Raw genomic sequence first — 54225 nt, 5'->3', positions numbered from 1 at the left:
GCCGCGGCGCTGGTCGCGAAGTCGCGGCGGCGCGACATCGCGGGGATGTTCGCCCTGTTCCCCGACCTCGACCGGCAGCGCGGGCTGGCGGCGGGGCGGCTTTCCGGCGGGCAGCGGCAGATGCTGGCCGTCGCCCGCGCGCTGGTCGCCTCGCCCGCCGTGCTGATGCTGGACGAGCCCTCGGCCGGGCTGTCGCCGAAGCTGGTGGGCGTGGTGTTCGACCGCCTGCGGGCGGTGCGCGACACCGGCGTCACCATCCTGCTGGTCGAGCAGAACGTGAAGGCCGCCCTGGCGCTGGCCGACCGCGCGGTGGTGCTGGTGGAGGGGCGGGAGAGGCTGGAAGGCCCCGCCGCCGAACTGGCCGGCGACCCGCGGATGGCGGGCCTCTATCTCGGCGCGGCGGCGGAGGCGCATTGAGATGCTGCAACTCCTCGCCGACGGGCTGATCGTCGGCTCCGTCATCGCGCTCGGCGCGGTCGGGCTGACGCTGACCTACTCGATCCTGCGCTTCGCCAATTTTGGCCAGGGCGAGTTCATGACCTGGGGCGCCTACCTGGCGGTCACGGCGCTGGCCTTCGTGCTGGCGGTGACGGGCGGCGGCGTGATGGAGCCGCTCGGCCCCTTCTCCTTCGGCTGGCAGCTGGTCGCGGCGATGGTGCTGGCGGCGGCGCTGACGGCGGGGCTGGCGCTGCTGGTGGACTGGGCACTGTTCCGACGCCTGCGGCGGGGCAACGCCATCACCCTGGTGATCGCAAGCTTCGGCGCGGCGCTGGCGCTGCGCAACCTGGTGCAGTTCCTCTACGGCACGCTGCCCGAATACTACACGCGGGAGATCCAGATCGCGGTGCGGCTGGTCCCGCGGGACGTGCTGGGCGGGCTGCGGATCACGCCCGACCAGATGCTGGTCATCGGCATGGCGGGCGCGGTGGTGCTGGGCCTGCACCTGCTGCTGACGCGGACCACCCTTGGCCGCGCGATGCGCGCCACGGCGATGAACCCCGCGCTCGCCCGCGTCGCGGGCGTGGATGTGGAAGGCGTGATCCGCGCCACCTGGGTGATCGGCGCCGCGCTCGCCGCGGTGGCGGGGGTGATGGCGGGCATCGTCGGGCAGGTGCGCCCGATGCTGGGCTTCGACCTGCTGCTGCCGCTGTTCGCCGCGGCCATCCTGGGGGGCATCGGCAGCGTCTGGGGGGCGGTGCTGGGCGGCTTCATCGTCGGGCTCGCGGAAAGCTTCTCGGTCCCGCTGTTCGGCGCCGAGTACCGCGCCGCCACCGCCTTCCTCGTGCTGATCGCCATCCTGCTGCTGCGCCCGACCGGGCTGTTCGGGGAGAAGCCGTGATGGAGACGCTGCCGGCGCTGAACTACCTCGCCTTCTTCCTCGTCTTCGCCGGCGTCTTCGCGGTGATGGCGCTCGGGCTGAACTTGCAATGGGGGTTCACCGGCCTGTTCAACGTGGGCGTCGCAGGGTTCGTCGCGATCGGCGCCTACGCCTCCGCCCTGCTGACCGGCCCGCCGGAGCCGGGGCGGCTCGGCGGGTTCGGGTTGCCGATCCTGGCCGGCTGGGTCGGCGCGATGGCGGCATCGGGCGCCGCGGCCTTCGTGGTGGGCGTGGCCGCGCTACGCCTGCGTGAGGACTACCTGGCCATCACCACCTTCGGCATCGCGGTGGTGATCCAGCTCGTCGCGCTGAACGCGCAGGGGCTGACGGGCGGGCCCTTCGGCATCCAGTCCATCCCGAAGCCCTTCGCGGAGGCACTCGGCACCGGGCTGGCCTGGAACCTCGCCTACCTGGCGCTGGTCGCCGCGGTGCTGGCCGCGGCCTGGATCGGGCTGGAAAGACTGGTGGCCAGCCCCTGGGGCCGCGTGCTCCGCGCCATCCGGGAGGATGAGGCGGCGGCCGCGAGCCTGGGGAAGCGGGCGGCCGCGTTCCGGCTGCAGAGCTTCGTGCTCGGCTGCATGCTGATGGGCCTCGGCGGTGCGCTCTACGCGCATTTCGTCGGCTACATCGCGCCGGAGGACTTCCTGCCGATCCTCACCTTCCAGGTCTGGGCGATGCTCATCGTCGGCGGGTCCGGCAACAATGCAGGCGCCGTCCTTGGCGCCGTGCTGGTCTGGGCGATCTGGAGCGTGAGCGGCGGCCTGATCCGGGAGGTGCTGCCCGCGGCCGAACAGGCGCGCGGCGCGGCGCTGCAGGTGGTGCTGATCGGCGTGATGATCGCGGCCATCCTGGTGCTGCGGCCGCGCGGGCTCCTCGGCGAACGCGCGCGGGTGTCGCGGCACGCGGGGGAGTAGGCCGCACCCCTACCCCCCTGCCCCGCCGGGCTTCAGTTCAGCGCGTTCTTCACGAAGCGGCCCGCCTGCATGATGGCGGGCAGATGCGCGCCCTGGTTCGTCAGCAGCGACAGGTCCCGCAGCGGGTCCCCCTCCACCACGACCAGGTCCGCGAAGGCGCCGGGCGCCACCACGCCGATCTTCCCCTCCATCCGCAGCAGCTTCGCCGCATGCATCGTCGTGCTTCGGATGACCTCGATGGCCGGCAGCACGCGGCCGCGGATGACGAATTCCTCGGACTGGTGGCGGTGCATGTCGCCGAGCAGGTCGGTGCCGAAGGCCATGGTCAGCCCGGCATTGCGCATCTTCTCCAGGCTCGACAGCCCGGCGAGCCGCACGGTGTCGATCTTGTCCACGCTCTCGGGCCCGAGGCCGAGGGACGCGCCCTCGTTCCGCAGCGCCTCGTAGGTCACCAGCGTCGGGCAGGCGATGGCGCCGGCGGCGGCGGCGGCGCGGGCGGTGGATTCCTCGATGAGGTTGCAGTGCTCCAGGCTGCGCACCCCGCATTCCACCGCGCGGGCGATCGCCTGGTCGGTGTAGAGATGGGCGGCGACATAGGTCTGCGCCATCTCCGCCTCCTCCACCGCGGCCCGGATCTCGTCCTTCGAATAGCCGAGGAAGGCGATGGGATCGGTGGGGGAGGCGACGCCGCCATTGGCCATGATCTTGATGTAGTCGGCGCCGGCCTTGATCTCCTCGCGGCAGGCGCGGCGCACCGCGTCCACCCCGTCCGCGATGCGGCCGAGGCAGCCGAGCCGCGCTTCGAGATACGACATCTCGCGGCTGTCGTAGCGGCCGCGGCCGTCGCTGTGGCCGCCGGTGGCGGAGATGGCCTTGCCGCAGAGCACCATGCGCGGCGCCTCGAAATGCCCCTCGTCCCGCGCCGCGCGCAGGCCCTGGGTGGCGCCGCCGAGGTCGCGGATGGTGGTGAAGCCGCGCATCAGCATCCCGTGCATGATCTTCGCCGCCCGGAACGCCACCAGCGCATCCGGCAGCAGCGCATGGCGCGAGAGATTCACCTCGGACGCGATGACATGCACATGCGCGTCGATCAGGCCCGGCATCAGCGTGCGGCCCTTCAGGTCCACGCGGCGCGCCGCCTCGGCCGTGATGCGCTTGTCCGAAACCTCCCTGATCGTCCCGCCCTCGACCAGGACATGGCCGTCCACCGCGCCATCGGCGGTGCCGTCCAGGATGCGGGCATTCTCGAACAGGGTCATGGTCATCGCGGCATTCTCCTTCGCGCCGGACCCTAGACCATGATCCGCGCTGATTGAAGCGCCGCTCATGGTCTAGGCTGTTGTATTGCCGCGTGATTCACGCCTCCGGCCGTTCCAGCCTGCGGCGATCACGCGCTAGAACGAGACCCCCTGCTCCGCCAGCCGTGCCTTCACCAGCGCCTTCGGCACCTTGCCGTAGCCGGATTTCGGCAGCGCGTCCCAGACCACCACGCGCAGCGGCTGCTTGTAGCGGGCGATGCGGTCGCGCAGATGCGCCAGCACCGCATCCTCCGTCACCGTAGCCCCTTCGCGCGGCACCACGCAGGCCACCCCGGCCTCGCCCCATCTCGGATGCGGCAGGCCGACCACGGCGCATTCGGCGACCGCCGGATGCGTCAGGATCGCCTCCTCCGCCTCGCGCGGGTATACGTTGGACCCGCCCGAGATGTACATGTCGGACGCCCGGCCGGTGATCCACAGGAATCCCCGCGCGTCGAGCCGCCCGAGGTCGCCGGTGTGGAACCAGCCATGCGCGAAGGCCGCGCGGTTCGCCTCCTCGTTCTCGAAGTAGCCGGCGAAGACGGCGGGGCCCCGCACGCAGATCTCGCCCACCGCATCGGGCGGCAGGCGGGTGCCCTGCGCGTCCAGGATCGCGATCTCCATCCCCGTGCGCGCCACGCCGCAGCTGCCGGCATTCTCGGGCAGGTGCATGTCGGGGCGCAGCACGGTGATGTTGCCGGTCACCTCGCCCAGCCCGAAATACTGCACCAGGCAGGGGCCGAGCTTCGCCAGCGCCTCCGCCTGGTCCGCCGCGTACATCGGCGCGCCGGCGTAGACGACGTGGCGCAGGCTGGAATGGTCGTGCCGGTCCACCGCCGGGTGGCGCACCAGCGCGGTCAGGATGGTGGGCACGGTGAACATGTTGGTGACGCGGTGCTTCTCCACCAGCGCCCAGGCCTCGGCGGGGTCCAGCCTCTCGCCTGCCGTCAGCACCGTCGCCGCGCCCCGCGCCACCTGCGCCAGCTGGTGGATGCCCGCGCCGTGCGACAGCGGCGCGACGACGAGGGAGGCGTCGCGCTCCGTCGTGCCCGGCATCAGGTCCGCCAGGTGGTTGGTGACGACGAAGGCCATCTGCCCATGCGTCAGCACCGCCGCCTTCGGCCGGCCGGTGGTGCCGGAGGTGTAGAAGAACCAGCAGGGATCGCCCGGGCCGACATCCTCCTCCTGGTCGGGCAGGGTCGGCGCGTTGGCCGCCAGCAGCGCCTCGTAGCGCAGCTCGCCCGACGCGGCGTCGTCTCCCATCGCGACGACATGGCGCAGATGCGGGCTTGCGGCGCGGACTGCTTCCGCATGGGCGCCGAAGCCCTCGTCGCGCAGCATCGCGACAGCCCGCGAGGAGGCGCCGAGATGGGCGACCTCGGGCGGCGTCAGGCGGAAATTCGTCGGCACCCAGACCGCCCCCGCCTTGAAGCAGGCCCACATGCTCTCGAACATGCGGTTGGAGTTGCGGGAATGCACCAGCACGCGATCCCCCTTGCGGATGCCGAGGCCGCGCAGCGCGGCGGCCAGCCGGTCCACGCGGCCGTCCAGCTCCGCGAAGCTCCACGTCCGCTCCCGCCAGACCAGCGCCGGCGCGTCCGGGATGCGCCGCGCCGTGTGGGTCAGCAGGCGGCCGAGGTTGGAGGCGGTGGCGGACATCAGACGGGCCTGTCCCCCTTCTGCACCTTCAGCGTCCGGTTGTCGGCCGCGGGCAGCATCCGCGCGGGGTCGCGCGTCACGACGATGTCGAGCACCGTCGGCGTGTCGGTGTTCTCCAGCCCTGCGCGCAGCGCGCCGGCCAGCCGCTCCGGGTCGGTCACGCGGATGCCCTGGCAGCCCATGGCGTTGGCGATGGCGGCGTAATCCATCTCCACCAGGTCCGAGGACTGGTAGTTGCCCGGCCCGAAGACCGCGTGCTGCAACGCCTTCACGTAGCCGCTGGCGGCGTTGTTGAAGATGCAGGCGACGATCGGCGCACCGACGCGCCGCGCCGTCTCCAGGTCGCCCATCGACATGTTGAAGCCGCCATCGCCGGTCAGCGACACCACCCGCCGCCCTGGCCCGACGCCGAGCTGCGCGCCGATGCCGCCCGGCACGCCATAGCCGATGGAGGCGAAGCCGCGATCGGCCACGAAGCCGCGGCCCGGCCGCTTGGTGTCGTAGAACAGCGCGCCCCAATGCGCGGCGAAGCCGCCATCGGCGACCAGCACGGCATCGGCGGGCAGGACCTTGTTCAGCTCCCCCATCAGGCGGCCGACATTGATCGGGCTCTCGACGCTCTCCAGCCTTTCGCGCGCGCCGTCCCGCCAGGCCGCCATGCGCTTCGGCACTTCGGCGCACCAGCCCGCGCGGGACGCGGCGCGCGCGCCCCGGTCCTCCAGCGCGGCGGCGAGGTCCTCGATCGTGCAGCGGGCATCGCCCGCCAGCGCCACGTCCTGCCGGGTGGTGCGGCCGATCTCCTCGGGCCAGATGTCCACATGGATCAGCGGCACGCCCTGCGGCATCAGGGTGAAGCGCCTCGTCGCGATCTCGCCGAGCTTGCAGCCCACCACCAGCAGGCAGTCGCTCATCGCCACCAGGTCGTTGGCGATGCGCGAATAGCGGCCGAAGACGCCGGCCGACAGGGCATGGGTGCAGGCGATGGCACCCTTGCCGGACATGGTGTGCGCCACCGGGATGCCCTGCGCCTCGGCGAAGCGGGTCAGCGCGTCCTGCGCCTCGCTGATATGGACGCCGCCGCCGGCCAGGATCAGCGGGCGTTCCGCTCGCGCCAGCAGCGCGGCCGCCTTCGCCAGGTCCTGCGCGTCGGGACGGAAGCGCCGGGCCTGGGCGCGCAGCGTGCCGGGGTCCACCCAGAAATCGGCGGCGTCGAAGTCATGCTCGCCATGCGCGACATCCTCCGGCACCGCGATCAGCACGGGCCCCGGCCGGCCGGAGGTGGCAACCGCGAAGGCGCGGCGCAGGTGTTCGGGGATGCGGCCGGTGACCTCGACGCGGATCGCCTCCTTCACCAGCGGGCGCAGCACGTCGAACTGCCGTGCCTCCTGCGTCATGTTCTTCCAGGCGTGCTGCCGGTTGGCGTCGCCGATGACGGCGACCATCGGCATGCCTGCGTTGAAGGCCTCCGCCAGCCCGGTGGCGAGGTTGGTGGCCCCGGGGCCGAGCGTGCCGTCCGCCAGCCCCGGCCGGTTCGTCACGCGCGCATAACCGTCCGCCGCGAATGCGCCGCAGCGTTCGTCGTTGATCAGGTGGTGCCGCAGGCCGAGCGCCCGGCACGCCTCGTAGAAGGGCAGCAGCTGGAAGCCGCCCATGCCGAAGATCGGCCCGGCCTCGTGCAGCTTCAGCATCTCGGCCATGGCCTGGCCGCCGCTCATGCGGCGGGTGGCGTTCGCGCTCATTCAGGCGTGCTCCAGCATGGCCGCGACGAAGTCGCGCGCCGATTGGCCGATCCGTCCGCCGCGCACCGCGGCGGTGGCGTTCACGGCGGACAGGAACCCGTCCTCCCAGGTGGAGAGGCCGTCCCCGATGCGCGCCGAGAAGCAGGAGACGCAGCCCGCCGGGATACCGCGCGCATCCAGCGCCGGCAGGCGGGACAGGCCGGCGCGGTCGATGCCCACCCCTGCGTCGTTGTAGAGCGCGGCCGCCACCTGCGCCTTCACCGCCGTTCCCGGCCGGCCGCCCAGCAGCCCGCCATGCGACCCGGTGACGACGACCTGCCCGGCATGTTCCGGCCCGACCATCCCGTTGGAATCCAGCGCGAAGACCCGCACGCCCCCGCGGCCGGCGACCTCGCGCCCTGCCTCGTGCATCCCGTCGGCGACATCGGCGGCCGGCCGCGCGGCGGCCTCGAGCAGCCCGAGCGCCCGCGCCGCCGTCATGCCGGGCTCCACGCCGCAGCGCGCGGCAGCGGCGTTGGCGAAGGTCAGCACCCCGCGGCGCAGCATGTCCGCCGCATCGCCGATGCGCGCGCTCTCATGCCCGACGCAGGCGCCGGGGATGCCGCGGGCCTCCAGCCAGTCCAGCCCGCCGATCCCCGCGCGCTCCCGCCCGATGCCGGCATCGTGCAGGATCATCGCGGCCAGGCCGTGCCGCGCCGCATGCCAGGCCGCGTAGGTGCCGCCATGGCTGGCGCAGAGCGCCACCTTCCCGCGCGCATCAGGCGTCAGATGCGTCACGCTGTCCACCACCAGCGGCATCGGTCCCCTCCCGGTCTTGATTCCTTCGCCCGCTCGCTCATGCTCCGCAAGCCCCCCGACAAGGGGGGTGGGGAACGGGGAACGTCCGAATGACGACCGGCGGCGACAACCGCGCCAGGCTGCTCGCGCTCTACGGCACCATGTGCCGCATCCGCGCCTTCGAGGAGACGGCGCTGGCGGCCCACCGGGCGGGAGAGATTCCGGGCCCGCTGCATGTCTCGATCGGGCAGGAAGGCGTGGCTGCGGGGGTGTGCCGCAACCTGCGCCGCGACGACCGCATCACCTCGAACCATCGCGGCCACGGCCATGCGCTCGCCAAGGGCGCGGGGGTCGCGGGGATGATGGAGGAGCTGTTCGGCCGCGCGGGCGGGCATTGCCGCGGCAAGGGCGGGTCGATGCATGTCGCGGATTTCTCGGTCGGCATGCTCGGCGCCAACGGCGTCGTCGCAGGCGGCATCCCGATCGCGGTCGGCGCGGCGCAGGGGCTGCGGATCCTGGGCTCCGACGCGATCGTCTGCTGCTTCTTCGGCGATGGCGCGATCAACCGCGGGCCCTTCCTGGAAGGGCTCAACTGGGCGGCGCTGTACCGCCTGCCGGTGCTGTTCGTCTGCGAGGACAACGGCGTCGCCGCCTTCACGGAGGCGGCATCCGTCACCGCCGGCCCCGGCATCGCAGCGCGGGCCGAGGCGCTCGGCGTGCCCTGCCTGTCGGTGGACGGCAACGACGCAGTCGCGGTGGACGAGGCGGCGTCGCAGCTGGTGGCGGAGCTGCGCGCCGGCGCCGGGCCGCGGCTGCTGCACGCCACCACCTACCGCATCACCGGCCATACCAGCACCGACCCCGCCGCATGGCGCGACCCCGCCGAGGTGGAGGCCGCCCGCGGCGCCGAGCCCATCGGCCGTCTGCGCGCCCGGCTGCTCGGTGAAGGCGTGGCGGCGAGGACGCTCGACACGGTCGAGGGCGATGCCCGGGCCGAGATGTCGCAGGCGCGCGCCGCGGCGCTCGCCGCGCCCTGGCCCGACCCCGCAGTGGCATGGGAGGACGTGCAGGACGCCGGCGCCGTCCAGGGGGTCCGCTGAGATGGCGCAGGTCTCGCTCCTCGAAGCCTGCCGCCTCGCCGCACTGCAGGAGATGCGGCGCGACCCGCGCGTCTGGGTGCTGGGGGAGGATGTCGCCCGCGGCGGGCTGTTCGGCCAGTACCGCGGCTTCCTCGACGAGTTCGGCGCGGGGCGCGTGGTATCCACCCCGATCTCGGAAAGCACGATCATGGGCGCGGGCCTCGGCGCCGCGCTGGTCGGCACGCGCCCGATCATCGAGATGCGGATCTTCGACTTCGTGATGTGCGCGATGGACGAGCTGGTGAACCAGGTCGCCAAGATCCGCTACATGTTCGGCGGCCAGGCGCGGCCCGCCGTGGTGGTGCGCATGCCGCACGGCATGTGGCGCAACTCCGCCGCCCAGCATTCGCAGACGCTGGAGAGCTGGTTCACCCACCTGCCCGGCGTCGTCGTCGCGGTGCCGTCCACGCCGGCGGATGCGGCGGGCCTGCTGGTTTCCGCCATCCGCAGCGACGACCCGGTGCTGTTCTTCGACCCGAAGAACCTGTTCCCGCTGACCGGGGAGGTCGCGGACGAGATCGCGCCGATCCCCTTCGGCCAGGCGCGCCGCCTGCACGAGGGCGACGACCTGACGGTCGTCACCTGGTCGGCGATCACGCCCGCCGTGATGGAGGCGGCGGGCACGCTGGCCGCCCGCGGCATCCGCGCCGATGTGCTGGACCTCCGCACGCTCTGGCCCTGGGACGAGGCCGCGGTCTGCGCCAGCGTCGCCCGCACGGGGCGGCTGCTGGTCGTGCATGAGGCGGTGACGACCGGCGGCTTCGGGGCGGAGGTGCTGGCGCGCGTGGTGGAACGGCTCGGCCCCGGCGCGGTGCGTGCGGCGGCGCGGCTCGGCCAGCCGCGTGTGCCGGTGCCCTTCGCCCCGCCGCTCGAGGATGCGCTGAAGCCGGACGCGGCGAAGGTGGTCGCGGCGGCCGAGGCGCTGGCCAGGCGGTAGCGCGCGACGCCGCCCCCTACCCCGCCGCGGGCCGCGCCCCGCGGCGCAGCAGCAGGTGCGCGGCAAGCCCCGCGCAGCCCGCCGCGCCGATCAGCGCCGCCATCGGCCAGACGCCCCCGCCGATGGCGCCGAGCGCCACGCCCACCGCGGCCCCGCCGCCGAACTGCAAGGTCCCGATCACCGCAGAGCCGCTGCCCGCCACCCGGCCGAGCGGCGCCATGGCGAGCGCGGTGGCCAGCGGCAGCACCGCCCCCATCGTCGTCATGTAGAGGAACAGCGCCACGAGAAGCGGTGCCAGCGCCCCCGTCGCGACCGCCAGCGGCACCCCGATCCCACAGGCCGCGCAGGCCCACAGCGCCAGCACCAGCAGCCGCGCCGGCGACCCCCGCCGCACCAGCCGCGCGACCACCTGCCCCGTTAGGATCAACCCGAAGGCGTTGGAGCCGAAGGCGATGCCATAGGCGACCGGCCCCAGCCCGTGCCCCTCCATCAGCACCAGCGGCGAGCCGACCAGATAGGCGAACAGCCCCGTCATCGGCAGCGCACCGGCCAGTGCGTGGGCCAGGAAGCGCCGGTCGCGCAGGATGGAAAGATAGACGGCCAGCACCGCCGCCGGCCCGTCCCGCCGCCGGCGCTCGGGCGGCAGGCTCTCGGGCAGGAACAGCGCGACCAGCACGAGGGCCGCCAGGGCGTAGCCCGCCAGGATCCAGAAGATGCCGCGCCAACCCACCGCCGCCAGCACCCAGCCGCCGAGCAGCGGCGCCAGGATGGGCGCCGCGCCCATCACCAGCATCAGCATCGCCATCATGCGCACCGCTCCGCGGTCGTCGCAGAGGTCGCGCACCACCGCGCGCGCCACCACCACCCCCGCGCAGCCGCCGAGCGCCTGCGCGAGCCGCAGCCAGGCCAGCGCCTCCGCGCTGCCGGCCAGCGCGCAGCCGACGGAGGCGAGGCCGAACAGCGCGAGCCCCGCGAACATCGGCACCCGTCGGCCGAGCCGGTCCGACATCGGCCCGAACACGAGCTGCCCCGCCGCCATGCCGAACAGGAAGGCCGCGAGCGTGCGCTGCACGGCCGCCGCCGAGGCGCCGAGATCCGCCGCCAGCGCGGGGAAGGCCGGCAGGTACATGTCGACCCCCAGCGGCCCGAGCGCGGTGAGCGCGCCGAGGATGAGGGCGAGCCGACGATGGGAGTCCGGCATGATGTCCCGTTGCGTGTGGCCGCCCCGCCTAGCGCCGTGGCCCGCGCGCGTCCAGCACCGCCCGGAGGGGGCGAGGTTGCGCGGCGGGCGAAGCCATGTGTAGCCTTCCTACGGGCGAGCCTCCGGCAGTGGGGCGGCCGGGGGGCGACGTATGGCGGCGGTCACGGTTCGGCAGGTCCGGAAGTCCTTCGGCAGCACGCCGATCCTCCACGGCGTCGATGTCGACATCACGGACGGGCAGTTCGTCGTGCTGGTCGGGCCGTCGGGTTGCGGCAAGTCCACGCTGCTGCGGATGATCGCGGGGCTCGAGAACATCACGGGCGGCGAGATCTCGATCGGCGGGCGGGTGGTGAACAACGTGCCGCCCAAGGATCGCGACATCGCGATGGTGTTCCAGAACTACGCGCTGTACCCGCACATGACCGTGCGGGAGAACATGGCCTTCTCCATGATGCTCGCGAAGGCGCCGGCCTCGGTCATGGAGGAGGAGGTGCAGCGCGCGGCGAAGATCCTCGGCCTCGGCGCGCTGCTCGACCGCTATCCGCGCCAGCTCTCGGGCGGGCAGAGGCAGCGGGTGGCGATGGGCCGCGCGATCGTGCGCCACCCGCAGGTCTTCCTGTTCGACGAGCCGCTGTCGAACCTCGACGCGAAGCTGCGGGTGCAGATGCGCAGCGAGATCCGCGAATTGCAGCAGCGCCTGGCCACCACCACGATCTACGTCACCCATGACCAGATCGAGGCGATGACGATGGCCGATCAGATCGTGGTGATGAACGGCGGGCGGATCGAGCAGGCGGGCGCGCCGCTCGAGCTCTACGACAGGCCGGCGAACCTGTTCGTGGCCGGCTTCATCGGCAGCCCGGCGATGAACCTGCTGCCGGGGCGGGTGGAGGCGGGCGGCTTCCGCACCGAAGGCGGCGCGCTGCTGCCGTTGCCGCCACGCGCGCCGGCATCGGCCGCCACCTACGGCATCCGGCCGGAACACCTGACCCTGGCGCCGGACGGCATCCCCGCCAGCATCGTGCTGGTCGAGCCGACGGGGTCGGAGACGCAGGTGTCGATGCGGATCGGCGAGACCTCGCTGATCGGTGCCTTCCGCGAACGCGTGCAGGGCCGCCACGGCGACACGCTGCACGTCATGCCCGACCTGTCGCTGGTCCACCTGTTCGGACCCGACGGGCGGCGACTGCCGGTGTGACGAACGACAAGCAGGAGGACGACGACAAGATGGCCCATGTGATCACGCGCCGCACGGCGCTCGCGCTCGGCGGCGGCGTGCTGGCCGCCGGCGGCGCCGCGGCGCAGATCCAGACGCAGCCCGCGCAGGCGCCCACCCTGCCGATCGAGCGCGGCGCCACCCTGCGGATGCTGCGCCCCGTGCGGTTCGTCCAGCCGGACGAGGAGGTGTGGCGCGCCAACTGCCAGCGCTTCGCGCAGCAGAACGGGATCGAGGTGCGCGTCGACTTCGTCGGCTGGGAGGACATCACCCAGCAGACCGCCGTGACGGCGAACACCAATGCGGGGCCGGACATCATCGTCGGCTTCGACGCCGGCCCGCACCTGTTCGCCGAGAAGATCCACGACATGACCGATGTCGCGACCTATCTCGGCACCAAATACGGCGGCTGGCGGCCGCTCGCGCGTGCCTACGGCATGCGGCAGAACCGCTGGATCAGCCTGCCCTTCGGCGCCTCCGGCGGCCCCGCCATCTGGCGCACCTCGGCGCTGCGGGAAGCCGGCTTCGACAGCGTGCCGGACGACCATGCGGGTTTCCTGCGGCTGTGCCAGGCGCTGCGGCGCATCAACAAGCCAGCAGGCTTCGCCCTGGGCAACGCGGTGGGCGACGGCAACGCCTTCGCCAACTGGCTGGTCTGGTCGCATGGCGGCTACCTGGTGGACGAACAGGGCGCGGTGGCCATCAACTCGCGCGAGACGGTGAATGCGCTGAACTACCTGCGCGAACTGTACCCGACCTTCGTGCCGGGCACGCTCGCCTGGGGCGACATCAGCAACAACCGCGCCTATGCCGCGAATGAATGTTTCCTGACGCAGAACGGCGTGTCGCTCTACTTCTCGATGCTGAACGACCCGGCGCTGAAGCCCATCGCCGACGACACGCAGATGACGCCGATGCCGAAGGGGCTGATGGACGCGGCGCCGAATGCGGGGCTGACGCTGAACGCCATGGTGTTCCGCCACAGCCGCTTCCCGAACGCCGCCAAGGCGCTGCTGACCTACCTGATGGAGGCGGAGCAGTACGACCCCTGGCTGCGCGCCAATGTCGGCTACTGGTCGCAGCCGCTGAACGCCTATGCCGCGAGCGCGACCTGGACGGCCGCCCCGAAGATCGCCGTGTTCCGCGACACGATGAACAACAACTTCTGGAACGGCTACAAGGGCCCGATCACCGAGGGGTCGGTCGCCGCGACGGCGGACTACGTCATGGTGCAGATGTGCGCCTCCGTCGCGTCCGGCCAGGCCACGCCGCAGGCGGCGGCGGCCGAGGCCGAACGCCGCGCGCGCCGCTACTTCCGCGCACGCTGAGCACGCCAGGGCCGGCCCCGCCACGGGGCCGGCCCTTTCCCGCCCTGGGGAGACGCCATGTCCGCCACCGCCGCGCCCGCCTGGACCAAGGTCCGCCAGCAGCCTGGCGCGCTGGCGCGGCTGTTCGACAACAAGGCGGTCCTCGTCGTCGCCTGCCTGCTGCCCGCGGTCGGGCTGCTGATGACCTTCCTGACCTACCCGCTCGGCCTCGGCATCTGGCTGGCCTTCACGGACCAGACGATCGGGCGGCCGGGGGTCTGGGTCGGCATCGAGAATTTCGAGTTCCTGTTCGAGGACCCGATCTTCTGGAACGCGGTCTTCTACAGCGTCTTCTACACCGCGGTCGCGACGGTGGGGAAATTCGCCCTCGGCCTCTGGCTGGCGCTGCTGCTGAACCAGCACCTGCCGATGAAGTCGCTGCTGCGCGCGATCATCCTGCTGCCCTGGATCGTGCCCACCGTGCTGTCCGCCATCGCCTTCTGGTGGATCTACGACCCGCAATTCTCCATCCTGTCCTACCTGGCGGTGGAGGTGCTGGGCCTGCGCGAGACGCCGATCGACTTCATCAACAGCGCCTGGCCCGCGCGCTGGTCGCTGATCGCGGCGAACATCTGGCGCGGCATTCCCTTCGTCGCGATCTCGCTGCTGGCGGGGCTGCAGACCATCTCGCCCTCGCTCTACGAGGCCGCGCTGCTGGACGGCGCGAGCCCCTGGCAGCGCTTCCGCCACATCACCTTCCCGATGCTGCTGCCGATCCTGGCGATCGTGATGACCTTCAGCATCATCTTCACCTTCACCGACTTCCAGCTGGTCTACGCGATCACCCGCGGCGGGCCGGTGAATTCCACCCACCTGCTGGCCACCCTCGCCTTCCAGCGCGGCATCCCGGGAGGGCAGCTGGGCGAGGGCGCGGCGATCGCCGTCTCGATGATCCCCTTCCTCGTCTTCGCGACGCTGTTCAGCTATTTCGGCCTAGCCCGGCGCAAGTGGCAGCAGGGAGAATCCAATGACTGACAGCGCCACGGCCACCCCCGCCGCCAACACGGCTGCCGCGCCGCCGGAGATGCTGAGCTGGGACAGCCGGACCCGGCGGGTGGTGACGCTCTACGTCCCGCTCGCCTGCTTCGTGCTGATCCTGCTGTTCCCCTTCTACTGGATGACGCTGACGGCCTTCAAACCGAATGCGGAGCTGTACGACTACCGCACCCACAACCCGTTCTGGATCACGTCGCCCACGCTCGACCACCTGTACCACCTGCTGTTCCGCACGGCCTATCCGAAGTGGCTGTGGACGACGATGCTGGTGGCGGTCGCCTCCACCATCCTGTCGCTCGTGGCAAGCACGCTCGCGGCCTACGCGATCCAGCGCCTGCGCTTCCGCGGCAGCCAGTATGTCGGGCTGGCGATCTACCTCGCCTATCTCGTGCCGCCGTCGATCCTGTTCATCCCTCTCGCGACCATGGTCTACCGGCTCGGCCTGTTCGACACGCCCTTCGCGCTGATCCTGACCTACCCGACCTTCCTCATCCCCTTCTGCACCTGGCTGCTGATCGGCTACTTCAAGTCGATCCCCTACGAGCTGGAGGAATGCGCGCTGATCGACGGTGCGACGCGGCTGCAGATCCTGCGCCGCATCACGCTGCCGCTGGCGGTCCCGGGCCTGATCAGCGCCGGCATCTTCAGCTTCACCCTGTCCTGGAACGAGTTCATCTACGCGCTCGCCTTCATCCAGAGCAGCGAGAACAAGACGGTCCCCGTGGCCATCCTGACGGAGCTGGTGACGGGCGACGTCTACCAGTGGGGCGCGCTGATGGCGGGCTCGCTCCTCGGGTCGCTGCCGGTCGCGATCTTCTACAGCTTCTTCGTGGACTACTACGTGTCGAGCCTGACCGGCGCTGTGAAGGAATAGCCCGCGCGGCCGGTCCCCGCCCGCTTCGGCGGGCGGGGCGGCAGGACGCCGCTAGAGCTTCTGGCCGAGCGCCGCGACGTAGCTGCGGTTGTGCGTCGGCGTGATCCAGACCTCGTTCAGCACCACATGGGGCGGCAGGGTGGCGACATAGCGGATGAGGTCGCCGACATCCTCCGCCTGCACCATGCGCGCGCGTTCCTCCGGCCCCACCGGGTTCGGGCGCCGGTCGAGGATCGGCGTCGCCACCTCGCCCGGCAGCACCGCGCAGCTGCGGATGCCGTTGACGCATTCCTCCATGTTGATCGTGTGGCTCATCGCGACCACGCCGTGCTTCGCCGCGGTGTAGCCTGGCCCGGACAGGGGCGAGACGTTGCGCCCCGCCATGCTCGCGGTGTGGATCAGCACGCCGTCGCGCCGCGCGCGCATCATCGGCAGCACGACGGTGACGCAGTAGAAGGCGCTGGCCAGGTTGCCGCGGATCAGCTCGTCCGCGCCCTCCATGCTCAGCACCGACCAGCGCCGCGGGGTGATGTTCAGCCCGGCATTGTTCACCAGGATGTCGCAGCGCCCGAAGCGTGCCTCGATGAAGGCGCCGACCGCCCGCACCGCGTCCTTCTCCATCAGGTCGGCCGGCTGCACCTCGGCCGTGCCGCCGGCCGCGCGGATGCGTGCCGCGACATCCTCGAGCGGCGCGGCCCGGCGGCCGGTGAGCACGACGGCCGCCCCCTCCTCCGCCAGCTTCAACGCGGCGCTCTCCCCGATGCCGCTGCCCGCGCCCGTCACCCAGGCCACCCTGCCGTCGAGACGCGCCATCGCGCCGCCCTCCCCTTGCCGTCCCGCGAAGCCTAGAGCAACGTCGGCGCAGGACAAGCGAGGGAGCGGAGCGCAGCGTGACCAAGCCACGGATCCTGACGCCGGCGGGGGCGTCCTTCACAACCGCTGGCGGCGGTTACGCGCTGGAGCTGGAGGCGCTGGAGCGGCTCGGCGCCGAGATCGTCGAATGCGCCGCGACCGAGGACGCCTTCATCGCCGCGGCGCCCGGGGCCGACGCCGTCTATGCGAAGGGCATGAAGTTCACGGCGCGGATGATCGGCGCGCTGGACAGGGCGAAGCTCATCGCCTGCGCCACCGTCGGCGTGGACTACGTGGATGTCGCGGCCGCGACCGCGAAGGGCATCCCCGTCACCAACTGCCCCGACACCTTCATCGAGGAGGTGGCGGACCATGCGATGATGCTGCTGCTGGCCACCCATCGCCGCGCGATCGAACAGGACCGCATGGTGCGGGAGGGCCGCTGGGGGGAGGGCCGGCCGCAGCTGCTGCAGGTGCCGCGGCTGATGGGCAGCACGCTCGGCTTCGTCGCCTTCGGCCGCGTCGCGCGCCTGACCGCGCTGCGGGCGAAGGCCTTCGGGCTGCGGATGCTCGCCTACGACCCCTATATCGACGAGCTGACGATGTCCGCCCTCGGCGTGGTGCCGGCCAGCCTGGACCAGGTGCTGGCCGAGTCGGACTTCGTCTCCATGCATGCGCCCGACACCGCGGAGACGCGGCGGATGCTCACCACGCGGCATTTCGAGCGCATGAAGAAGACGGCCATCTTCATCAACACCGGCCGCGGCCCGACGGTGGACGAGGCCGCGCTGGTCGCCGCGCTGCAGTCCCGCCGGATCGCCGGCGCCGGGCTCGACGTGTTCGAGGTGGAGCCCCTGCCGAAGGACAGCCCGCTGATCGGCATGCCCCACGTCATCCTCTCGCCCCACAACGCCTCCGCTTCCGCCCGCTTCGACGAGGCGCGGAAGCGCCGCGCGGGGCAGGAACTGGCGCTGGTCCTGTCGGGCCGCTGGCCGATGTCCTGCGTGAACCCGACGGTGCTGCCGGACTCCGGCCTCAGGCGCTGGCAGCCCTATGCGATGGAACGCGGGCCGAACAGCTGAGGAAGAAGCCTAAGCCGCGCCGAGGGCGGCGATGATGCCCAGATCCTCCGGCGTCAGCATCGCGCGGTCCAGCCGTGCGGGCGCGGGGCCGGACGGCGCCTCGCGCCGGAAGGCCTGGTAGTAGGCGTCATTGCCGAAGCGCAGCGCCTGGTGCAGCGCGCTTTCATGGATCCAGCGCGCGGCGACGCGCGGCATGATGGAGTAGCGGAGCGTGTCGTCCGGCAGCACCAGCCGGCCGCGTTCCGCCGCGCGGATCAGCGCCTCTCGCCGCAGCGGCTTGCCCAGTTCGGCGGCGATGTCAGGCAGGTGCAGCAGGCAGGCCTGCACCTTCAGCGACAGCTTCTGGTTGGCTGCCCGCGCCGTCTCCTCCGGCGCCACCGCGTCCGGCGGCACTTCGAGCGCGGCCAGCACGCCCCCCACCACGTCGCTGCCGCGCCGGTAGACCACCGGACGGATGCGGCAGCTGCGGAGCTGTTCCAGGGCGCAGAGCGCGCCGAAGAAACTCTCGGCCCAACGGTCCCGGCGCGCCAGGTATTCGTCGAAGCTCTCGCGGGTCTCCCCCACCTTCACCGAATGGAGGTACATCGACTCGAAGAACTCGTCGATGCGGCGCAGGCAGATCACCATGTCGACCTGGCCCGCAGCCGACAACGCATGCGTGAACCGGTCCAGGATGCGGACACGGTCGGAACTGATGAGGTTGGTTAGCGACTCGGTGGAGAGCACGACATGCCCGGCGCCGGTCCCGGTCACCGCCTGCACCACCTCGGCCGCCAGCCCGTCCGCCTCGGCCAGCCCCTCCGCCAGCAGCCGCGCGCCCAGCATGTGATGCGCGATGCCTTCCTCGTTCCGCCAGCCGGGCGGGTAGAGCACCCCGCGCGCCGCCAGGTCGGACGCACTGGAATGCAGGCGCTGCTGCAGGCTGGTCGTCCCGGTCTTGGGCATGCCCACATGCAGGTGGAACCTCATCGGCCTTCCCCGGCGGTCCGGGGCGGCGTGCCGGGGCACCTTCGGCTTTCCGCGACCTGCGCGCCCGTCACCATGACTCCATGCCTTTCCTGTCCGCCCTGCATACCCTTCGGGAGGGACACCGCCATGATACAGGCGGTGCCACGACCGCCAAAGGGGGCCACCCACCCAGGGCGAACCAGCTGATGCATGTTGCGATATCGCAATACAACTTCCGGTAGGGAGAGCCTGGGCGCATGATGGCGCCCGATACGCGTCAGGATGATATGCATGAAGCCGAGGACAGGCCCGCTCTACCGGATGGGAGCCACGCTCGAATTCGGGCCGGAGGCGTCGGGGCTGCCCTTCCTCGCCGGTGGATGGTCGGTGCCGGAGCAGGCCGGCTATACCTGGTCGGACGGGCCGGAAGCCGTGTTGCTCCTCGCTGTGGCCCAGCCCGCGCGAGATGCCGCCTGCACGCTTGAGCTGATGCCCTTCACCGTGCCCGGCATCCTGCCCCAGCAGGAGGTGGAATTCTTCTTCAATCACTACCGCGTGGGTTATGCTGAGCTGGCGGCAGGCCGGCAGCCTGTCTCGCTCTACCTCCCGCGGGAACTCTTCATGCTGCGAACCGCCATCCTGACACTGAACATCCGCACGGCCCGGTCGCCGCATGCGCTGGAGATGAGCGCGGATCGGCGTCGCCTCGGCGTCGCGCTGTGGTCCTTCCAGATCGCCCCCGTCGCATGAGCGACCTGCTCCCCCTCCGCAGCCGCCGCCCCGCCCGGCCCGACCCGGTGGTGGAGGCCGCCGCCCCTCCCCTCGCATCCGACGCGGCGGAGCCCTCCCCTGCTCTCCGGGCGGCGCCGGAGGAACCACCGCCGCCCACCCCTGCCCCGCGCCCGCACGGGCTGGTCGAAGGCTGGACCGAGAGCAGCGTCTGGGGCTGGGCGATCGACCCCTCCGCGCCGCATGAACCCGTCTCGGTCGAGTTGTGGGACGGGGAACAGTTGATCGTCCGGCTGCGGGCCGACATCTACCGCCCGGACATCGAGGTGGGCGGCCGCCCGGGCGCGGTCTGCGGCTTCTCCCTGCCGCTGCCGCAGCACCTGCTGACCGGCGCGCGCCACGTCCTGCACCTTCGCATCGCCGGCCAGTCGGAGGACATGGGCAATTCTCCCCTGGTCTTCGACGGCGGTCGCCCGCCAATCGCGTGGGACGACTTCGTCGCGCTGCTGCCGAAGGTGGAGGAACGCGCCGCCCAGGCGACCTCCGCCGCCGCGATGAAGGAACTGATGGGGCCGGTGATGGGCGCCCTCGGCGGCCTGCTGCCGCGCTACCTCGACCTGGCGGAACAGGCGGGGCAGGACCGCGGGGAAGCCGCGCTCGACCTCGCCTTCTCCTATTCCGACCGGATCGGCGAGTTGCTGGCGGACATGCAGCGGCGCTACCCGCGCCTGTCCTTCCCCGCCTTCGACAAGCCGGAGGTCAGCATCGTCATCCCGGTCTACGGGAAGTTCGCCTACACCTACCAGTGCCTCGCCTCCATCCTGAAGGCGCTGCCCCGCACCTCCTTCGAGGTGATCGTGGTGGACGACTGCTCGCCGGACGAGACGATCTTCACCCCCACCGTCGCCTCGGGGGTGCGCTACATCCGCGCGGCGAGGAACGGCGGCTTCATCGCCTCCTGCAACGCCGGCGCGGCGGCCGCGCGCGGGCGCTTCCTGCTGTTCCTCAACAACGACACCGAGGTGAAGGAACGCTGGCTCGACGCACTGCGCGACACCTTCGACGACCAGCCGGAAGCGGGCCTCGTCGGCTCCAAGCTCGTCTTCCCCGACGGGTCGGTGCAGGAAGCGGGGGGCATCATCTGGCGGCTCGGCGACGGGTGGAACTACGGCCGCGGCTCCCAGCCCGACGACCCGCGCATCAGCTACCTGCGGGAGGTCGACTACGTCTCCGGCGCCTCCATCATGGTGCCGAAGGCGCTGTTCGACGAGCTGGGCGGCTTCGACACGCATTACGCCCCGGCCTATTACGAGGACACGGACCTCGCCTTCCGCATCCGCAAGGCGGGCCGCAAGGTGTTCTACCAGCCGCTTTCCGCCCTGGTTCACCATGAGGGCATCACCTCGGGCACCGACGTGAAGGGCACCGGCGCGAAGCGCTACCAGCTGGTCAACGGCCGCAAGTTCTTCGACCGCTGGCGCGACGTGCTGTCCGCCCACCGCCTCAACGGCCGCGAGCCGGAGCTGGAGAAGGAGCGCGGCGTCGCGCTGCGCGTGCTGTTCATCGACGAGACGACGCCGACGCCGCTCGAGGATGCCGGGTCGGTCGCGGCGGTGGCGCATATGCGGGCGATGCAGAAGCTCGGCGCCAAGATCACCTTCGTGCCGTCCGACAACATGGCGCATCTCGGCGAGGTGACGGAGGCGCTGCAGCGCATCGGCGTGGAATGCCTGCACGCACCCTGGTTCTGGTCGGTCGAGGAGGTGATCCGCAAGCGCGGGGCGGAGTTCGACGCCGTCTACCTCCACCGCTACGTCAACGCCTTCAAGTATGCCGGCGTGGTCCGCGCCGCGATGCCGAAGGCGCAGATCATCTATTCGGTGGCCGACCTGCACCACATGCGGCTGGAACGCGAGGCCGCTGTCACCGGCTCCGCCGAGACCGCGGCGAAGGCCGCCGAGATGAAGGCGCGGGAGCTGACGGCGCTCGGCATGGCGGACCAGGTGATCGTCCATTCCACCCATGAGGGCGGCTACCTTTCCGGCATCGTGCCGGACGGGCGCCTGAACGTGATCCCCTGGATCGTCCCGGCCCGCCCCGGCCCGCGCGGCTTCGCGGACCGCCACGGCATCGCCTTCCTCGGCGGCTATCGCCACCCGCCCAATGTCGACGCGGTGGAGGTCTTCGTGCGGGAGATGATGCCGCATCTCCGCCGCCTGCTGCCCGGCGTGATGTTCCACGTCGTCGGCAGCCACATGCCGCCGAGCTTCCATGAACTGGCCGCACCCGACGTGGTGCTGGACGGTTTCGTGGCCGATCTCGGCGGCTACCTCGACCAGCGGCGGCTGACCGTCGCGCCGCTGCGCTACGGCGCCGGGGTGAAGGGCAAGGTGCTGGAGAGCATGGCCCGCGGCGTGCCCTGCGTGGCGAGCTCCATCGCCGCCGAGGGCATGGGCCTCACCCATGGCGAGGACATCGCCATGGCGAACGAGCCGGAAGCCTTCGCCGGCGCCGTCGCCTGGCTGTACCAGGACGAGGCGGTCTGGAGCCGGGTGCGGCAGGGCGGGATCGACTACATCGGGCGCAGCTGTTCCGAACAGGCGGTGGTCGGCCGCTTCGCCGAGCTGTTCGGGCGGATGCGCGCCGGCTGACCCCGCCTGGCGCGGCCCCGGTTCCCGCCGGGGTCCGCCTGTGCCAGTTTCCCCGCACCTGAAGGCATTGCGGGAGAAGCGCATGTATCCGGACGTCCAGCTCCACATCGCCGGCCAGTGGCGCGCCGCCGAAGGCGGCCGCAGCCTGCCCGTGCTCAACCCCGCGACCGAGGAGGTGATCGGCCAGGTCGCCCACGCCTCGAAGGCCGACCTGGACGAGGCGCTGGAAGCCGCGGCCCGGGGCTTCGCCACCTGGCGGAAGGTCTCGGCCTATGACCGCTCGAAGCTGATGCGCAAGGCCGCCGACATCTTCCGCGCCCGCGCGGACGAGACGGCGCGGCTGCTGACGCTGGAACAGGGCAAGCCGCTGGCGGAAGCGAAGGTGGAGGCGCTGGCCGCCGCTGACATCATCGACTGGTTCGCCGAGGAGTCGCGCCGCGCCTATGGACGCGTCGTCCCCGCCCGGGCCGAGGGCATCTACCAGCTGGTGGTGAAGGAGCCGGTCGGCCCCGTCGCCGCCTTCACGCCCTGGAACTTCCCGATCAACCAGGTGGTCCGCAAGCTGTCCGCCGCGGTCGCCACCGGCTGCTCCATCATCGTCAAGGCGCCGGAGGAGACGCCCGCCTCCCCCGCCGCGCTGATCCGCGCCTTCGTGGATGCCGGCATCCCGGCGGGCGTGGTGAACCTCGTCTTCGGCATCCCGGCCGAGATCAGCGAATACCTCATCCCCCACCCGGTCATCCGCAAGGTGACCTTCACGGGCAGCACGCCGGTGGGCAAGCAGCTCGCGGCGCTTGCCGGGCAGCACATGAAGCGGGTGACGATGGAGCTCGGCGGCCATGCGCCGGCGATCGTCTTCGACGATGCGGATCTCGACCTCGCGGCGAAGACCCTGGCGGGCGCCAAGTTCCGCAATGCCGGGCAGGTCTGCGTCTCCCCCACGCGGTTCCTCGTGCAGGAGAAGCTGTACGCGCCCTTCGTCGAGAAGTTCGTGGCCATCAGCAAGGCGCTGAAGGTCGGCGACGGCATGGCGGAGGGCACGCAGATGGGCCCGCTGGCGCATGATCGCCGCATCCCCTGGATCGAGGGGCTGGTGGCCGATGCCCGCCAGAAGGGTGCCGAGGTCCATGCCGGCGGCGAGCGGATCGGCAACAAGGGCTACTACTACCAGCCCACCGTGCTGACCGGCGTCGGGAAGGACGCCCGGATGATGAACGAGGAACCCTTCGGCCCCCTCGCCATGATCGCGCCCTTCAAGGACTTCGACGAGGTGGTGGAGGAGGCCAACCGCCTTCCCTACGGCCTCGCGGCCTATGCCTTCACGCGCAGCGCCAAGACCGCGAATGCGGTGGCGGCGAAGGTGGAGACGGGGATGATGACCATCAACCATCTCGGCCTCGCCCTGCCGGAAGTGCCCTTCGGCGGCGTGAAGGACAGCGGCTACGGCTCGGAAGGCGGGTCGGAGGCGATCGAGGCCTACCTGAACACGAAATTCGTGACCCAGGCCGGGCTGTAGCGCCCGGCCCGCGGAGGCAGCAGACCGCGCGGCGGGGCGGCGCCCCGCCCGCGGATGGGGCAGGATGCCACGGAAGCGGGCAGGCGCGGCGGCGCCTGTCCCGCCGGGGCCGCGTGCCCCGCTGGTCCGGCGCTTGCTAGCCCCCCGGCACGCCCCATCGCCGGAGACCGCCCATGCGCCGCCGTGACGCCCTCGCCCTCCTCGCCGCGCCCGCGGCCGGCCTTGCCGCACCGGCTGTGCATGCGCAGGCGCTGGTCGATATCCGCTTCTCGCTCGACTGGTCCTTCCAGGGGCCGCAGGCGGCGTTCCTGCTCGCGCTCGACCGCGGCTATTTCCGTGAGGCAGGGCTCAACGTCACGATGGACCGCGGCTTCGGCTCGGGCGACGTGCCGGTGAAGATCAGCTCCGGCGCCTATGACGTCGGCGTCGCGGACCTGAACCCCACCATCCGTATGCGCCTGGAACGGCCCGAGGTGGACCTGTTCACCCCCTTCATCATCTACGACGCCACCGCGCTGGCGGTGATGACGCTGCGGCGGGAGGGCATCCGCACCCCCGCCGACCTGGCCGGCAAGACCATCGCGGCGCCGGAAAGCGATGCCGGCCGCCAGCTTTTCCCCGCCTTCGCCCGCGCCGCCGGGATCGACCCCGCAGGGGTGCGGTGGCAGTCCGTCACGCCGCAGCTGAGGGAGCCGATGCTGGCGCAGGGCCGGGCCAACGCCATCACCGGCTTCATCACCTCCGGCATCTTCTCGCTGCGCGGCCTCGGCGTGCCGGAAGCGGACATCGTCTCGCTCCTGTTCAGCGACGTGGGCGCGGATTTCTACGCCACCTCGCTGATCACCACCCGCCGCTTCGCCCGCACGCAGCCCCGCGCCGTCACCGGCCTGATCCGCGGCCTGGTCCGCGCGCAGTACGACAGCCTGGCCGACCCGCAGGCGGCCATCGTCAACATGCGCCGGCGGGAGCCGCTGACCGACGTGCCGCTGGAGACGGAGCGGCTTCGCATGTCGCTCGAACGCCTGACCTTCACCCCGCATGTGCGCCGCAACGGCTTCGGCCAGGTGGACACCGCCCGGCTGCAACGGTCCATCGACATGGTGCGGGGGGCCTTCGGCATCTCGCATCCGATGGCGGCGTCGGATATCTACGACCCCTCCTTCCTCCCCCCGGCCGGCGACCTGCGCCTGGCCTGACGCACGAGGCCCGGCATGGCGCTTCCCACCCGCTACTGGCAGGACCTGCCCTGGCCCGCCTTCCGGGACCTGCCGGCGAACACGGTGGCGGTCCTGCCGGTGGCGAGCATCGAGCAGCACGGCCCGCACCTGCCCGTCGCGGTGGACACCACCATCGGCAACGGCGTCGTCGCCGAGACGCTCGGGGTGCTGCCGGCCGACTGCCCGGTGCTGGTGCTGCCGACGCAATGCGTCGCGCTCTCGGTCGAGCATCTTCGCTTCCCCGGCACGCTGACGACCTCGGCCGAGACGCTGCTGGCGCTGGTCACCGACATCGGCGCCAGCGTGGCCCGCGCCGGGGTGCGGCGGCTGGTTTTCTGCAACAGCCATGGCGGGAATGTCGCGGTGCTGGACATCGCGGCGCGGCGGTTGCGGATCGAGCACGACATGCTGGTGGTCAACGCCATGTGGGCCCGCATGGGCAAGCCGGATGCGCTGCGCGACGCGGTGGAGGGCACGTACGGCATCCATGCCGGGCGGGACGAGACGAGCGTGATGCTGGCGCTGACCCCCGACCTCGTGCGGATGGACCGGGCGCGGAACTTCGTGAGCCGCTGGCAGGGCGCGGCCAATGCCGCGCCCGCGCTGCACCCGCAGGCGGGCGCGCCGCTCGCCTGGCAGGCGCAGGACCTCCAGCCGGCCGGCGCGGTCGGCGATGCCTCCGCCGCCACCGCCGCGATCGGGCGGCAGCTGCTGGACCATGCGGCGGCGCGGATGAGCGCGCTGTGGCAGCAGGTCGCCGCCTTCGATGTGGAAGGCTGGCTCGCCAACGGACCCGACGCCCATGTCTGACATCGCGGCACTCGCCGCCGCCCTCGACGGCATCGAGACCAGCGCCGACCGCGCGCTGCTGCGGCTGAAAAGCCGCGACTTCTATTGGTACAGCCCGATCCTGAAGAAGCAGCTCGACGGGAAGTCGGCCGAGCTGATCGCCCGCCCGAAGGACGAGGCGGAGGTGCTGCGCATCCTCGGCGCCTGTCGTGCGGCGCGCGTGCCGGTGACGGTGCGCGGCGGCGGGACGGGCAATTACGGGCAATGCGTGCCGCTCCAGGGCGGCGTCCTGCTCGACATGACGGCGATGGCCGCGCCGCTGTCCATCGCCGATGGCGTGGTGGAGGTGGAGTGCGGGGCGAAGATGATCGACCTCGACCTCTGGTGCCGCGACCGGGGGTGGGAACTGAAGCTCTGGCCCTCCACCAAGCGCACGGCGACGATCGGCGGATTCGTCGCCGGCGGCGGCGCGGGGGTGGGCGGGATCGCGCATGGCACGCTGCGCGAACGCGGCAACCTGCTGGGCGCGCGCATCGCCACCATGCAGGACCCGCCGCGCATCCTCGACCTGGAAGGGGACGAGGCGGCGCCGGTCAACCGCACCTATGGCACGACGGGGGTGATGACGCGCATCCGCCTGCCGCTGACGCCGGCGCAGGACTGGCGCGACGTGGCGATCGCCTTCCCAGATTTCGTCCCGGCATCCCGCTTCGCGCTCGCCCTCGCCTTCGCCGACGGCATCCCGAAGAAGATGTGCGCCGTCTTCGACAGCCAGCTGCCGCCCTTTTTCAAGGGCATCGCGGAAGCCGTGCCGGCCGGGCACGCGCTGGTGCTGGCCATGGTCGCGCCGTCCGCCCTCCGCGCGCTGCGCGACCTGGCGCGGGAGCATGGCGGGATGGTGGTGGCCGAGCAGGACACGGTGGCCGCGGAACGCGACGGCGACGCGACGCCCTTCTACGAATACTGCTGGAACCATACGACGCTGCAGGTGCTGAAGCGCGACCGCGGCGTCACCTACCTGCAATGCCGCTTCCCCTTCGAGGACACGTTGAAGGCCGTGGAGGCCGTGCGCATCCCCTTCGGCGACGAGGTCTGGATGCACACGGAATGCGTCCGCTTCGGCGGCCGCACCACCATGACCGCCCTTCCCGTGGTCCGCTGGACCACGCCCGAACGGCTCTACGAGATCATCGCCGCATTCGAGGCGCAGGGCATCGCCATCGCCAACCCGCATGTCCTGACCATCGAGGAAGGCAGCAACTACCGCCGCGTCCCCGGCGACCAGCTCGGCTTCAAGCGGATGGCCGATCCGCTCGGCCTGCTGAACCCCGGCAAGATGCGCGACTTCACCATCGAGGATGCCGCCGCATGACCGTCGCCAAGGTGATGGAGGCCATGCCCGGCCTCGCCTGGACCACCGATCCCGCGCTGGTGCGGCAGAAGTCGCGGGACTTCTTCTGGTATTCGCCGGTGCTGAAGCGCCAGTTGAACAAGGTGACCGGCGAAGCCGTGGTGACGCCGCGCGACGAGGCGGAACTGCGCGCGCTGCTCGCCGCCGCCCATGCCCATGGCGTGCCGGTCACGCCGCGCGGCGCGGGCACCGGCAACTACGGCCAGGCGATGCCTCTGCGCGGCGGCATCGTGCTGGAGATGACGGCCTTCGACCGCCTGCTCTGGGCGAAGCCCGGCGTCATGCGGGCGGAAGCGGGCTGCAAGCTCATCGACCTCGACGCCCGGCTGAAGCGGGAGGTGGGCGGGGAACTGCGCTTCCACCCCTCCACCCGCCGCACCGCCACGCTCGGCGGCTTCATCGCCGGCGGCTCCTCCGGCATCGGCAGCACCAGCTGGGGCATCCTGCGTGAGCCAGGGAACATCCTCGGCCTCAAGGTCATGACGATGGAGGCCGAGCCGCGCGTGCTGGAACTGCGCGGCCCGGACATCCAGAAGGCGAACCACGCCTATGGCACCAACGGCGTGATCACCGAGCTGGAGATGCCGCTCGCCCCCGCCTGGGACTGGGTCGATGTGGTGGTGGCCTTCCCGACGCTGACGGCCGCCGCCCGCTTCGCCGACAGCTTCTGCCGGATGGACGGGGTCGCGAAGAAGCTGGCCTGCGTGGTGCCGGCGCCGATCCCGCAGCAGCACTTCAAGGCCTGGGGCGCCAGGGTGCCGGCCGGGCATTCCGTGGCGCTGCTGATGGTCGCGCCGCCCTTCCTGGAACTGCTCCCCTCCCTCGTCGCCAGCCATGGCGGCGCCGAGATCCTGCGCGAGCCGTCGGACGAGGCGGAGGTGCCGCTCTACGAGCATTCCTGGAACCACACGACGCTGCAGGTCCTCAAGACCGACAAGTCCATCACCTATCTCCAGACGCTGTTCCCCGCGCCGAACCACCTCGACCTCATCGCGAGGCTGGAGCGGATGTTCGGCGAGGAGGTGCTGCTGCACCTGGAATTCGTCCGCTTCGGCGGCACCGTCTGCGCCTTCGGGCTGCAGGTGGTGCGTTTCACGGACGAGGAACGCCTGGCCGAGATCATCCGTCTGCACGAGGAAGCCGGCGCGCCCATCTTCAACCCGCACACCTTCCTGCTGGAGGATGGCGGCATGAAGCGCGTGGACGAGGCGCAGCTGGCCTTCAAGCGCGAAGCCGACCCGAAGGGCCTGCTGAACCCCGGCAAGATGGCCGCCTGGGACGACCCCGACTGGAAGCCGGGCAAGGCGCAGTCCGTGCATCTGTACGAGACGGACTACGAGGCGCCGGCCGAGGTGCTGGAATAGCGCCCGGTCCGCGAAGGCGGAATCGCCGGAGCGGTGAACCGGCCGCCACGGGCGGCGCTACCCGTTCAGGTAGAGCCGCTGGATCGCGTCGCCCAGCTCGACGTTGCGGTCGATCTGCGCCGTCAGCCAGGCGTGCAGGCCTTCCGCCATCACCGCCTCGATCCCGCCGCTCCGCAGGGCGGCGTGGATCTCGCCCGCGATGCGCTGCGGCTCGCCCCGCCGCCCGCCGCTCCGCTCCGCGATGCGGTCCAGCGCCCGCGCCACGCGGGCGTGGCAGGACAGCAGGCTGCGCGGCAGTTCCGGGCGGAACACCAGCAGTTCCGCCACCAGCGGCGCCTGCAGCCGCGCATGATACACCCACTGATAGGCCCGCAGCGCCGAGACGGACCGCAGCAGCGCCTGCCATTCGGCGTAGGCGACGGCGCCTTCCGCCCCCTCTCCCGACAAGGCGCGGTGCTTCGCATCCAGCAGCCGCGCGGTGTTGTCCGCGCGTTCCAGCATCACGCCGAGATGCACGAACAGCCAGCCGTCGTCGCGCAGCATCGTGTCCGCCGCCGCGCCGTTGAACAGCAGCGTGCGCGCACGCACCCAGTCGAGGAAGCCCGGCAGGCGGTCCTCCTCCGTCGCGCCCGCGGCGCGGCTTCGCATCTCGCGCCAGGTGTCGTTCAGCGCCTCCCACATGTCCACCGTCAGCGCGGTGCGCACGGCGCGGCCGTTGCGGCGCGCGGCCTCGATGCAGTTGGCGATGGAGGAGGGGTTGCCGTCGTCCAGCGCCAGCCATTGGATCACCTTCTCCGCCGTCGGCGGCTGGCCCGTGGCGCGGAAGCCCGGCTCGCTCCCCGTGGCGACGAGGAGCTGGCGCCATTCGTCCTGCCCGCCGCCGAGGCTGCCGGCCAGGCCGGCCATGCGCAGCGCCACCTGCATGCCGCGCGCCAGGTTGCCCGCGCGTTCGGTGTAGCGGCCCATCCAGAACAGGCTGTCGGCGGTGCGGGAGAGCATGCGCCTCAGCCCTGCGACTGCGACGGCCGCGCGGCCTGCCGCGCCGGCGGGTCGTCCACCACCCAGGTGTCCTTGGTGCCGCCGCCTTGAGACGAGTTCACCACCAGCGATCCCTCCCGCAGCGCCACCCGCGTCAGCCCGCCGGGCACGATCCGGACCTCGCGTCCCATCAGCACATAGGGGCGCAGGTCCACATGGCGCGGCGCCATCGCGTCGCTCGCCAGCGTCGGCACGGTGGACAGAGCGAGGGTGGGCTGCGCGATGTAGTCGGCGGGCCTCGCCGCGATGCGGCGCGCGAACTCCTCCCGCTGCGCCGCCGTGCTGTGCGGCCCGACGAGCATGCCGTAGCCGCCCGACCCGCGCGCCAGCTTCACCACCAGGCTGTCGAGGTTGGCCAGCACATGCGCCCGGTCCTCATCCCGCTCGCACAGGAAGGTCGGCACGTTGGACAGGACCGGTTCCTCGGCCAGGTAGAAGCGGATCATCTCCGGCACGTAGGGATAGACCGCCTTGTCGTCGGCGATCCCGGTGCCCGGCGCATTGGCCAGGGTGACGTTGCCGGCGCGATAGGCGGCGAAGATGCCGGGCACGCCCAGCATGCTGTCCGGCCGGAAGACCCGGGGGTCGAGGTAGTCGTCGTCCACCCGGCGGTACAGCACGTCCACCCGCCTCGGCCCGGCGGTGGTGCGCATGAGCACCACGTCGTCCTGCACGAGCAGGTCGGCGCCCTCTACCACCTCCACGCCCATCTCGTCGGCCAGGAAGCAGTGCTCGTAATAGGCGCTGTTGAAATGGCCGGGCGTCAGGATGGCGACGCAGGGATTGCCGCGGCAGTTGGGCGGCGCCGCTTCCTTCAGCGTCTCCAGCAGTTCCTCCGGATAGTGGCCGACGGGGGCGAGGCGGTGGTCCGAGCAGAGGCCCGGGAACAGCCGCAGCATCGCCTCGCGGTTCTCCAGCATGTAGGACACGCCGGACGGCGTGCGGCAATTGTCCTCCAGCACGCAGAACTCCTCCGCGCCGGTGCGGACCAGGTCGATGCCGGAGATGTGGGTGTAGACCTCGGCGGGCGGCACGAAGCCGGCCATCAGCGGCTGGTAGGCCTCGTTCCCCAGCACGAGCGCGGCGGGGATGCGGCCCGCCTTCAGGATGTCCTGCCGGCCATAGACATCGGCCATGAACATGTTGAGCGCCTTCGCGCGCTGCGTCAGCCCGCGCGCCAGCCGGTCCCATTCGGACCGCGCCAGGATGCGCGGGATGGGGTCGAAGGGAATCAGCCGTTCCGGGTCGCCGCCTTCGCCATAGACGGCGAAGGTGATGCCGACGCGGCGGAACAGCGCCTCCGCCTCGGTCCGCTTGGCCGCCAGCGCCGAAAGCCCGTGCGCCTTCAGCCAGGCCTCGATCACGGCATAGGTGGGGCGCACCCCGTCCGCTCCGTGCATCTCGTCGAATGCGTCGATCCGCTGGTCCACGGTCGTTGCCGCCGCCCCCTGTCCCTGCAACGACCTAGCCGCAAAGCCGCCGGGCTAGAAAGGGGTCGGGGCGCCGTGGAACCGCCGCGCCGGCGGGCATCTGCCCGCCTTTCAGGCAGGCGGCAGCCGCCGGTGCCAATCCGTGTCGCGCTGGAAGGCATCCGCCGCGCGCAGCACCGCCGCTTCGCCGAAGGGCCGCCCGGCGAGTTGCAGCCCCACCGGCAGGCCCGCGCGGTCGAAGCCGCAGGGCAGCGAGACGACGGGCAGGCCGAGATAGTTGAAGGGCCGCGTGTTGACCGAACAGCCCATGAAGCGCCCCCAGTTCGCCACCGGGTCCGCGTCCACATCCGTCTCGGCCAGGGTCGGCACCGGGCCGCGCAGCGTGGGCGTCGCCACCAGCGCGCCCGCGCCTTCGAAGGCGTCGGCGCAGAAGCGCCGCAGCAGCGGCCCGCGCAGCGACAGCGCCTCGATGTAGAGATGCGCGGGCACGGCGAAGCCCGGATGCAGCCGCCCGCTGAGATGGGCGGCGTAGTCGCCCGCGCGGTGGCGCATCCATTCGGCATGGATCGCCGCGGCCTCGGCCCGCGCGAGGAGGGCGTTGCAGGCGTGCACCGCCCGCATCGCCGGGACCGAGACGCGGCGGATGCGCGCACCGCGCGCGGCCAGCACGGCCAGCGCGGCTTCGAAGGGCGCCACCACCTCCTCCGCGGCGCTGTCCAGGAACTCCTCCACCACCGTCACGGCAACCCCGCGGATGTTGCCGTCCAGCGCGGCCTCGGCGTCCGGCACGGGCCGGCGTGCGCTGGTCGGGTCGCGCGGGTCGTGGCCGGCGATGGCGCCGAACAGCCGCGCCGCATCGCGCGCGCTGCGGACCAGAGGGCCCACATTGTCGCAGGAGAAGGACAGCGGCATCACCCCGGCACGGGACACGCGCGTCTGTGTCGGCTTCAGCCCCGTCACGCCGCACATCGCCGCCGGCAGCCGGATCGAGCCCCCGGTGTCGGAGCCGAGCGCACCCCAGACCAGCCGCCCCGCCACCGCCGCGCCGGAGCCGGAGGAGGAGCCGCCGGTGCAATGCGGCAGGCTCCACGGGTTGTGGCAGTCGCCGTGATGGCGGTTGTGCCCGGTCGGGTTCTGCGCGAATTCCGCCATGTTGAGCGTGCCGAGGTCGATCGCCCCGGCCGCGTCCAGCCGCTCCAGCACGGTGGCCGTGGTGTCGGGGCGGAAGTCGCGGCGGATGGCACTGCCGCAGCCGCTGACCTCGCCGGCGCGGTAGAACATGTCCTTGTGCATCAGCGGCACGCCGTGCAGGGGGCCGGGCGGGGCACCGGCGCGCAGGGCCGCATCGGCGGCGGCTGCGGCGCGCAGCCCGCGCTCCGCCTCCAGCCGCACCACCGCGTTCAACGCCCCCGCACGCCCGATGCGGTCCAGCGCGGCCCGCACCAGCTCCGTCGCGGTCACCTCGCCCCGCGCCACCGCCTCCGCCGCCTCCACCAGGCCAAGCTCGTGCAGCGCGCCGGCCGCGGCGGCGCGGGGCGGCGGGGCGCCGGGGCGGGCGGCCGGGGCGGGCTCGGCCTCCTCGGCCAGCGCGGCCTCGAAGCCGGAGGGCTCGTCCTCGAAGCGCAGCAGGCCGCGGATCGCCGCCAGCTCGCGGACCAGGTGCGGCATGTCGGCCAGCGCCTGCGCCGCTGCGGCATTCGGCAGCGCCACGCCGGACCAGGCGCGCACGCCCTGTTCCATCAGCCGCGTCAGGTCCGCGTCGCGCATCAGCCCGTGGTCCCCCGGACGTCCCCCGCGATCTCGCGGATCAGCTTGGCGCGCATGGCGCGCGCGAAGTCGCGCCGGTCCTCGGCGCGCAGGACGAAGGCGCCCGGCCCGCCGATCACGCCGCGCTCATAGGCCGCGGCCAGCACGCCGTCGCGCCAGGCGGACCCCGCCTCGATCGCCAGCCCGTTGATGGTGATGCCCTGCGCCACCGCCAGGTCCCGCGCCTCCGGCGCCGGCAGGCGGGAGCGCATGTCGGGCCCGTCGCCCGAGACGTCGATCGTCCGCTCCCCGGCCGCCCAGGGCGCGGCGGCGATCAGCTGCGCCGCATGCAGGATGGCGTCGCCGATGGCGTTGAAGGACTGGCGGGACCGCGGCGCATCGCGCATCGCGCCCGCCGCCGCCGCGGCCCCCGCCGCATCGGCCACGCGCATCCAGTCCACCACCGTCGCCGCGCCGCCCGGCGAGCCCCATTCCACCATCGCCACCCCGATCGCCCCCCGCGGCTTCGACCGGATGGCCGCCAGCACGGCGGGATGCGACAGAGCCTCCGCGATGCCCTCGCGCTGGAGGGCGAATTCGTCGGCGTCGATGCTGCCGGAGGCATCGACGGCCAGCACCAGCAGCAGGTCCACCGCCGCACCCTGCGCGGCGGCGGGGGCGGCCATCAGCGGCGCGGCGAGCAGCGCCCGGCGGCGCATCAGCCCGCGATCGCGTAGGCCGGGCGGCGCGGGTCGGCGCCGGCGCGGATCAGCCCCGCCGCCGGGTCGGACAGCACCACCTCGACGCTGCCGGCGAGCCAGGTCCAGTCCGGCCAGTCCTTCACCCCATGGCCCAGCGCCGCCAGCGCGTCGCGCGTCGCCTGCGGGATGCGGCCTTCGACGGCGAGGCGGCCGGGGAAATACTCGTAGGGCGCGAAGGAGGACGGGAAGGAATAGCTGGCCACCCGCGGCGCCTCGATCGCCTCCTGCACCTCCATGCCGAAATGCAGGATATTCAGCATCACCTGCAGCATCGCCTGGATCTGCACGTCGCCGCCCGGCGTGCCGAAGGGCATCACCCCGCCGTCGCGCGTTACCACCATCGCCGGGTTCGGCGTCAGCCGCGGCCGCTTGCCCGGCGCGACGCCGGCGGGATGCGCGGGGTCGGGCCGGCTCTGCGACCCGCGGCCGGAGACGACAAGGCCAGTACCCGGGATCACCGGGATGTTCCAAGACCCGTCGGAGGGCGTGGCGCTGAACGCATTCCCCCAGCGATCCACCACCGCGACATAGGAGGTGTCGGCCTCCACCTTCGGCAGCGCCGCCGCGCTTGCCGGTGGCAGGGCGGTGCCGCGGCCGAGGATGGGCTCCGGCATCCCCGGATGGGCGCGCCGCGGATCGACATCCGCGGCGCGCGCCGCGACATGCGCATCGGACAGCAGATCGTCGATCGGCACCTGTCCGAAGGCGGGGTCGGTGAAGTGGTATTCGCGGTCCGCCAGCGCGGCCTTCAGCGCCTCCGTGATGCGGTGCAGATACGCCGGCGAGTTGTGCCCGAGGCCGTCGAGCCCGAGCCGCTCCGCGATCAGCAGCGCCTCGACCAGCGCGGGGCCCTGGCACCAGGGACCGCAGGCGATCACCTCATGCCCGCGCCAGCGTCGCGTCACCACCGGCTCGATGCGGGAACGGTACTCCGCCAGGTCCTCGGCCGCCATGAAGCCGCCCTCGGCCCCGATGTGGCGCACGATCTCCCGCGCCAGGTCGCCGCGGTAGAAGGCAGCGCGCGCCGCCTCCAGTCCCGCCGCGCGGCCGCGCCCGGCGGCCCGCCGCTCCTCCTCCACCATGTAGGACAGGCTGCGCGCCAGGTCCTCCTGCACGAAGCGCGCGCCGAGATCCGGCACGCGGCCGCCGGGCAGGAAGATCGCGGCGTTCTGCGGCCAGCGGCGGTACTCCGCCTCATGCGCCGCGATGCTCTCGCGCAGCAGCGGATAGACGGCGTAGCCCTCCGCGGCGTAGCGGATGGCGAAGCGCGCGACATCGCCGAAGCCCATCGTGCCGTGTCGTTCCAGCGCGGTGATCCACGCATCGGGCGCGGCCGGCACCACCATGCGCCGCACGCCGGACGGCATCTGCCCGCCATGCTCGCGCATGAAGACATCGGGCGGCGTGGCGCGCGGCCAGTGGCCGAGGCCGGCGATGCTCTCCACCCGGCCTTCCGCCGTGCGGATCAGGATGGGCGCGACCCCCGCGACGCTGACCAGGTCCGGCTGCAGCACGCCCAGCGCGAGGCCCGCCGCGACGCCCGCATCCACCGCATTGCCGCCGGCTTCCAGGATGGCATGGCCCGCCGAGGCCGCGAGGTAGTGACCCGCGCTGACCGCGTGGCGCGTGCCGCAGATGGTGGGACGTGTGCTCATCGCGAACCTCGCTGCGGGGGCGCCCGGTCCGGGCCGCCGCAGCGTCCGGCCCGGGGGGCCCGCTGTCAATCGCGCATCGGCGGGTCCATGCTGCGCCGATCACCCGCCGGAGGACCCATGACCGAGCCACCGATCCTGCTGACGCGCGACGCCCGCGGCATCGCCCATGTCACGCTGAACCGCCCCGCGCGCGGCAACGCCTATGACGGTGCGATGCTGGCGGCGCTCACCGAGGGGCTGGAGGGCCTGGCCGGGGACGGGACCCTGCGCGCGCTGGTGATCCGCGGCGCGGGGCGCCACTTCCAGGCCGGCGCAGACCTCGACTGGCAGGCGAGCATGACCGGCGCGCCGCCCGAACAGGCCTATGCGGCCTCGATGGGCACCACGCGGGCGATGAAGCTGCTGAACGAATTCCCGCGCCCGACCTTCGCGCTGATCCGCGGCGCCTGCTTCGGCGGCGGCGTCGGCATGGTGTGCTGCGTCGATGTCGCGCTGGCGACGCCCGAGGCGAGCTTCGGCATCACCGAGGTGCGGGTCGGCGTCGCGCCCTCCCCCATCTCCACCCACATGGTCAACGCGCTCGGCCTGCGCCAGGCGCGGCGCTATGCGCTGACCGGCGAGCGGTTCGACGCCGCCGAGGCGCTGCGCATCGGCCTGGTGCACGAGGTGGTGCCGGCGGAGGCGATCGAGGCGCGGCTGGACCACATCCTGGCGGAAACCCTGCTCTCGGCGCCGAATGCGACGGCGGTGGCCAAGCGGTCGCTGCTGGAGGCGAACGGCGTCACCCTCGACGGGCGGGCGATGATGGCGCTGGCGCATGAAAGCTGGGCGCAGCGCGCCAGCGCGGAAGCGAGGGAGGGGCTGTCCGCCTTCCGCGAGAAGCGGAAGCCGGGCTGGGCGGGGTAGCGCCGGGAACCTTGGCTGCGGCGGCGCATTCGCCGCACCATGCCCGACGACCTTCCCCCCCTGCCCCGCCACGGCGCGCCCGAGCTGCGCGGCATCCGGATCGACGCCTACAGCACGGACCTGCCGGTCGGCGACGGCCAGCTCGGCGACCGCGCCAGCCACCGCGCCTTCGATGCCATCCTGGCCGAATGGCGCCGGCGGCTGGTGCGGGGCGGCGGCCAGGACCCCTTCGGCGACGCCCCGCAGGAGGAAGTCCCGCGCGAGGCGCTGGACGCCGCGCTGGCCGGCGGCGCGCCGGAAGCGGCGGGGCTGGTGCAGGGCGCGATCGAGGATTTCGCGCGCAACCTCGCCGGTGTCATCCGCCGCTTCCTCGCCCTGCCGGAATGGCGGGGCACGCAGCGCGTCGTCGTCGGCGGTGGCTTCCGCTCGACCAGGATTGGCGAGATCGCGCTCGGTCGCGCCGGCGTGCTGCTGAAGACCGAGGGCGTGGGCGTGACCGTCGCCCCCATCCGCCACGACCCGGACGAGGCCGGGCTGATCGGCGGCGCACGGCTGCTGCCGGCGCGGCTGCTGGCCGAGGCCGATGCGGTGCTGGCGGCCGATCTCGGCGGGACCTCCTTCCGCGCCGGGGTGGTGCTGCCCCGGCTCGGCGTGCGGGGCGACATGGCGGCCGCCGGGGCGTGGAAGCCGGAACGGTGGCGCCATGGACGCACCCGCGTGCATCGCGACCAGGCGGTGGCGCGCCTCGCCGCGCTGCTGGCCGGGCGCGCGCGCGAGGCGAGGGCCGCCGGCTTCCACCTTGCGCCGGTGGCCGCGGTCTGCGCCCCGGGCGTGATCGCGCCTGATGGCCGCATCCGCCGCGGGGCCGAGAACCTGCCCGGCGACTGGCAGGCCGAGGACTTCCACCTGCCGACCGCCCTGGCCGCCGCCCTCGCCGAGGAGGGCGAGGCGGGGATGGAGGTGCTGCTGCACAACGACGCGGTGGCGCAGGGCCTGTCGGAAGCGCCCTTCCAGCGCGACGTGGCACGCTGGGCGGTGCTGACGATCGGCACCGGGCTCGGCAATGCCCGCTTCACCAACCTTCCGTCACGGGGGTGACGCCCGGCGGCCCGCCAGCGCCCGCACGCAGTCGGTAAAGGCCGCGAGGTCCGACCAGCGCGCGGCCGCCGGCACGTCGCGCCGCACCAGCAGGCCGCCGGCCTCGTGGATGCCGCCGTCGATCATCAGGTTGTCGGCGAGGCCGAAATCCTCCACCGCCATGTCCTCGGCATCCCGCCAGCGCCCCGCGGCGTCTCGGCGCAGCGCGGGGCCGAGGAAGCCGAGCGTCCGCGGCACGAAATCCGCCGCCACGTTGGAATACCCCGCCACCGCCCTGCCGAGCGCCCGCATGAAGCCGAGCTCGTAGACAGTCCCCGCATCGGCCGACGGCCCGCGGAAGGGCGTGAGGTTGGCGATGATGCCGTCCGCGTCGCGCATATGCGCCTCGTTCCGGCGGTAGATCCACAGCCAGGGCGGCACCTCCCCGCCGGCCGGGTGATCGGGATGGACGTCCACCGGGAAGATGCCGGTCAGGCCATGCGCGGCGCAGATCGCCCGCTTGCGTTCGGCCATCGCCAGGGCATCGGGCAGGAAGACGTCGGGGCCGGCGAGATACACCTTCATGCCGCGACTTTGCCCGACCGGGGCCGGGTTGCGGAATGGGGGGCTTGCCGCCGCCGGCCGGGGCTGGGCGCAATAGCGCGTCAGTCGGGGTGCCCATGGACCTTCAGGCCGAGTACGACAACCGCGCGCGCGTGCCGGACCACCCGCGCCACCTGGCCGCCTGGCAGCGCGACGCCGCCGCCTGGCGCGAGGCCTGCCCGCGGGCGGAACTCGCCCTGTCCTATGGCGAGGGGGAGCGCGAGGCGCTGGACCTGTTCCACCCGGCGGCGGCGGGGGACGCGCCGCTGGCGATGTTCATCCATGGCGGCTACTGGCAGGCGCTGGACCGCAGCTTCGCGAGCCACTGCGCGCGCGGGCTGAACGGGCGGGGCTTCGCGGTGGCGGTGCCGTCCTACGACCTGTGCCCGGCGGCGACGCTGGGCGGGATCGTCGGGCAGCTGCGCGACGCCGCCGCCTTCCTGTTCCGCCGCCACAGGCGCCGAATCCTCGCGGTGGGCCATTCCGCGGGCGGCCACCTGGCGGCGATGCTGCTCGGGACCGACTGGCGCGGCCTCGACCCTGCCCTGCCTGCGGACCTGGTGGCCGCCGCGCTGCCGGTCTCCGGCGTGTTCGAGATCGAGCCCCTTCTGGGCACCACCATCGGCGCGGCCCTGCGCCTGACACCAGCGGAGGCCCGCGCCCTTTCGCCGCGCTTCCTGCCCTCCCCCCGCCGTCCGCTGCACTGCCTGGTGGGCGGGGCGGAAAGCGGCGAGTTCCTGCGCCAGAGCCGCGACTTCGCCGCCGCCTGGGGCGGCACCTTCGAGTCCGCACCCGGCGCCGACCACTTCACGGTGATCGCGCCCTTCGCCGACCCGGCGAGCGCGATCGTTGCCCGTGCGGCGGCACTTGCGCCGCCCTGATGTTTTAAGTGTAAAGTTTCTTCGGGAGACGGAGAGGAACACGGGAATGACGCAGATTCTGAACGGATTCGGCCGCCGCGCCCTGCTCGGCGGCGCCGCGCTCGGCACCGGCGCGCTGGCGATGCCCCCCGTGCTCCGCGCGCAGGGCGCACCGGTGCGGATCGGGCTCGTCGCCGTGCTGACCGGGCCGCAGGCCGCGCTCGGTACCCATCTGCGCGATGGCTTCCAGCTCGGCATGCGCCACCTCGAGAACCGGCTGGGCGGCCGCGCGGCCGAGGTGCTGGTCATCGACGACGAGCTGCGCCCGGACGCCGCCGTGACCAAGGTGCGCGCGGCGCTGGAACGCGACCGCTGCGACTTCATCGTGGGCGTCGTCTTCTCCAACATCCTCGCCGCCATCATCCGCCCGGTGACGGAGACGCAGACCTTCCTCATCTCGACCAATGCCGGCCCGTCGCCGATCGCGGGGCGCGGCTGCAGCCCCTTCTTCTTCGCCACCTCCTACGTCAACGACCAGAACCACGCCGTGCTCGGTGCCGCGGCGAATGATGGGGTGGAGGTCGGCGGGCAGAACCGCGTGATCCGCCGCGCCGTCATCATCACGCCGAACTACCAGGCCGGGCGCGACGCCGCGGCCGGCTTCAAGTCCACCTTCCGCGGCGAGGTGCTGGACGAGATCTACGTCCCCCTCACCACCACCGACTTCTCGGCCGAGCTGGCGCAGATCGCGGCGCGGCGGCCAGAAGGGATCTACACCTTCATGCCCGGCGGGCTCGGCGTGCAGTTCGTCCGGCAATACCGCCAGGCGGGGCTGAACATCCCCGTGCTGTCCGCCTTCACGGTGGACGAGGCGGTGCTGCCCGCGCAGGGCGAATCGGCGCTCGGCCTCTTCACTGGCACGACCTGGACCCCCACCCTTCCGAACGAGCAGAATGCCCGCTTCGTGCGCGACTTCGAGGGGCAGTTCGGCTACGTCCCCGCCAGCTACGCGGCCCATGCCTATGACAGCGCCTTCCTTCTCGACAGCGCGGTGCGGCGCGTGGGGGGCAACCTGGCCGACAAGGCGGCGCTGCGCACGGCCATCCGCGCGGCGGAGTTCCGCAGCGTGCGCGGGCCCTTCCGCTTCGGCGCGAACCACTTCCCCGTGCAGGACTTCTGGCTCGCCCGCGTCGGCCGCCGGCCCGATGGCAAGTCCCAGACCGAGCACCTCCGCAAGGTGTTCGAGAACGCGACCGATCCCTTCGCGGCGGAATGCCGGATGCCGGCCGGCTGAGGCGCCGGCCCCCTGCCCGTCCCGAAGGTCCTGAACGCCCGCCCCCGCATCCGCGGGGGCGGGTGGCGAGGCACGCGCCCATGACCACGCAGCTTCTCCTGATCCAGGCGCTGAACGGCCTCCAGCTCGGCATCCTGCTGTTCCTGATCGCGGCGGGCCTCACGCTGGTCTTCGGCGTGATGGACTTCATCAACCTGGCGCATGGCGTGCAGTACATGCTGGGCGCCTACCTGGCCGCCTTCTTCGCGGCGCAGACGGGCAGCTTCTGGATGGCGCTGGTCCTTGCCCTCCCCGTGGCGCTGGCGGTGGGGCTTGTGCTGGAATTCCTGGTCTTCCGTCACCTCTACGACCGCGACCACCTCCAGCAGGTGCTGGCCACCTTCGGCGTCATCCTGGTGCTGAACCAGGGCGTGAAGTGGCTGTTCGGGGCGGCGCCGCTGCAGGTGCCGATGCCGGGTGCGCTGACCGGCGGCATCCGCCTGATGGAGGGGCTGCTCTACCCCACCTACCGCATCGCCATCATCGCGGGCGGGCTGGCGACGGCCGGCCTTCTGTGGTGGCTGGTGGAGCGGACGAAGGTGGGGATGCTGGTCCGCGCGGGCGCGACCAATGCGCCGATGGTCGCCGCGCTCGGCGTCGACATCCGGCGGCTGTTCATGGTGGTGTTCGGCTTCGGCGCGATGCTGGCGGGCTTCGCCGGGGTGCTGGCGGCGCCGATCCTGTCGGTCGAGCCGGGGATGGGCGACAACCTGCTGATCCTCGCCTTCGTGGTCATCGTCATCGGCGGCATCGGGTCCATCCGCGGCGCCTTCCTGGCGGCGCTGCTGGTCGGGCTGGTGGAGACGCTGGGGCGGTCGCTGGTGCCGGACCTGATGCGGCTGTTCCTCTCGCCGTCGGAAGCGCGGCAGGTCGGCGCGGCCATCGCCTCGATGCTGGTCTACATCGCCATGGCGGCGATCCTGGCCTTCCGCCCCGCGGGGCTGTTCCCGGTGCGGGCGGGCTGATGCGGACGATCCGGGCGGAGCTTCCGGCGCTGCTGCTGCTCGGCGCGCTCGGCGTCGCGCCTTTCGTCGGCTTCGGCGAGGGCTACATGCTGACGCTGCTGGCGCGGACCATGATCCTGGCGATGGCCGCCGTCTCGCTCTCGTTCCTGGTGGGGGGCGCGGGGTTGGTCTCGATGGGCCATGCGGCGATGCTGGGCTTCGGGGCCTATGCGGTGGTGATCCTGGACGATGCGCGGGTGGTGGAGGCGGCGGTGGTGCTGCCCGCGGCGATGGCGGCGGCGGCGGCCTTCGCGCTGGCCACCGGCGCGGTCGCCATCCGCACCAGCGGCGTCCACTTCATCATGATCACGCTGGCCTTCGGGCAGATGGCCTTCTTCACCGCCAGTTCGCTCGCCGGCTATGGCGGGGATGACGGCTACACGCTCTATGCCCGGACGCAGGTGGCGGGCGGGCGGCTGCTGGAGGACCGGCTGGTCTTCCATTTCGTCTGCCTCGGCGCGCTCGCGGCCACCTGGCTGGTCTGCCGCGTGCTGCTGGCGTCCCGCTTCGGCCGCGTGCTGCGCGCGGCGAAGGGCAACCCGCTGCGCGTCCGGGCGCTGGGCTTCAACCCCTATCCTTACCAACTGGCCGCCTATGTCATCGCGGGCGCCATCGGCGGGGCGGCGGGGTTCCTCTTCGCCAATGCGACGGAATTCGTCGCCCCGGCCTACATCTCCTGGCAGAGGTCGGGGGAGTTGCTGTTCATGGTCATCCTCGGCGGGCTCGCGGGGCTGCATGGCGCGGTCGTCGGCGCGCTCGGCTTCGTGCTGCTGGAGGAGTGGCTGAGCCACCGGTGGGAACACTGGCGCATCGTCTTCGGCGTGCTGCTGATCCTGGCCGTGCTCTACCTGCCCGGCGGCCTGTCCGGCCTGCCCGCGCAGGTCGCGAAGGCGCTGCGGCGATGAAGGCGCCGCTGCTGTCCCTGCGGAACCTCCGCAAGCATTTCGGCGGGCTGGCGGTGACGGACGACGTCTCTCTCGATGTCGCGACCGGCGAGATCCATGCGGTGATCGGCCCGAACGGCGCGGGCAAGACGACGCTGATCAACGAGGTCAGCGGCGTGCTGCCGGTGGATGGCGGCAGCATCACCTTCGACGGGCGCGACATCACCCGCCTGCCGCTGCACCGCCGCGCGCGGCTCGGCCTCGCGCGGTCCTTCCAGATCACCTCCGTCATCCCGGCCTTCACCGCGCTCGAGAATGCGGCGCTGGCGGTGCAGGCGGGCGCGGGGTCCTCCTTCCGGTTCTTCCGCCCGGCGGCGTCGGAGGCGCGGCTGAACGGGCCGGCGATGCAGGCGCTCGATGCCGTGGGGCTCGCCGCCCGCGCCGGCGTGCCGGCCGGCGCGATGAGCCATGGGGAGAAGCGGCAGCTGGAACTGGCGATCGCCCTGGCCACGCAGCCCCGCCTGCTGCTGCTCGACGAACCGCTGGCCGGCGCCGGGCCGGAGGAGACGGAGCGGCTGGTCGGCATCCTCCGCGGCCTCGGGTCCCGCTACGCCATCCTGCTGGTCGAGCATGACATGCAGGCGGTCTTCGCGCTGGCCGACCGCATCTCCGTCCTGGTCTATGGCCGCGTCATCGCCACCGGCACGCCCGCCGCCATCCGCGCCAATGCCGAGGTCCGCAGCGCCTATCTCGGCGAGGACGAGGCGGTGCCATGCTGAGGCTGGACCACGTCGCCGCCGGCTATGGCGGCAGCCAGGTGCTGTTCGACCTGTCGCTGGAGGTCGGGCCGGGGGAGGTGGTGACGCTGCTCGGCCGCAACGGCATGGGCAAGACCACGACGGTGCGCGCCATCATGGGCCTGCTGCCCTCGGTCGGCGGGCGGATCTGGGGCGGCGAGGTCCGCATCGACGGCGCCGTCGTCTCCGGCCTGCCGCCGCACCGGGTGGCACAGCGCGGGCTGGGTCTGGTGCCGGAGGGGCGACAGGTCTTCCAGACCCTGACGGTGGAGGAGAACCTGCTGGCCACCGCCGCCCACCGCGGCCCCGGCGCGCCGCGCTGGACGCTGGAGGCGGTCTATGCCGTCTTTCCGCGCCTGCGGGAACGCCGGGCCAATCCGGGGGCGAAGCTGTCGGGCGGGGAGCAGCAGATGGTCGCGATCGGCCGCGCGCTGATGACCAACCCGCGCCTGCTGATCCTGGACGAGGCGACGGAGGGCCTCGCCCCGCTGATCCGGGCGGAGATCTGGTCCGTGCTCGCCGGGCTGAAGGCCGAGGGACAGGCCATCCTGCTGATCGACAAGAACCTGTCGGCCGTGCTGCGCCTGGCGGACCGGCACACGGTGATCGAGAAGGGCCGCACCGTCTGGACCGGCACGAGCGCGGCGCTGGAAGCCGCGCCGGAGATCCGCGACACCCATCTGCACCTGTAAACCCTTTACGATTTTACGCGCCGTCCTGAGAAATGCCTCACAGGTTTCGCCGCGGTGCAGCATCGCCGCCGTTCAACCGCGGCCCCCTTCGTCGCTATTCCTTCTGCAACGCAGGAGGACCCATCCGATGACGCAGACGACCCGCCGCAGCCTGCTCGGTCTCGTGCTTGCCGCGCCCCTCGCCAGCCCGGCGCTGGCCACGCCCTGGCGCCCGGACCGGCCGGTGGAGCTTGTCGTGGGCTTCGCGCCGGGGGGCGGGACGGACATCGTCGCACGGCTCTTCGCCCGGCACCTGGAGACGCGGCTCGGCCAGCCCATCACCGTGGTGAACCGCCCCGGCGCGTCGAGCGAGGTGGCGCTGACCTACGTCTCGCGCGCCAGGCCGGACGGGCAGGTGCTGGGGCTGACCAACATGCCGTCCTTCGTCACCGTCCCGGTGGAGCGCCGGGCGCAGTACACCCTCGACAGCTTCGCCTTTCTCGGCAACATCATGACCGACCCGACCGGGGTGATGGTGCGCGCCGACAGCCCGATCGCGGATGTGCCGGACCTGGTGAACCGCGCGCTTGCGGCGCCGGAGGAGATCGTCGTCTCCACCTCCGGCATCGGCACGGACGACCATCTGATGATGGTGCTGATCTCCGCCCTGACCGGGGCGCGCTTCACGCTGGTCCACTACACCGGCGCGCCGATCCAGCGCGCGGCGCTGCTGGGCGGGCAGGTGCAGGTCAACTGCGTCTCGATCGGGGAGGTGATGCCCGACCCGCGTGGGGTGCGCTTCATGGCCCATGGCGGTGCCGCCACCAGCCGCTTCGCGCCGGAGACGCCGACCTTCCGCAGCCTCGGGCTCGACTTCGAGATGTATTCGGAACGCGGGCTGGTGGTGCCGAAGGGCACGCCGGACCGCATCCTCGGCCGGCTGCGGGACGCGGTGCAGGAAGCGGCGTCCGACCCCGCGACGGTGCAGAGCTTCGCCGCGCAGTTCATCGAGCCGGTGCTGGAGCCGGGGCCGGTCTGGGAGGCGCGGATGCGCTCCACCCAGCAGCAATACGCCGATCTGTGGCGCAGGACGCCCTGGATCAGCTGATCCGGGCAGCGCACGCGGAAAGGGCGGGCAGGCGCCGCATGGCCCCTGCCCGCCCCGATCCATTCCCGCCGCCCGCGCTATTCGGCCGCGGCGGCGCTCTCCTCCTCGCCGGCCAGCATCGCGTTGGCGAGGCCCGCGGCCTGGGCGCGGATGCGCTTCTCGACGCTTTCGGCCATGGCGGCGTTGTCGCGCATGAACTGCTTCGCGTTCTCGCGCCCCTGGCCGATGCGCTGGCTGTCGCAGCTGAACCAGGCGCCCGACTTCTCGACGATGCCGGCCTTCACGCCAAGGTCGATCAGCTCGCCCACCTTCGAGATGCCTTCGCCATACATGATGTCGAAATCCACCTGACGGAACGGCGGCGCCATCTTGTTCTTCACCACCTTCACGCGGGTCTGGTTGCCCGTCGTGGTCTCCCTGTCCTTGATGGAGCCGATGCGGCGGATCTCCATCCGGACCGAGGCGTAGAACTTCAGTGCGTTGCCGCCCGTCGTCGTCTCCGGGTTGCCGAACATGACGCCGATCTTGAGCCGGATCTGGTTCAGGAAGATCAGCAGCGTGTTGGACCGGCTGACGCTGCCCGTCAGCTTCCGCAGCGCCTGCGACATCAGCCGGGCGTGCAGGCCGACATGGCTGTCGCCCATCTCGCCTTCCAGCTCGGCGCGCGGCACCAGGGCGGCGACGCTGTCCACCACCAGCACGTCCACCGCGCCCGACCGCACCAGCGTGTCGCAGATCTCAAGGGCCTGCTCGCCCGCGTCGGGCTGGCTGATCAGCAGGTTGTCCACGTCCACGCCGAGCTTCTTGGCATAGCCGGGGTCGAGCGCGTGCTCGGCATCGATGAAGGCGCAGGTGCCGCCGCGCTTCTGCGCTTCCGCGATGGCATGCAGCGCCAGCGTGGTCTTGCCCGAGCTTTCCGGCCCGTAGATCTCCACGATGCGGCCCTTGGGCAGGCCGCCGATGCCGAGCGCCAGGTCGAGCCCGAGCGAGCCGGTGGACACCACCTCGATCTCGGCATCCGCGGCCTTGTTCCCCATCCGCATGATGGAGCCCTTGCCGAAGGCCCTTTCGATCTGGCTCAGCGCGGCATCCAGCGCCTTCGTCTTGTCCATGGGGCGAACTTCTCCCGCTTCCTGCCGGATATCCGGATCTCAACCATAAGGCGAAACAACTGGCGCAGTCATCGCCAAAGATGAACGCCCCACTCCGGCCCTGCTGCCTGCCGCGCCCCCCCTTTCAGGGGCGCCACAACCGGCGAACCGCTGTCCGGAATATGGTCCAGAACAGCGGTGCCGACAAGAACATTTAGGAAACTTCAGCCTTCCCGGCGGGCAGGATCGCCCGCAATTCCGCGACCAGGTCCGCCAGCCCGTACGGCTTCGGCAGCAGCCGGATCCGCTCCGCCGTCAGGTCCCGTCCCAGCGCGGCTTCGGCATAGCCCGATACCAGCAGCACGGGCAGGTCCGGGTCGCGCAGGCGCAGCGCCTGGGCCAGTTCCAGGCCGTCCGCGCCCGGCATCACCACATCCGACACCAGGGCCAGCGGCCGCGGCGCGCCCCTGTCGAGCAGGTCCAGCGCCTCCTCGGCCGAGCCCGCCGTCAGCACCTCGAATCCGGCGCGGGTCAGGGCGCGTTCCGCCAGCTTCAGCAGCGGCGCCTCGTCCTCCACCAGCAGCACGGGGGCGGTGCAGGTCATGGGCGCCGGGACATGTTCGGGCGATGTCGCGGCGGGGGGCGGGGCGGGCTGCGCGGGCGGGTCCGCCGGGCCGTCATGCCGGGGCAGCCAGATGCGGAAGCGCGTCCCCTCCCCCCGCCGGCTGTCCACCGCGATGAAGCCGCCGGATTGCCGGACGATGCCGTGCACGGTGGACAGGCCGAGCCCGGTGCCGCCGCGTTCCCGCCGGGTGGTGAAGAAGGGCTCGAAGATGCGGGGCAGCAAGTCGGGCGCGATGCCGCCGCCGCTGTCCGCCACCTCCAGCACGGCATAGCGGCCGGGGGGCAGGATCTCCTGCCCGATGGCCTCGGGGCTCAGCACCATCGCGTGCCCCGTCGCGATGCGGAGCGACCCGCCTTCCGGCATCGCGTCGCGCGCGTTCAGCGCCAGGTTCATGATGACCTGGTCCAGCTGCGTGGGGTCGATCCGCACGCGCCGCCCCGGCTCCTCCAGCTCGACAGTCAGGCGCACGCGGCTGCCGAGGAGGCGGCGCAGCAGCCCGCCCATGGCCGCCACCGCCTCGTTCAGCGCCACCACCCGCGGCCGCAGCGCCTGCTGCCGCGCGAAGGCCAGCAGTTGCTTCACCAGCGCAGCGCCCCGCCCGGCGCTTTCCATCACCTGCCGCAGCTCGGCCGAGGCTTCGCCCATCGGGGCGCGCGCCAGCGCCGCTTCCGCGCTGCCGGCGATGGCGGTCAGCAGGTTGTTGAAGTCGTGCGCGATGCCGCCCGCCAGCGCGCCGACCGATTGCAGCCGCGCCGCCGCCGCCCCTTCCGCCGTGTCGCGCGCGGCCGCCACCGGGGTCACGCGGAGGATGCCGCCGACCCCGTCCTCGTGCAGCGGCCGCCGGTCGAGCATGACGCGCGGCGCGCCCGCCGCGGCGAGCGAGGCTTCGACCTGCCGCCCCGCATCCAGCGCCGCCGCCACCCCGTCGCGGATGTCCGCGGCGACGAGCTGCGACATCGGCATGCCTTCCCGCAGCGGCATGGTCGGGCCCGCCACGCGCGCCAGCTCCGCGTTCCACACCAGCATGCGGTCCTCCGCATCCAGCAGCGCGAGCCCGGGCGAGGCGGCTTCCAGCACCCCGCGCAGCAGCGGGTCGATGCGCGGCTCCGGCGGGCGGCCGCGGCCGAGCAGCCATGCTTCGAGGCCACGGCGCTGTTCTGCCATCCGGCGCATCCCCATGCTTGTCGTTTCGCAGATGTGATGTGTGCAGACGGGGCACACAACCCTCGATGGAAGGTTGGACTCACCGCACACGGCCCGGCACCCTCCTCCAGACGAAGGCGATGATCTCCGCGACCGCCTGGTAGTGCTCCGCCGGGATCTCCGCGCCGAGTTCCAGGCGGTGCAGCGCGCGGGCGAGCGGCGGATTCGCCACCAGCGGCACGCCCGCCGCCTCGGCCGCCGCGCGGATGCGCGCGGCCACCGCATCCACGCCCTTCGCGACAAGCTGCGGCGCGGCGTCGCCCCCTTCGTAGGACAGCGCCACCGCGTAGTGCGTCGGGTTGGTGATGACGACCGCGGCCTTCGGCACCGCCGCCAGCATCCGCCGCCGCCCGCGGCTTTCGCGGATCTGCCGGCGGCGGGCGCGCAGCATCGGGTCGCCTTCCGATTCGCGCGCCTCCTCCTTCAGCTCCTGCCGGCTCATCCGCAGCATGCGGAGATGGCGGAACCGCACCCACAGCAGGTCCAGCAGCGCCACCGCCGCGAAGGCCACCAGCGCCGCCAGCATGAGCCGGAGCGCGATCCACCCCGCGCCGCCCAGCATCGCCGCCGCCGGCTGGTGCAGCGCCGCCTGCAACGCCGCGACATCGCCCATCGCGTGCCACAGCGCCGCGCCGACGAGGCCGAGCTTGACGAGGCTGCGGAGGAACTCCGCCAGCCCCTCCACGCCGAAGATCCGCCCGAGCGCCGCCATGGGGCTGATCTTCGCCAGGGTCGGCGCCAACGGCTTCGCGGATACCAGGCCGCCCGTCTGCACCAGCGTCGCCGCGACCGCCCCCGCCGCCGCGGCGCCGGCCACCGGCAGAACCAGCAGCGCCGCCAGCCACAGCAGGTGCAGCGCGGCGTCGCCCATGGCCAGCGCATGCGACCCTTCCAGCACGCCCCGCATCGCCCGCATCAGGTCCCGCCCGAGCAGCGGAAGCACCAGGAAGGCGGCCAGCGTCGCGCCGCCCAGCGCCGCCCATCCCACCACCTCGCGCGAGAGGGCGACCTGCCCCTCGGCGCGCGCGCGTTCGATCCGCCGCGGCGTCGCGGCTTCCGAACGCTCGGCGGCGCCGCCTTCCTCCTCTCCCGCCACGGCTCAGCGCAGCCCCGGAAGGTTGGACAGCGTATCGCGCAGCGCGGCCTCGAAGGCGAGGATCATGGGCGGCGCGAGCAGGCCGAGCAGCGCGAGCCCGGCCAGGATCTGCCCCGGCACCGCCACGAAGAAGGTCTGCACCTGCGGCGCGAGCCGCGCGAGCAGGCCGAGCGCGACGTTCAGCGCCACCGCCCCCACCACGAAGGGCGCAGCGAGCCGCAGCGCCAGCGCGACGCTGTCCGCCCCGGCCCGCGCAACGGCCGCGGCCGCCGCGCCTGCCGGGAAGGGGTCGCCCGCCGGCAGCACTGCATAGCTTTCCACCATCGCGCGCAGCGCCACCCCGTGCAGCCCGGTGGCGAGCACGAGCACGGCCGCCAGCAGCGCGAAGGCGCGCGACAGAGCCGTGCCGCCCTGCCCCAGGGCCGGGTCCGCCACCAGCAGCGAGGCGAGGCCGACCAGCACCGCGACCAGCTGCCCCGCCATGGCGAAGGCCAGCATCGCCACCCGCGCCAGGCCGCCGAGCCAGAGGCCCACCACGACCTCCCCCACCACCATCTGCAGCGCCGCCGCCGTATCGTCAGGTGCCGCCGGCAGGACGGGCGCGACAGCGGGGAACAGCAGCGCAACCAGCGCCAGCCCGAGGCCGAGTCGCAAAGGCGCGGGCAGCTCCGCCTCCCCCAGCCCCGGCAGCAGCATCACCGCGGCCCCCAGCCGCGCGAAGACCAGCATCGCCTGGAAGGCGAGGCCTGGCAGCGCGTCCAGCAGCGCCTGGTCGGCCGCGGTCACCGCGAAGGCCGGCGGGGGCGGGCGCACGCCCTCATGGCGCGCCGCCGATGGCGACCATCCGGTCGAACAGCGTCTCCGTCCAGCCGCGCATCACCGCGACGGTAAAGGGGCCGAGCAGCAGCATGAGCGCGCCGCCGACGACGAGTTTCGGCAGGAAGGCGAGCGTCGCCTCCTGAATCTGCGTCAGGGCCTGCAGCAGCGACACGGCGAGCCCGATGGCGAGCACCGCGAGAAGCGGCGGGCCCATCACCTGGAGCGACACCCACAACGTCTCGCGCAGCGCCTGCGCGAGGGCTTCCTCGGCCATCCTGGCCCCTCCCCGCCGGCGGCGCGACGCGCCCTTCAGACCGGCATCCGCATCACGTCCTGATAGGCGGCCACCACGCGGTCCCGCACCGCCACGGTGGTCTGCAGGGCCAGCTCCGCGCGGCTGATCGCCAGCACCGCCTCCGTCACGCCGCCCTGGCCGAGCATGGCGGCGGTGGAGGCCGCCTCCGCGCTGCGGCCGATCTGCACGCCCTGCTCCATCGCGCGCTGGACCAGGCCGCCGAAGCCGCCCTCCGCCTGCGCACCGCCGGCGGATGCGGCGCGATAGGCCGCCGCGGCGGCCGCCGCGACGCCGCCGAGCGCGGTCACCGCAGCGCCTCGATCGCGCGGGTCAGCATCCCGCGCGTGGTCTCCAGCACGGAGAGGTTGGCGCTGTAGCCGCGCTGCGCCTCGCGCATGTCCATCACCTCGACCAGGCTGTCCACATTGGGCGTCTTGACGTAGCCGCGCGCATCGGCGGCCGGGTGGCCGGGGTCGTAGCGGGTCGGGAACTCGCCCGCCTGCGTGCCGATGCGGGAGACGCCGACCGTCTCCACCCCCATCGCCCGGTCCAGCCGGTTCGCGAAGGCGACCGTGCGGCGGCGATAGGGATCGGCGCCCGGCGCTTCCCCCGTGCTGTCGCGGTTGGCCAGGTTCTCGGCCACCACCCGCAGCCGCGTCGACTGCGCCGCCATGCCGGCGGCGGAAATCCGCAAGGCGCGATCAAGGTCCATGCCAGCCATCCCCGTCCATGCCCGCCGCCTCAGCGGCCGAGCGTCATGCGGAACATCCCGCTGAAGCTGCGATGCACCGCCATCGCCAACGCATGCGCCGTGTCCGTCTCCGCCACCCGCATCGCCTCGCGGTCGAGCGAGACGGCGTTGCCGTTCGGCGCCGCTTCCGGCACGCGCCGCTCCTCCCGCGCGCCAGCGGCGGCGCCCGGCCGGCCGGCCAGGTGCGCGGCATGGCTGCGCGCCAGCGCGGCCTGCTGCACCTGGTCGAGCCGCGCGCGGAAGGGCGACAGGTCGCGCGGGCGGTATCCGGGCGTGTCGGCATTGGCGATGTTCTGCGCCAGCACCGCCTGCCGCCGGTCGAGCCAGCCGAGACGGCGTTCGGCCAGCGCCAGCATCCGGTCCCCGCTGCGGGCCTCGCCTCCTCCTCGCCATGCCGGTGCGGTCGCGTCCATGCGCCGACCATGCAGCACCGCAGATGAAGGAAGCGTTGAGGCCGGGCGCGTGAAGGAAGCCTTCATCGGTGCCGGACTATCCAGGCCGCATGCGCGAACCCTCCGCCGGATCCGGGACTCCCCGGCCCGAAGCCGACCCCGCCCAGGCGGTCCATGCCCGGGCCGTCCGCGCCGCGATCGAATCGCTCGACGGCACCGTCGCGATCGCGCGCGCGCTGGTGGAAGGCGGGAGGCGGGTCGACCTTGCGGGGCTCGACCGCGACGCGACCGCGCTCTGCGCCGCGGTGATGGCGCTGGAACCCGACAGCGCGCGGGACCTGCGCCCCGCCCTCGAGGCGCTGCTGCGTCAGGTCGACGCGCTGATCGCCGAGATGGCGCGTCGCTGACCGCCGCTCCCCCTTCCCGTCGCTCCAGGATGGAGTCGCCATGCCCGATGCCCTTTCTCCCGCCACGCTGCTGACCGCGGCGGCCGCGCTGGCCGCCGTGGTCGGCGCGCTGGTCCTGCTGCTGCGCGGCCTTCGCGCGGCGGCGTCCCGCCGCGGCGCGGGCCGCTGCCTCGCGGTGGAGGAAGCGGTGGCGCTCGATTCGCGGCGGCGCCTGGTGCTGGCGCGCTGCGACGGGCGCCGGCTGCTGCTGCTCACCGGCGGGGCGCAGGACGTGGTGGTGGGCTGGGTGGACGGGCGCGGGGCATGATGCGCGCCGCCCTCCTTCTCCTCCTCCTGCTTCCGGTGCCGGCACTGGGGCAGAGCGTGAGCATCGACCTCGGCGCGGGCGGGGGCGCCGGCACCACGGCGCGGCTGATCCAGCTGACGGCGCTGATCGGCCTCGTCTCCCTCGCGCCGTCGCTGCTGGTGATGGCGACCGCCTTCGCGCGCATCGTCGTCGTGCTCGCGCTGCTGCGCAGCGCGCTCGGCGCGCCCGCCATCCCGCCGAACCCGGTGCTGATCGGGCTGGCGCTGTTCCTGACGCTGTTCGTCATGGAACCCGCGCTCGTCGCCTCGTGGGAGGCCGGCATCCGGCCGATGGCCGAGGGCCGCATCGGCGAGGTCGAGGGCCTGCGCGCCGCGGCCGAGCCCTTCCGGCGCTTCATGGCCGCGCAGGTGCGCGACGCCGACCTCGCGCTGTTCCTCGACCTTGCCGGCCTGCCGCAGGCGGCGGCGGAGCAGGCGCCCTGGCGGGCGCTGACGCCCGCCTTCATGGTGGGTGAGCTGCGCCGCGCCTTCGAGATCGGGTTCCTGGTCTTCCTCCCCTTCCTGGTGATCGACCTGGTTGCGGCAAGCGTGCTGATGTCGCTCGGCATGATGATGCTGCCGCCGACGGTGGTGGCCCTGCCCTTCAAGCTGGCCTTCTTCGTGATGGTGGATGGATGGCGGCTGGTGGCGGGCAGCCTCGTGCAGGGATTCGCCCCCTAGACCGGCCCTCGACCGCGACGGGGAAGCCAGGGCGGGGAGAACCGTGCCATGCTGCGTGCGGCAATCTCCGGGAGGGACGGCGCATGATCTTCAGCACCACCAGCGGCATCGAAGGCCGCGAGGTCGACCGCTATCTCGGCATCGTGTTCGGCGATGCCGTGCTCGGCGTGAACGTGTTCAAGGACTTCCTGGGCGGGCTGCGCGACATCGTCGGCGGCCGGTCCGGCACCTATGAGAGGGAACTGGCCACGGCGCGGGACACGGCGATGGCGGCGCTGACCGAACAGGCGCGCGCCGTCGGTGCCGATGCCGTGATCGGCATCGACATCGACTACGAGGTGCTGGGCAGCAACAACGGGATGCTGATGGTCAGCGCCTCCGGCACCGCCGTCGCGCTGAAGGGCGCCGCGCCGCAGGCCGCCTCCGGCCCCTGGGGTGCGCCGCGCGGCTGAAGGTCAGCCGCGGGGCAGGTGCATGGAGATGTAGGGCGGCAGCTCGAAGGCGGCGTGGTGGACCTCCGGCGTCCAGTAGCGCGTCGTCTCCAGCACGCCGGCGACATCGGCGCGGCGGCGGATCTCCTCCACCGGCACCCGGCGGCAGTCCGCATCCTTCGCGGCCCAGCCGAGCGTCATGAAGCCGCCGACATAGGTCGGCACCGCGGCGACATAGGCGAAGACGTCCGGGAAGGCCTTCGCGCGGCGCTGAGAGGTCTCGCGCAGTTCATCCGCCTGCATGAAGGGCACGCCGCACTGGTTCACCACCAGGCCGCGATCGGTCAGCAGCCGCGCGCAGTTGGCGTAGAACTCGTCGGTGAACAGCACCTCGCCCACGCCGATCGGGTCCGTGCTGTCCACGATCACCACGTCGTAGCTGCCGGGTTCGGCCTGGCGGACATGGTCGATGCCGTCGCCGACGATCACCCGCGCCCGCGGGTCGGTCCAGGCATCGCCGCCGATTCCGGGCAGGTGTTCCTTCGCAAGGCGGATCACCTCGCCGTCGATCTCCACCATCGTCGCGTGCTCCACCGTGCGGTGCTGCAGCACGCGCTTCAGCACGCCGCCGTCCCCCGCCCCGATGATCAGCACGCGCCGCGCCGCGCCATGCGCCAGCAGCGGCACATGGGCCAGCATCTCCTGGTAGACGAACTCGTCCGCCTCGGTGATCTGCACGACGCCGTCGAGCATCATGACGCGGCCATGGCCGTGGCTTTCGAACACCAGGATGTCCTGGAACTCCGACTTCACGCGCGCGAGCTCCCGCTTCACCAGGAAGCGCTGCCCCCATTCGGCGTAGAGCGTCTCGTTCACCCAGTCCCCGCTGGTCATCCCTGGTCCCCCGCATGCGAAACGGGCGGGCCTTGCGGCCCGCCCGTGATGGTCACCCGGCCGCGCGGCCGTGCGTCAGCCGATCAGGCCGCGCTTGTGCTCGGCCAGCTGCACGCGCTCCGGCAGGAAGCCCTTCTTCAGCGCCGCGAGCGCCTTGTAGGGATCGCAGTCGCCGCAGACGAAGATGTCGAGCGCGGCGTAGTCCCGCTCCGGCCAGGTGTGGATGGAGACGTGGCTTTCCGCCAGCACCAGCACGCCGCTCACGCCGCCATTGGGCGAGAAGTGGTGGAAATGGCCGTGCAGGATCGTCGCCCCCGTCGCCAGCGCGCCTTCGCGCAGCACCGCGTCGATGTGGTCGGGGTCGTCGAGGTTGGTGGCGCCCCACAGGTCGATGATGAGATGCGTGCCGGCATAGCGGATGCCGTTGCGGTGGATGAAGTAGTCCTTCGTCTCCGCCGAGCGGATCTCATCGGTCTGGGCGTCGCTCGGCAGATCCGAGACCATCCCCAGTTGGACGAGAGCTTCCATAGCCTGGGCTCCTTCCAGCCAGCAGATGACCTTGGTGGCCGCCAGATCGCGGCACCTCGTGGGGTCAACGGCGCGCGCATATGGGGCAAGGGGGGCTGGGGCGCAAGCGCAAATCGCCCCCTTGGGCCGCAAAAATCGCTTGTGCCCCCCGCAAGGGACGCGACGCTTCGCCTGCCGCCCCCCGGGGGCGGCCGGTGACTTATCTTGCGACCGGGGCCGGTTCCCGCAAGCCGTCCAGTCTGGAAGGCAGCACGCGCGCGAACTCAAGCTCCTGCCGCAGCCTCGGCAGGTCCGCGACGCCGTCGAGTCGGCCTGCGGTGAGCAGCGCGAAGACATCGCCCATGGCGCCGCCGGCCATCCGCGGCGACTCCGCCTGCCGCAACGCGGCCAGCGCCCCGTCCTCCCCCGCCAGCGCCAGCAGCGCGGCATGGCGCCCGACCAGGCGCTGCTGTGCCTCGTCCAGCGCGGCCGGCCGCGCCGGCAGCGCGACGGCGAGATGCGCGCCGAGCACGGCCGCGGCCCCCGCCCAGTCCCGTTGCGCGGCCAGGAACTCGGCGAATTCCGGTGCGACCTCCGCGCCCGCGTCGCGATAGCGCAGCGCCGCCTCGGCCACCGAGCCCCCCCGGGCCAGCGCCCGCGCCTCGGTCAGCGCGCGTTCCTCCGCCAGCGCCGGTGGCAGCCCCGGCGCCGCGGTGTCCGCCAGCGCCGCCCGCGCGCCGGCCGGGTCGCTCGCGCCGAGC

The 54225-nt window shown here is 72.5% G+C and carries 54 protein-coding genes (1 of these 54 only partly in view); 30 read left to right on the top strand and 24 right to left on the bottom strand.

Going from position 1 to position 54225, the window contains the following annotated elements; genetic code table 11:
• The 3 genes in view from ACK8OX_RS02015 to ACK8OX_RS02005 are tightly spaced (at most 1 nt apart) and all read left to right on the top strand, a layout consistent with a single transcriptional unit that may run on beyond the window.
• Window positions 1-417, top strand: partial view of an ABC transporter ATP-binding protein gene (locus ACK8OX_RS02015; RefSeq protein ID WP_430662246.1) — the 3' portion only. Its footprint begins 309 nt before the window's first position; only the last 417 of its 726 coding nucleotides appear in the window; its start codon lies beyond the left edge, outside the window; it ends in the stop codon at window positions 415-417.
• Between the two features lies 1 nt (window position 418).
• Complete coding sequence (locus ACK8OX_RS02010) at window positions 419-1339, top strand: branched-chain amino acid ABC transporter permease (RefSeq protein ID WP_430662245.1); 921 nt, start codon at window positions 419-421, stop codon at window positions 1337-1339.
• A complete protein-coding gene (locus ACK8OX_RS02005; protein WP_430662244.1) occupies window positions 1339-2292 on the top strand; it encodes a branched-chain amino acid ABC transporter permease in 954 nt (317 codons plus the stop codon). Before ACK8OX_RS02010 ends, ACK8OX_RS02005 begins: the two co-directional genes overlap by 1 nt.
• Window positions 2293-2324: 32 nt before the next feature.
• Here the strand turns inward: ACK8OX_RS02005 and ACK8OX_RS02000 are convergent, their stop codons facing one another.
• The 4 genes from ACK8OX_RS02000 to ACK8OX_RS01985 form a co-directional block, all read right to left on the bottom strand.
• Window positions 2325-3557 (bottom strand): amidohydrolase family protein, encoded by a 1233-nt coding sequence (locus tag ACK8OX_RS02000; RefSeq protein WP_430662243.1) that lies wholly within the window; start codon window positions 3555-3557, stop codon window positions 2325-2327.
• 129 nt (window positions 3558-3686) lie between these two features.
• Complete coding sequence (locus ACK8OX_RS01995; RefSeq protein ID WP_430662242.1) at window positions 3687-5249, bottom strand: acyl-CoA synthetase; 1563 nt, start codon at window positions 5247-5249, stop codon at window positions 3687-3689.
• Window positions 5249-6988, bottom strand: a complete 1740-nt coding sequence (locus ACK8OX_RS01990) for a thiamine pyrophosphate-binding protein (RefSeq protein WP_430662241.1) — start codon at window positions 6986-6988, stop codon at window positions 5249-5251. The genes ACK8OX_RS01995 and ACK8OX_RS01990 overlap by 1 nt, the downstream gene beginning before the upstream one ends.
• Window positions 6989-7786 (bottom strand): hypothetical protein, encoded by a 798-nt coding sequence (locus ACK8OX_RS01985; protein WP_430662240.1) that lies wholly within the window; start codon window positions 7784-7786, stop codon window positions 6989-6991. It lies immediately after the preceding gene.
• A gap of 89 nt (window positions 7787-7875) precedes the next feature.
• Between ACK8OX_RS01985 and ACK8OX_RS01980 the strand changes: the two genes are divergently transcribed.
• The gene (locus tag ACK8OX_RS01980) at window positions 7876-8865 is read left to right on the top strand and encodes a thiamine pyrophosphate-dependent dehydrogenase E1 component subunit alpha (RefSeq protein WP_430662239.1); all 990 of its coding nucleotides are present in this window, start codon (window positions 7876-7878) and stop codon (window positions 8863-8865) included.
• A gap of 1 nt (window position 8866) precedes the next feature.
• Window positions 8867-9841: an alpha-ketoacid dehydrogenase subunit beta gene (locus ACK8OX_RS01975; RefSeq protein ID WP_430662238.1), complete on the top strand. Its 975-nt coding sequence runs from the start codon at window positions 8867-8869 to the stop codon at window positions 9839-9841.
• A gap of 16 nt (window positions 9842-9857) precedes the next feature.
• On the opposite strand, the gene ACK8OX_RS01970 is transcribed toward ACK8OX_RS01975, so the two are convergent.
• Entirely contained in the window at window positions 9858-11042 is a 1185-nt protein-coding gene (locus ACK8OX_RS01970) for a multidrug effflux MFS transporter (RefSeq protein WP_430662237.1), read from the bottom strand.
• Between the two features lie 151 nt (window positions 11043-11193).
• On the opposite strand from ACK8OX_RS01970, the gene ACK8OX_RS01965 reads away from it, so the two are divergent.
• From ACK8OX_RS01965 to ACK8OX_RS01950, 4 genes are read left to right on the top strand one after another with little or no spacing between them, the layout of a single operon-like run.
• Complete coding sequence (locus ACK8OX_RS01965; protein WP_430662236.1) at window positions 11194-12240, top strand: ABC transporter ATP-binding protein; 1047 nt, start codon at window positions 11194-11196, stop codon at window positions 12238-12240.
• Window positions 12237-13586 carry an ABC transporter substrate-binding protein gene (locus ACK8OX_RS01960; RefSeq protein WP_430662235.1) on the top strand — a complete coding sequence of 450 codons (1350 nt, stop codon included), beginning with the start codon at window positions 12237-12239 and terminating at the stop codon, window positions 13584-13586. The genes ACK8OX_RS01965 and ACK8OX_RS01960 overlap by 4 nt, the downstream gene beginning before the upstream one ends.
• Before the next feature lie 57 nt (window positions 13587-13643).
• Complete coding sequence (locus tag ACK8OX_RS01955) at window positions 13644-14600, top strand: carbohydrate ABC transporter permease (RefSeq protein ID WP_430662234.1); 957 nt, start codon at window positions 13644-13646, stop codon at window positions 14598-14600.
• Window positions 14593-15495, top strand: coding sequence for a carbohydrate ABC transporter permease (locus ACK8OX_RS01950; protein ID WP_430662233.1), 903 nt, complete (start codon window positions 14593-14595; stop codon window positions 15493-15495). The genes ACK8OX_RS01955 and ACK8OX_RS01950 overlap by 8 nt, the downstream gene beginning before the upstream one ends.
• Window positions 15496-15546: 51 nt before the next feature.
• Here the strand turns inward: ACK8OX_RS01950 and ACK8OX_RS01945 are convergent, their stop codons facing one another.
• Complete coding sequence (locus tag ACK8OX_RS01945) at window positions 15547-16308, bottom strand: SDR family oxidoreductase (RefSeq protein WP_430662232.1); 762 nt, start codon at window positions 16306-16308, stop codon at window positions 15547-15549.
• 77 nt (window positions 16309-16385) lie between these two features.
• Here ACK8OX_RS01945 and ACK8OX_RS01940 point away from each other — a divergent pair, with 77 nt between their 5' ends.
• Complete coding sequence (locus tag ACK8OX_RS01940) at window positions 16386-17429, top strand: C-terminal binding protein (RefSeq protein WP_430662231.1); 1044 nt, start codon at window positions 16386-16388, stop codon at window positions 17427-17429.
• 9 nt (window positions 17430-17438) lie between these two features.
• Here ACK8OX_RS01940 and ACK8OX_RS01935 read toward each other — a convergent pair whose 3' ends face one another.
• A complete protein-coding gene (locus tag ACK8OX_RS01935; RefSeq protein ID WP_430662230.1) occupies window positions 17439-18398 on the bottom strand; it encodes a hypothetical protein in 960 nt (319 codons plus the stop codon).
• 270 nt (window positions 18399-18668) lie between these two features.
• Here ACK8OX_RS01935 and ACK8OX_RS01930 point away from each other — a divergent pair, with 270 nt between their 5' ends.
• The 7 genes from ACK8OX_RS01930 (at window position 18669) to ACK8OX_RS01900 (ending at window position 28054) form a co-directional block, all read left to right on the top strand.
• Window positions 18669-19127: a hypothetical protein gene (locus ACK8OX_RS01930; protein ID WP_430662229.1), complete on the top strand. Its 459-nt coding sequence runs from the start codon at window positions 18669-18671 to the stop codon at window positions 19125-19127.
• The gene (locus tag ACK8OX_RS01925; protein ID WP_430662228.1) at window positions 19124-21757 is read left to right on the top strand and encodes a glycosyltransferase; all 2634 of its coding nucleotides are present in this window, start codon (window positions 19124-19126) and stop codon (window positions 21755-21757) included. The genes ACK8OX_RS01930 and ACK8OX_RS01925 overlap by 4 nt, the downstream gene beginning before the upstream one ends.
• A gap of 82 nt (window positions 21758-21839) precedes the next feature.
• The gene (locus ACK8OX_RS01920; protein ID WP_430662227.1) at window positions 21840-23273 is read left to right on the top strand and encodes an NAD-dependent succinate-semialdehyde dehydrogenase; all 1434 of its coding nucleotides are present in this window, start codon (window positions 21840-21842) and stop codon (window positions 23271-23273) included.
• A gap of 173 nt (window positions 23274-23446) precedes the next feature.
• Window positions 23447-24469: an ABC transporter substrate-binding protein gene (locus ACK8OX_RS01915; RefSeq protein WP_430662226.1), complete on the top strand. Its 1023-nt coding sequence runs from the start codon at window positions 23447-23449 to the stop codon at window positions 24467-24469.
• 15 nt (window positions 24470-24484) lie between these two features.
• Window positions 24485-25300, top strand: coding sequence for a creatininase family protein (locus ACK8OX_RS01910; RefSeq protein ID WP_430662225.1), 816 nt, complete (start codon window positions 24485-24487; stop codon window positions 25298-25300).
• Window positions 25293-26651, top strand: coding sequence for an FAD-binding oxidoreductase (locus ACK8OX_RS01905; protein ID WP_430662224.1), 1359 nt, complete (start codon window positions 25293-25295; stop codon window positions 26649-26651). Before ACK8OX_RS01910 ends, ACK8OX_RS01905 begins: the two co-directional genes overlap by 8 nt.
• On the top strand, window positions 26648-28054 hold the full coding sequence (locus ACK8OX_RS01900; RefSeq protein WP_430662223.1) for an FAD-binding oxidoreductase: 1407 nt from the start codon (window positions 26648-26650) through the stop codon (window positions 28052-28054). The genes ACK8OX_RS01905 and ACK8OX_RS01900 overlap by 4 nt, the downstream gene beginning before the upstream one ends.
• A gap of 57 nt (window positions 28055-28111) precedes the next feature.
• Here ACK8OX_RS01900 and ACK8OX_RS01895 read toward each other — a convergent pair whose 3' ends face one another.
• From ACK8OX_RS01895 to ACK8OX_RS01875, 5 genes are all read right to left on the bottom strand, one after another.
• A complete protein-coding gene (locus ACK8OX_RS01895) occupies window positions 28112-29053 on the bottom strand; it encodes an alpha-E domain-containing protein (protein ID WP_430662222.1) in 942 nt (313 codons plus the stop codon).
• A 5-nt stretch (window positions 29054-29058) separates the two neighbouring features.
• Entirely contained in the window at window positions 29059-30522 is a 1464-nt protein-coding gene (locus tag ACK8OX_RS01890) for a circularly permuted type 2 ATP-grasp protein (RefSeq protein ID WP_430662221.1), read from the bottom strand.
• A gap of 111 nt (window positions 30523-30633) precedes the next feature.
• A complete protein-coding gene (locus ACK8OX_RS01885) occupies window positions 30634-32289 on the bottom strand; it encodes an amidase (RefSeq protein ID WP_430662220.1) in 1656 nt (551 codons plus the stop codon).
• On the bottom strand, window positions 32289-32987 hold the full coding sequence (locus ACK8OX_RS01880; RefSeq protein WP_430662219.1) for a DUF1194 domain-containing protein: 699 nt from the start codon (window positions 32985-32987) through the stop codon (window positions 32289-32291). The genes ACK8OX_RS01885 and ACK8OX_RS01880 overlap by 1 nt, the downstream gene beginning before the upstream one ends.
• Complete coding sequence (locus ACK8OX_RS01875) at window positions 32987-34684, bottom strand: gamma-glutamyltransferase family protein (RefSeq protein ID WP_430662218.1); 1698 nt, start codon at window positions 34682-34684, stop codon at window positions 32987-32989. The genes ACK8OX_RS01880 and ACK8OX_RS01875 overlap by 1 nt, the downstream gene beginning before the upstream one ends.
• 117 nt (window positions 34685-34801) lie before the next feature.
• Between ACK8OX_RS01875 and ACK8OX_RS01870 the strand changes: the two genes are divergently transcribed.
• Together ACK8OX_RS01870 and ACK8OX_RS01865 are read left to right on the top strand one after the other, a co-directional pair.
• Complete coding sequence (locus ACK8OX_RS01870; protein WP_430662217.1) at window positions 34802-35590, top strand: enoyl-CoA hydratase-related protein; 789 nt, start codon at window positions 34802-34804, stop codon at window positions 35588-35590.
• Between the two features lie 39 nt (window positions 35591-35629).
• Window positions 35630-36688, top strand: coding sequence for a hypothetical protein (locus tag ACK8OX_RS01865; RefSeq protein WP_430662216.1), 1059 nt, complete (start codon window positions 35630-35632; stop codon window positions 36686-36688).
• Here the strand turns inward: ACK8OX_RS01865 and ACK8OX_RS01860 are convergent.
• On the bottom strand, window positions 36677-37252 hold the full coding sequence (locus ACK8OX_RS01860; protein WP_430662215.1) for a nucleoside 2-deoxyribosyltransferase: 576 nt from the start codon (window positions 37250-37252) through the stop codon (window positions 36677-36679). The genes ACK8OX_RS01865 and ACK8OX_RS01860 overlap by 12 nt on opposite strands.
• Before the next feature lie 95 nt (window positions 37253-37347).
• Between ACK8OX_RS01860 and ACK8OX_RS01855 the strand changes: the two genes are divergently transcribed.
• The 7 genes from ACK8OX_RS01855 (at window position 37348) to ACK8OX_RS01825 (ending at window position 43927) form a co-directional block, all read left to right on the top strand.
• A complete protein-coding gene (locus tag ACK8OX_RS01855; protein WP_430662508.1) occupies window positions 37348-38151 on the top strand; it encodes an alpha/beta hydrolase in 804 nt (267 codons plus the stop codon).
• 46 nt (window positions 38152-38197) lie between these two features.
• Window positions 38198-39424, top strand: a complete 1227-nt coding sequence (locus ACK8OX_RS01850; RefSeq protein ID WP_430662214.1) for an ABC transporter substrate-binding protein — start codon at window positions 38198-38200, stop codon at window positions 39422-39424.
• 80 nt (window positions 39425-39504) lie between these two features.
• A complete protein-coding gene (locus tag ACK8OX_RS01845; protein ID WP_430662213.1) occupies window positions 39505-40428 on the top strand; it encodes a branched-chain amino acid ABC transporter permease in 924 nt (307 codons plus the stop codon).
• Entirely contained in the window at window positions 40428-41372 is a 945-nt protein-coding gene (locus ACK8OX_RS01840; RefSeq protein ID WP_430662212.1) for a branched-chain amino acid ABC transporter permease, read from the top strand. Before ACK8OX_RS01845 ends, ACK8OX_RS01840 begins: the two co-directional genes overlap by 1 nt.
• Entirely contained in the window at window positions 41369-42130 is a 762-nt protein-coding gene (locus ACK8OX_RS01835; RefSeq protein WP_430662211.1) for an ABC transporter ATP-binding protein, read from the top strand. Before ACK8OX_RS01840 ends, ACK8OX_RS01835 begins: the two co-directional genes overlap by 4 nt.
• Complete coding sequence (locus ACK8OX_RS01830) at window positions 42124-42840, top strand: ABC transporter ATP-binding protein (protein WP_430662210.1); 717 nt, start codon at window positions 42124-42126, stop codon at window positions 42838-42840. Before ACK8OX_RS01835 ends, ACK8OX_RS01830 begins: the two co-directional genes overlap by 7 nt.
• A 127-nt stretch (window positions 42841-42967) precedes the next feature.
• Window positions 42968-43927: a tripartite tricarboxylate transporter substrate binding protein gene (locus tag ACK8OX_RS01825; protein ID WP_430662209.1), complete on the top strand. Its 960-nt coding sequence runs from the start codon at window positions 42968-42970 to the stop codon at window positions 43925-43927.
• A 77-nt stretch (window positions 43928-44004) separates the two neighbouring features.
• On the opposite strand, the gene recA is transcribed toward ACK8OX_RS01825, so the two are convergent.
• The 8 genes from recA to flgB form a co-directional block, all read right to left on the bottom strand.
• A complete protein-coding gene (gene recA, locus ACK8OX_RS01820) occupies window positions 44005-45039 on the bottom strand; it encodes a recombinase RecA (RefSeq protein WP_430662208.1) in 1035 nt (344 codons plus the stop codon).
• Window positions 45040-45232: 193 nt separating this feature from the next.
• Entirely contained in the window at window positions 45233-46807 is a 1575-nt protein-coding gene (locus ACK8OX_RS01815) for an ATP-binding protein (protein WP_430662207.1), read from the bottom strand.
• Between the two features lie 79 nt (window positions 46808-46886).
• The gene (locus tag ACK8OX_RS01810; RefSeq protein ID WP_430662206.1) at window positions 46887-47942 is read right to left on the bottom strand and encodes an EscU/YscU/HrcU family type III secretion system export apparatus switch protein; all 1056 of its coding nucleotides are present in this window, start codon (window positions 47940-47942) and stop codon (window positions 46887-46889) included.
• A gap of 3 nt (window positions 47943-47945) precedes the next feature.
• Window positions 47946-48755, bottom strand: coding sequence for a flagellar biosynthetic protein FliR (locus ACK8OX_RS01805; protein WP_430662205.1), 810 nt, complete (start codon window positions 48753-48755; stop codon window positions 47946-47948).
• A gap of 4 nt (window positions 48756-48759) precedes the next feature.
• The gene (locus ACK8OX_RS01800) at window positions 48760-49035 is read right to left on the bottom strand and encodes a flagellar biosynthetic protein FliQ (RefSeq protein ID WP_430662204.1); all 276 of its coding nucleotides are present in this window, start codon (window positions 49033-49035) and stop codon (window positions 48760-48762) included.
• A 35-nt stretch (window positions 49036-49070) separates the two neighbouring features.
• On the bottom strand, window positions 49071-49364 hold the full coding sequence (locus ACK8OX_RS01795; protein ID WP_430662203.1) for a flagellar hook-basal body complex protein FliE: 294 nt from the start codon (window positions 49362-49364) through the stop codon (window positions 49071-49073).
• A complete protein-coding gene (flgC, locus tag ACK8OX_RS01790) occupies window positions 49361-49768 on the bottom strand; it encodes a flagellar basal body rod protein FlgC (protein ID WP_430662202.1) in 408 nt (135 codons plus the stop codon). Before flgC ends, ACK8OX_RS01795 begins: the two co-directional genes overlap by 4 nt.
• A 29-nt stretch (window positions 49769-49797) precedes the next feature.
• Entirely contained in the window at window positions 49798-50220 is a 423-nt protein-coding gene (flgB, locus tag ACK8OX_RS01785) for a flagellar basal body rod protein FlgB (protein ID WP_430662201.1), read from the bottom strand.
• Window positions 50221-50309: 89 nt separating this feature from the next.
• Here flgB and ACK8OX_RS01780 point away from each other — a divergent pair, with 89 nt between their 5' ends.
• The 4 genes from ACK8OX_RS01780 (at window position 50310) to ACK8OX_RS01765 (ending at window position 52084) form a co-directional block, all read left to right on the top strand.
• Window positions 50310-50606, top strand: coding sequence for a hypothetical protein (locus ACK8OX_RS01780; RefSeq protein WP_430662200.1), 297 nt, complete (start codon window positions 50310-50312; stop codon window positions 50604-50606).
• A gap of 40 nt (window positions 50607-50646) precedes the next feature.
• Entirely contained in the window at window positions 50647-50913 is a 267-nt protein-coding gene (locus ACK8OX_RS01775; RefSeq protein WP_430662199.1) for a flagellar biosynthetic protein FliO, read from the top strand.
• Complete coding sequence (fliP, locus tag ACK8OX_RS01770) at window positions 50910-51632, top strand: flagellar type III secretion system pore protein FliP (RefSeq protein ID WP_430662198.1); 723 nt, start codon at window positions 50910-50912, stop codon at window positions 51630-51632. Before ACK8OX_RS01775 ends, fliP begins: the two co-directional genes overlap by 4 nt.
• 83 nt (window positions 51633-51715) lie before the next feature.
• Window positions 51716-52084 (top strand): heavy metal-binding domain-containing protein, encoded by a 369-nt coding sequence (locus tag ACK8OX_RS01765; RefSeq protein WP_430662197.1) that lies wholly within the window; start codon window positions 51716-51718, stop codon window positions 52082-52084.
• A gap of 3 nt (window positions 52085-52087) precedes the next feature.
• On the opposite strand, the gene speE is transcribed toward ACK8OX_RS01765, so the two are convergent.
• The 3 genes from speE to ACK8OX_RS01750 all read right to left on the bottom strand — a co-directional run.
• Window positions 52088-52957 (bottom strand): polyamine aminopropyltransferase, encoded by an 870-nt coding sequence (gene speE / locus ACK8OX_RS01760; RefSeq protein WP_430662196.1) that lies wholly within the window; start codon window positions 52955-52957, stop codon window positions 52088-52090.
• 75 nt (window positions 52958-53032) lie between these two features.
• Entirely contained in the window at window positions 53033-53485 is a 453-nt protein-coding gene (gene speD / locus ACK8OX_RS01755) for an adenosylmethionine decarboxylase (RefSeq protein ID WP_430662195.1), read from the bottom strand.
• Window positions 53486-53684: 199 nt separating this feature from the next.
• On the bottom strand, window positions 53685-54225 hold a 541-nt coding region (locus ACK8OX_RS01750), incomplete at its 5' end, for a hypothetical protein (protein WP_430662194.1).

This window comes from Falsiroseomonas sp. CW058 (genome assembly GCF_050563535.1).
GTDB lineage: Bacteria > Pseudomonadota > Alphaproteobacteria > Acetobacterales > Acetobacteraceae > Falsiroseomonas.
The sequence above is the reverse complement of the archived record's forward strand: the minus strand, read 5'-3'. Positions and strand labels throughout refer to the sequence as shown.

What these genes read in the sequence shown, in the direction of transcription:
- ACK8OX_RS02010 (WP_430662245.1), top strand. Translation starts at nt 419, where the DNA reads ATGCTGCAACTCCTCGCCGACGGGCTGATCGTCGGCTCCGTCATCGCG.
- ACK8OX_RS02005 (WP_430662244.1), top strand. Translation starts at nt 1,339, where the DNA reads ATGGAGACGCTGCCGGCGCTGAACTACCTCGCCTTCTTCCTCGTCTTC.
- ACK8OX_RS02000 (WP_430662243.1), bottom strand. Translation starts at nt 3,557, where the DNA reads ATGACCATGACCCTGTTCGAGAATGCCCGCATCCTGGACGGCACCGCC.
- ACK8OX_RS01995 (WP_430662242.1), bottom strand. Translation starts at nt 5,249, where the DNA reads ATGTCCGCCACCGCCTCCAACCTCGGCCGCCTGCTGACCCACACGGCG.
- ACK8OX_RS01990 (WP_430662241.1), bottom strand. Translation starts at nt 6,988, where the DNA reads ATGAGCGCGAACGCCACCCGCCGCATGAGCGGCGGCCAGGCCATGGCC.
- ACK8OX_RS01985 (WP_430662240.1), bottom strand. Translation starts at nt 7,786, where the DNA reads ATGCCGCTGGTGGTGGACAGCGTGACGCATCTGACGCCTGATGCGCGC.
- ACK8OX_RS01980 (WP_430662239.1), top strand. Translation starts at nt 7,876, where the DNA reads ATGACGACCGGCGGCGACAACCGCGCCAGGCTGCTCGCGCTCTACGGC.
- ACK8OX_RS01975 (WP_430662238.1), top strand. Translation starts at nt 8,867, where the DNA reads ATGGCGCAGGTCTCGCTCCTCGAAGCCTGCCGCCTCGCCGCACTGCAG.
- ACK8OX_RS01970 (WP_430662237.1), bottom strand. Translation starts at nt 11,042, where the DNA reads ATGCCGGACTCCCATCGTCGGCTCGCCCTCATCCTCGGCGCGCTCACC.
- ACK8OX_RS01965 (WP_430662236.1), top strand. Translation starts at nt 11,194, where the DNA reads ATGGCGGCGGTCACGGTTCGGCAGGTCCGGAAGTCCTTCGGCAGCACG.
- ACK8OX_RS01955 (WP_430662234.1), top strand. Translation starts at nt 13,644, where the DNA reads ATGTCCGCCACCGCCGCGCCCGCCTGGACCAAGGTCCGCCAGCAGCCT.
- ACK8OX_RS01950 (WP_430662233.1), top strand. Translation starts at nt 14,593, where the DNA reads ATGACTGACAGCGCCACGGCCACCCCCGCCGCCAACACGGCTGCCGCG.
- ACK8OX_RS01945 (WP_430662232.1), bottom strand. Translation starts at nt 16,308, where the DNA reads ATGGCGCGTCTCGACGGCAGGGTGGCCTGGGTGACGGGCGCGGGCAGC.
- ACK8OX_RS01935 (WP_430662230.1), bottom strand. Translation starts at nt 18,398, where the DNA reads ATGAGGTTCCACCTGCATGTGGGCATGCCCAAGACCGGGACGACCAGC.
- ACK8OX_RS01930 (WP_430662229.1), top strand. Translation starts at nt 18,669, where the DNA reads ATGAAGCCGAGGACAGGCCCGCTCTACCGGATGGGAGCCACGCTCGAA.
- ACK8OX_RS01925 (WP_430662228.1), top strand. Translation starts at nt 19,124, where the DNA reads ATGAGCGACCTGCTCCCCCTCCGCAGCCGCCGCCCCGCCCGGCCCGAC.
- ACK8OX_RS01920 (WP_430662227.1), top strand. Translation starts at nt 21,840, where the DNA reads ATGTATCCGGACGTCCAGCTCCACATCGCCGGCCAGTGGCGCGCCGCC.
- ACK8OX_RS01915 (WP_430662226.1), top strand. Translation starts at nt 23,447, where the DNA reads ATGCGCCGCCGTGACGCCCTCGCCCTCCTCGCCGCGCCCGCGGCCGGC.
- ACK8OX_RS01910 (WP_430662225.1), top strand. Translation starts at nt 24,485, where the DNA reads ATGGCGCTTCCCACCCGCTACTGGCAGGACCTGCCCTGGCCCGCCTTC.
- ACK8OX_RS01905 (WP_430662224.1), top strand. Translation starts at nt 25,293, where the DNA reads ATGTCTGACATCGCGGCACTCGCCGCCGCCCTCGACGGCATCGAGACC.
- ACK8OX_RS01900 (WP_430662223.1), top strand. Translation starts at nt 26,648, where the DNA reads ATGACCGTCGCCAAGGTGATGGAGGCCATGCCCGGCCTCGCCTGGACC.
- ACK8OX_RS01895 (WP_430662222.1), bottom strand. Translation starts at nt 29,053, where the DNA reads ATGCTCTCCCGCACCGCCGACAGCCTGTTCTGGATGGGCCGCTACACC.
- ACK8OX_RS01885 (WP_430662220.1), bottom strand. Translation starts at nt 32,289, where the DNA reads ATGCGCGACGCGGACCTGACGCGGCTGATGGAACAGGGCGTGCGCGCC.
- ACK8OX_RS01880 (WP_430662219.1), bottom strand. Translation starts at nt 32,987, where the DNA reads ATGCGCCGCCGGGCGCTGCTCGCCGCGCCGCTGATGGCCGCCCCCGCC.
- ACK8OX_RS01875 (WP_430662218.1), bottom strand. Translation starts at nt 34,684, where the DNA reads ATGAGCACACGTCCCACCATCTGCGGCACGCGCCACGCGGTCAGCGCG.
- ACK8OX_RS01870 (WP_430662217.1), top strand. Translation starts at nt 34,802, where the DNA reads ATGACCGAGCCACCGATCCTGCTGACGCGCGACGCCCGCGGCATCGCC.
- ACK8OX_RS01865 (WP_430662216.1), top strand. Translation starts at nt 35,630, where the DNA reads ATGCCCGACGACCTTCCCCCCCTGCCCCGCCACGGCGCGCCCGAGCTG.
- ACK8OX_RS01860 (WP_430662215.1), bottom strand. Translation starts at nt 37,252, where the DNA reads ATGAAGGTGTATCTCGCCGGCCCCGACGTCTTCCTGCCCGATGCCCTG.
- ACK8OX_RS01855 (WP_430662508.1), top strand. Translation starts at nt 37,348, where the DNA reads ATGGACCTTCAGGCCGAGTACGACAACCGCGCGCGCGTGCCGGACCAC.
- ACK8OX_RS01850 (WP_430662214.1), top strand. Translation starts at nt 38,198, where the DNA reads ATGACGCAGATTCTGAACGGATTCGGCCGCCGCGCCCTGCTCGGCGGC.
- ACK8OX_RS01845 (WP_430662213.1), top strand. Translation starts at nt 39,505, where the DNA reads ATGACCACGCAGCTTCTCCTGATCCAGGCGCTGAACGGCCTCCAGCTC.
- ACK8OX_RS01840 (WP_430662212.1), top strand. Translation starts at nt 40,428, where the DNA reads ATGCGGACGATCCGGGCGGAGCTTCCGGCGCTGCTGCTGCTCGGCGCG.
- ACK8OX_RS01835 (WP_430662211.1), top strand. Translation starts at nt 41,369, where the DNA reads ATGAAGGCGCCGCTGCTGTCCCTGCGGAACCTCCGCAAGCATTTCGGC.
- ACK8OX_RS01830 (WP_430662210.1), top strand. Translation starts at nt 42,124, where the DNA reads ATGCTGAGGCTGGACCACGTCGCCGCCGGCTATGGCGGCAGCCAGGTG.
- ACK8OX_RS01825 (WP_430662209.1), top strand. Translation starts at nt 42,968, where the DNA reads ATGACGCAGACGACCCGCCGCAGCCTGCTCGGTCTCGTGCTTGCCGCG.
- recA (WP_430662208.1), bottom strand. Translation starts at nt 45,039, where the DNA reads ATGGACAAGACGAAGGCGCTGGATGCCGCGCTGAGCCAGATCGAAAGG.
- ACK8OX_RS01815 (WP_430662207.1), bottom strand. Translation starts at nt 46,807, where the DNA reads ATGGCAGAACAGCGCCGTGGCCTCGAAGCATGGCTGCTCGGCCGCGGC.
- ACK8OX_RS01800 (WP_430662204.1), bottom strand. Translation starts at nt 49,035, where the DNA reads ATGGCCGAGGAAGCCCTCGCGCAGGCGCTGCGCGAGACGTTGTGGGTG.
- flgC (WP_430662202.1), bottom strand. Translation starts at nt 49,768, where the DNA reads ATGGACCTTGATCGCGCCTTGCGGATTTCCGCCGCCGGCATGGCGGCG.
- flgB (WP_430662201.1), bottom strand. Translation starts at nt 50,220, where the DNA reads ATGGACGCGACCGCACCGGCATGGCGAGGAGGAGGCGAGGCCCGCAGC.
- ACK8OX_RS01780 (WP_430662200.1), top strand. Translation starts at nt 50,310, where the DNA reads ATGCGCGAACCCTCCGCCGGATCCGGGACTCCCCGGCCCGAAGCCGAC.
- ACK8OX_RS01775 (WP_430662199.1), top strand. Translation starts at nt 50,647, where the DNA reads ATGCCCGATGCCCTTTCTCCCGCCACGCTGCTGACCGCGGCGGCCGCG.
- fliP (WP_430662198.1), top strand. Translation starts at nt 50,910, where the DNA reads ATGATGCGCGCCGCCCTCCTTCTCCTCCTCCTGCTTCCGGTGCCGGCA.
- ACK8OX_RS01765 (WP_430662197.1), top strand. Translation starts at nt 51,716, where the DNA reads ATGATCTTCAGCACCACCAGCGGCATCGAAGGCCGCGAGGTCGACCGC.
- speE (WP_430662196.1), bottom strand. Translation starts at nt 52,957, where the DNA reads ATGACCAGCGGGGACTGGGTGAACGAGACGCTCTACGCCGAATGGGGG.
- speD (WP_430662195.1), bottom strand. Translation starts at nt 53,485, where the DNA reads ATGGAAGCTCTCGTCCAACTGGGGATGGTCTCGGATCTGCCGAGCGAC.